The sequence below is a fragment of the Streptomyces sp. NPDC002669 genome, from assembly GCF_042889165.1.
In the GTDB taxonomy this organism is placed as follows: domain Bacteria; phylum Actinomycetota; class Actinomycetes; order Streptomycetales; family Streptomycetaceae; genus Streptomyces.
Window position 1 is genome coordinate 1 of the sequence record NZ_JBIAQQ010000021.1, and the last position, 57,671, is coordinate 57,671.

A 57,671-nucleotide genomic window follows, 5' to 3' on the forward strand; every position below is an offset into this window, starting at 1 on the left:
CCCCCCCCCCCCCCCCCCCCCCCCCCCCCCCCCCCCCCCCCCCCCCCCCCCCCCCCCCCCCCCCCCCCCCCCCCCCCCCCCCCCCCCCCCCCCACCGACGGGCCATCCGGCACGTCGACAGGGGAGGAAGCCCGGTGAGAATCCGGCGCGGTCCCGCCACTGTGAGTCCGGCCCACCGGCCGGACGAGTCAGGAACTCCCTTCCCCGAGCGCCCGGCCCGTGCCGAGCGCGGGGGAGACCCATTCCGACACCGCCCGGGGCGTGGACACCCCGAGGAAGGCCAGACGCCGCATGATCCTGCTCCTGTCGACGTCCGACACCGACCTGCTCAGCGCCCGCGCCTCGGACGGGCCGGTCGCCTATCGCTTCGCCAACCCCTCCCGGCTCCCGCTCCAGGACCTGCCGGAGCTCCTGGAGGGCGCCGAACTGGTCGTCGTCCGTCTCCTCGGCGGGGTACGCGCCTGGCAGGACGGCCTCGACCAAGTGCTCGCCACCGGACGCCCCGTGGTCGTCCTCACCGGCGAACAGGCCCCCGACGCCCAGCTGATGGCCGCCTCGACGGTGCCCATCGGCATCGCCGCCGAGGCCCACGCCTACCTGGCCCACGGCGGACCGGCCAACCTGGACCAGCTCGCCCGCTTCCTCTCCGACACCGTCCTGCTCACCGGCCACGGCTTCGCGCCGCCCGCCCCGGCCCCCTCCTGGGGACCGCTGGAGCGCACGCCCCGGCGCACGGACGGCCCCGCGGTCGCGGTCCTCTACTACCGAGCCCACCACATGAGCGGCAACACCGCGTTCGTCGACACCCTGTGCCGCGCCGTCGAGGACGCGGGCGGCCGGCCCCTGCCGCTGTACGTCGCCTCGCTGCGCACCCCCGAACCCGAACTCGTCGAGGCCCTGCGCGACGCCGACGCGATCGTGACCACCGTGCTCGCCGCGGGCGGCACCCGGCCCGCCGAGGCGTCGGCCGGCGGCGACGACGAGTCCTGGGACGCGGGCGCCCTCACCGGCCTCGACGTGCCCGTCCTCCAGGCGCTCTGCCTCACCGGCTCGCGCGCCGACTGGGAGGGCAACGACGAAGGGGTCTCCCCGCTGGACGCCGCGAGCCAGATCGCCGTCCCCGAGTTCGACGGCCGCCTGATCACGGTGCCGTTCTCGTTCAAGGAGATCGACGCGGACGGCCTGCCGGTGTACGTCGCCGACCCCGAGCGCGCCGCCCGCGTCGCCGGGATCGCCGTGCGGCACGCCCGGCTGCGCCACATCCCGGCCGCCGAGAAGCGGATCGCGCTCGTCCTGTCCGCGTACCCGACCAAGCACTCCCGGATCGGCAACGCCGTCGGCCTCGACACCCCCGCCAGCGCCGTCGCCCTGCTGCGCCGACTCCGTGACGAGGGCTACGACTTCGGTACGGAGGAGGTTCCCGGGCTCGCGTCGGGCGACGGCGACGAGCTGATCCGCGCGCTGATCGAGGCGGGCGGCCACGACCAGGAATGGCTCACCGAGGAGCAGCTGGCCCGCAACCCGGTCCGCATCCCGACCGCCGACTACCGGCGCTGGTACGCGACCCTGCCGGCCGAGCTCCGCGAGTCCGTCGAGGAGCACTGGGGGCCCGCCCCCGGCGAGATGTTCCTCGACCGGTCCCGCAATCCGGAGGGCGACATCGTCCTCGCCGCCCTGCGCCGCGGCAACCTGCTGATCCTCATCCAGCCGCCGCGCGGCTTCGGCGAGAACCCGATCGCGATCTACCACGACCCGGACCTGCCGCCCTCGCACCACTACCTGGCCGCCTACCGCTGGATCGCCGCCCCGGCCGACGACAACGGCTTCGGCGCCGACGCGATGATCCACCTCGGCAAGCACGGCAACCTGGAATGGCTGCCCGGCAAGAACGCCGGGCTGTCCGCCGCCTGCGGCCCCGACGCCGCGCTCGGCGACCTCCCGCTGATCTACCCGTTCCTGGTCAACGACCCGGGCGAGGGGACCCAGGCCAAGCGCCGCGTGCACGCCACCCTCGTCGACCACCTCGTACCGCCGATGGCGCGCGCCGACAGCTACGGGGACATCGCCCGCCTCGAACAACTCCTGGACGAACACGCCCAGATCGCCGCGATGGACCCGGCGAAGCTCCCGGCGATCAGGGCCCAGATCTGGACCCTGATCCAGGCCGCCAGGCTCGACCACGACCTGGGCATCGAGGACCGTCCCGAGGACGAGGGCTTCGACGACTTCATCATGCATCTCGACGGCTGGCTCTGCGAGATCAAGGACGTCCAGATCCGCGACGGCCTGCACGTCCTGGGCGGCGCCCCCGCCGGTGCCGACCGGGTCAACCTGGTCCTCGCGATCCTGCGGGCCCGTCAGATCTGGGGCGGCACCGCCGCGTTGCCGGGGCTGCGCGAGGCGCTCGGGCTCGACGAGTCCGCCGCGACCCGCATCACCGCCGACGAGGCCGAGGAACGGGCCCGCGCCCTGGTCCAGGCGATGGAGGACGCCGACTGGTCCCCGGACGCCGTCGCCGGGGTGGCGGCCGGGCACCCGGAGGCCGTCGCCGACATCCTCGCCTTCGCCGCCCGCGAGGTGGTGCCGAGGCTGGCCGCCACGACCGACGAACTCGACCACGCGCTCCACGCGCTGAACGGCGGATTCGTCCCCGCCGGACCCTCCGGCTCCCCGCTGCGCGGCCTGGTCAACGTGCTGCCGACCGGGCGCAACTTCTACTCCGTCGACCCCAAGGCGGTGCCCTCCCGGCTCGCCTGGGAGACCGGCCAGGCCCTCGCGGACTCGCTCCTGGAGCGCTACCGCGCCGACAACGGCGACTGGCCCACCTCGGTCGGCCTGTCGCTGTGGGGCACCAGCGCGATGCGCACCGCGGGCGACGACGTCGCCGAGGCCCTCGCGCTGCTCGGCGTCCGCCCGGTGTGGGACGACGCCTCGCGGCGCGTCACCGGCCTGGAGGCGATCCCGCCCGCCGAACTCGGCCGCCCGCGCATCGACGTCACCCTCCGCATCAGCGGTTTCTTCCGTGACGCCTTCCCGCACACCATCGGCCTGCTCGACGACGCGGTCCGCCTCGTCGCCGCCCTGGACGAGCCGGACGAGCAGAACCACGTACGCGCCCACACCCGGGCCGACCTGGCCGCCCACGGCGACGAACGCCGCGCCACCACCCGCATCTTCGGCTCCCGCCCCGGCACGTACGGCGCCGGACTGCTCCAGCTCATCGACTCCCGCGACTGGCGCACCGACGCGGACCTCGCCGAGGTCTACACGGTCTGGGGCGGCTACGCCTACGGGCGGGAACTGGACGGCCGCCCGGCCCGCGAGGAGATGGAGACGGCGTACAAGCGGATCGCGGTCGCGGCCAAGAACACCGACACCCGCGAACACGACATCGCCGACTCGGACGACTACTTCCAGTACCACGGCGGCATGGTCGCCACCGTCCGGGCGCTGCGCGGCACCGCCCCGGAGGCGTACATCGGCGACTCCACCCGTCCCGAGACGGTCCGCACCCGCACCCTGGTCGAGGAGACGTCCCGGGTCTTCCGCGCCCGGGTGGTGAACCCCAAGTGGATCGAGGCGATGCGGAGGCACGGCTACAAGGGCGCCTTCGAACTCGCCGCCACCGTCGACTACCTCTTCGGCTACGACGCGACGACGGGCGTGGTCGCCGACTGGATGTACGACAAGCTCACCGAGACGTACGTCCTGGACCCGACCAACCGCGAGTTCCTCCAGCAGGCCAACCCCTGGGCCCTGCACGGCATCGCGGAACGCCTCCTGGAAGCGGAGTCCCGCGGCATGTGGGCCGAGCCCGACCCGAAGATCCTCGCCGCCCTGCGCGAGGCGTACCTGGAGACGGAGGGCAACCTGGAGGGCGAGGACTGACCTCCCCCACGCGTACGCGCCCGGGGCCGCCCGTCCCACCGGACGGCCCCGGGCGCGGTCGCCGCGGTCAGCCGGTGTTCCGCACGCAGTCCACCACCGCCGCGATCAGCCGGTGGTTCTCGGAGGCGCCGCCGCCCCCGCCGAAGGCGAACCGCCGACGGGTGTAGCCGTAGGCGATCCCGCTGCCGGGATCGGCGAAGGACTGCGCCCCGACCGCGCCGCTGTGCCCGAACGCGCGGGCGCCCAGCACCGGGTAGCGCGCGCTCTGCGCCTCGAAGCCGAGCAGGAAGTGCCCGGTCTCCCCGGTGACCAGGTCCGTTCCCGGCGTGTGCGGGGTGGTGAACTCCGCGAGCGTGTCCGGGGCCAGCAGCGGGGGCCGGCCGTCCACCTCGGAGATCGTGGCGGCGTAGAGCTTGGCGAGGCCGCGGGCGCTGCCGACGCTCCCGGACGAGGCGGGGCCCTGCGCCCGGACGGCCCGGGTGTTGGCGAACTCCGTCAGATCGGTGGGGGGTTCGGCGTGCAGGTTGAACGCGATGCCGGTGAGGCTGCGCGGCGCCGGGGCCTGTCGCTCCGCCCGCGCCCGCAGGTCCGGCGGCAGCGGCTGGGCGGGCAGATAGCGCGGTTCCGCCGTCTCGGGGAGCCCGAGGTGGAAGTCCAGCCCGTACGGTTCCCGGACCCGTTCGCGGTACAGCCGCTGGATGCTCCGCCCCGTGGCCCGGCGGACGACCTCCCCGGTCAGCGCACCGATGGTGAAGGCGTGGTACCCGTACGCCTCCCCGGGCTCCCAGTAAGGACGGGCGCCGGCGAGCCGCTCGGCCAGCAACCGGTCGTCGGCGAGCGTCGCGGTGCTCAGGCCCTCGTCGACGCCGATCAGCCCGGCCCGGTGGGCGAGGAGATCGCGCAGGGTGAGCGCGCCCTTCCCCTCGGCCGCGAACTCGGGCCAGTGGTGCGCGACGGGCCGGTCCAGGTCCAGCACCCCGTCCTGCACCAGCAGCGCGGTCACCAGATGGGCGGCGCCCTTGCCCGAGGAGTACAGCGCGAACAGCGAGTCCCCGTCGACCCCGGCCCCGGTCCACAGGTCGACCACCTCCCGTCCGTGCAGCCGGACGGACAACTGCGCACTCAGCCCCGGTTCATCGGCCGCGACGGCGTCGAAGACCTCCCGCACCGCGGCGAACCCCTCGGCCACGGTGCCGGAACTCCCGGCTGTCAGAGGGTGATCGAGCTGTTTCATGACGATTCGCTCCAGGACGTCGAGGACGATCGGACGGCATGAACTGTACGGTGCAGTTCAAATGAACTCAACCGTACAGTTCAGTTCGCTGTTACGATGAGGCCGATGAACGAATCCAGCACCCGGAACCGGCCGTCGGGGGAGCGCGCCTCCCGCAAGCACACGGCGATCATCCGCGCGGCCCGCGAACAGTTCCTCCGGCACGGCTTCGACGTCGGCGTCGACCGGATCGCCGCCGAGGCGGGCGTCTCCAAGGTGACCGTGTACAACCACTTCGGCAGCAAGGAGGGCCTGTTCGCCGAGGTGATCGGCGACGCCCTGGAGCAGGCGCTGGGCGAGACCGCCCGGACGATGGGCCGCCGGCTCCGGGGGGACGACGGCATCCGCGAGATCCTGACCGCCACCGCCCGCGGCTGGGTGCAGGGCATCGCCCAGGAAGAGGTGCTGGCACTGCGCGCCCTGATCGCCGCCGAGGCCCGCCGCTTCCCCCAGCTGGGCCGCGCCTGGCGGGAACAGGGCCCCGAACGCTTCGCGGAACCCCTCGCCGCCGCCCTGCGTGCCTGCCCGGAGCTGGAGATCCCCGACATGGACGTGGCGATCATCCAGTTCTACGCCCTCGTGCTATACCCCCACGTCGTCCACAGCACCTACGGCGACCGCCTGCCGCCGGCGCTGGCGGAGCAGCTGATCGAGCGGGGCGTGGACATGTTCCTGGAGTACTACCGGAACGGATAGGAAGAGGAAGCGCCGCCCGCGCGAAGAGAAAGCGCCACCGACTCCGGCGGGCGGCCCCCTTGGACCTCTCTTGGACCCACAGGTCTCCGGAAACCACTCAGGGGCCCGACCCGCTCTCGCGGATCAGGCCCCTGACCTGGTCTTACTGGCTGTCGGGGTGGCGGGATTTGAACCCACGACCTCTTCGTCCCGAACGAAGCGCGCTGCCAAGCTGCGCTACACCCCGATCGCCGCCGGTGTCCTGGCGACATCGATTACTTTAGCCCACCCGCGCCCGCAGACGAAATCCGGTTTTCGTGCCGCCGCGGGCGGGGGAGGGGACGGGGGTCAGTCCCGGGCCGTCAGGGTCAGCAGGGTCGCCTCGGGCGGGCAGGCGAAGCGGACCGGGGTGTAGCGGTTGGTGCCGCAGCCCGCGGAGACGTGGAGGTAGGCGCGGTTGTCCTCGACGGAGTGAGTGGACAGGCCCTTGACCCGGTCCGTGTCCAGGTCGCAGTTGGTGACCAGGGCTCCGTAGAAGGGGATGCAGAGCTGGCCGCCGTGGGTGTGGCCGGCCAGGATCAGGGGGTAGCCGTCCCTGGTGAAGGCGTCCAGGGAGCGCAGGTAGGGGGCGTGGACCACACCGATGGAGAGGTCGGCGCCGGTCTCGGGGCCGCCCGCCACCTCCGCGTAGCGGTCGCGCTTGATGTGCGGGTCGTCCAGGCCGGTGAAGGCGAGCTCCAGGCCGTCGACCTCGAGGCGGCCCCGGGTGTTGGACAGGCCCAGCCAGCCCGCCTCGTCGAAGGCGTCGCGCATCGGCTCCCACGGGTTGTGGACGACGCCCACCGCGGGCGCGTTCCCGTTGAGGCCGTGCTTGCCCCGGGCCTTCTCCACCAGGTAGCGGGCGGGGTTGCGGAGCTTGGGGCCGTAGTAGTCGTTGGAGCCGAAGACGTACACGCCCGGGAACTCCATCAGCGGGCCGAGCGCGTCGAGCAGCTCGGGCACCGCCCCGGGGTCGGAGAGGTTGTCACCGGTGTTCACGACGAAGTCCGGACGCAGGCCGGCCAGCGACTGCAGCCAGGCACGCTTCTTGCGCTGCCCGCTCACCATGTGGATGTCGGAGACCTGGAGCACGCGCAACGGGCGTGCCCCCTGCGGGAGTACGGGAATGGCGACCCGTCGCAGCCGGAACGAGCGGGCCTCGAACCCGGCCGCGTAGGCGAGGCCGGCCGCGCCGATCGCCGCGCCGACTGCCGTGACTTTCAGGGGTACTCCGTAGCGTGCGCGCATGTGTCCATCGTCGCAGACACCGTGCGGCGAGCAGAAAACCGGCGGGCGCGGGCCGCCCCGTACCTGCCACAATCAGCACATGACCACGCTCAAGTCCAAGCTCAAGGAAGACCTCACCTCCGCCATGAAGGCGCGTGACGAGCTGACCTCGTCCACGCTCCGGCTGACCCTCACCGCCATCACGAAGGAGGAGGTCAGCGGCAAGTCGGCGCGTGAACTCTCCGACGACGAGGTGCAGAAGGTGATCGCCAGGGAGGCGAAGAAGCGCCGCGAGGCGGCCGAAGCCTTCGCCCAGGGAGGCCGGGCCGAGCAGGCCGAGCGTGAGAAGGCGGAGGGCGCGATCCTCGACGCGTACCTGCCCAAGCAGCTGAGCGACGACGAGCTGGGCGCGATCGTGTCCGCCGCCGTCGAGGAGGCCAGGGCCGCCGGGGCCGAGGGTCCGCGCGCGATGGGCGCCGTCATGAAGATCGTGAACCCGAAGGTCGCGGGGCGTGCCGACGGCGGCCGGGTGGCCGCCTCGGTGAAGAAGCTCCTCGCGGGCTGACCCGAGGCCCGGACGCGCGGCCGCCCCGGCGCACGGCGTCGGGCGTCCGGTTCCGCGTTCGCGCGGGGACGACATGAGGGTGGGGCCCGGATCGGTGTCGATCCGGGCCCCACCCTCGTTCGTGTCGCGTACGGCTCAGGGGCCCTGCGTGCCGCCGTTGGTCTGGCCGCGGTGGCCGCCGCCGTTGTTGCCGCCGATCAGGTCCGGCGGGATGGTGATGCCGGGGAACGGGGTCTTGCCACCGGGCTTCTTGCCGCCCGGGCCCGGCCGTCCCCGGTCGTCGCCGCGGTCCTCCCGGTCGTCCTCGTCCTCCTTGTCCTTCGCCGGGTCGGGGATGTGCACGGTGTTGAAGGGGGGAGCGGCCACGCCGGCGAGGGCGCCCGTCATCGCGTCGCGCCAGATGGGTCCGGGGACCTGTCCGCCGTACACCTTGTCCTGGTACACGCCGCCGATCGTGATGCGTTCCATCTCGACGCTCTGGGACGGGCTGCCGACCCAGACCGCGCCGGACATGTTCGGCGTGTACCCGACGAACCAGGCGTTCTTGCGGGCGTCGGTCGTACCGGTCTTGCCCGCGTTGTCGCGGCTCTGGAGACCCGCCTCCTGACCCGTACCGGAGTCGACCACTCCGCGCAGCAGGGTGTTGATCGTGTCGGCCGTGTTCTGCGACATGGCCTGGGAGCAGGAGGTACGAGGCACGGGGAGCGAGCTGCCGTCCGCCTTCCGGACCGACAGGACGGCGACCGGCGTGCAGTACGTGCCGCGGTTGGCGAAGGCGGCGTACGCGCTCGCCATCGTCAGCGGCGACAGACCGTTGGAGCCGAGGGTCAGCGTGGACGGGTTCTGCGGCAGCTTGGTGCCGTCGCCCTGCACTATCCCCAGCTTGTCGGTCATCTTCGAGACCGGGCACATGCCGATGTCCTGGAGCATCTGCACGAAGTAGGTGTTGACCGACATCTCCATGGCCTCGCGCAGCGGGTACGGGCCCTTCTCGGACTCGCTCTCGTTCTCCACGTGATACTTCGGCACGCCGTCGTTGACCCACGGCTTCCCGCAGGACTGCACGGTGTCCGGGTAGTCCATGTCGTACGGCGACGAGTAGACCTGGGTGGCCGGCTTGCCGCCCTCTATGGCGGCGGCGGCGAGGAACGGCTTGAACGTCGAACCGGTCGGGAAGCCGTAGTTCGAGCCGCCCATGCTCTTGTTGACCGAGTAGTTGTACTGCGTCTCGTCGGGCCCGAAGCCGTACGGCTTGGACTGGCCCATGCCCATGATCCGGCCGGTGCCCGGCTGGACCAGGGTGACGGCCGTCGCGACCTTGTCCTTCTTGTAGACGTGGTTCTTGATCGAGGCCTGCACCGACTGCTGGGACTGCGGGTCGAGCGTCGTCTTGATCGTCAGGCCGCCCTGGTTCCAGATCTTGGCCCGGTCCTCCTTGGTCTTGCCGAAGACCGGGTCGTTGAGGAAGACGTGGCGCACGTAGTCGCAGAAGAAGCCCGCGCCGTTGACGGCGGTGATGCAGCCGTTCTGCGGCTTCTTGACCTTCAGCTCGATCGGGCTCGCCTTCGCCTTGTCGGCCTCGGCCTGCGAGATGTTCCCGACGTCCGCCATGCGCTGGAGGACGGTGTTGCGGCGCTTGGTCGCCTCGGCCGCGTCGTTGACCGGGTCGTAGCGGCTCGGCGACTGCACCACGCCGGCCAGCAGCGCGGCCTCGCCCAGGGTCAGGTCCTTCGCCCGCTTGGAGAAGTAGCGCTGGGAGGCGGCCTCGATGCCGTACGCCTGCTGGCCGAAGAAGGTGATGTTGAGGTAGTTCTCCAGGATCTTCTTCTTGCCGAGCTCCTCCTCGACCTGGATCGCGTACTTCAACTCCTGGATCTTGCGGCCCATGGTCTGCTGGGTGGCCTGCGCGACCTTGTCCGGGTCGTCGCCCGCCTCCTCGACGAAGACGTTCTTCACGTACTGCTGGGTGAGGGTCGAGGCGCCCTGCGCGGTCCCGCCCGCCTGCACGTTGCGGTTCAGCGCGCGCAGGATGCCCTTGAGGTCGATCGCCCCGTGCTTGTAGAAGCGGGCGTCCTCGATCGCCACGATCGCCTGCTGCATGTACGGCGAGATGTCCTTCAGGGGGACCACCGTGCGGTCGCGCGAGTACACCGAGGCGATCGTGCCGCCCTTGCTGTCCAGGATCGTGGTGCGCTGGCTCAGCGGCGGGGTCTTGAGGTTGGCCGGGATCTCGTCGAATCCCTCGACCGTCCCCTTGGTGGCGAGCCCCAGTGCTCCGGCGGCCGGCAGCGCGATGCCCGCGAGCACGACTCCGGAGAGCGCGGCGACACCGAGGAACTTGGCGGCCTGCTGGGTCGTCGAGAGACCCCCGCCCGAGCGCTTCTTTGGCATGGGGGCAGCCTACGTTCTCATTCGCCGGACACACGTATATGCCTTGGCCTAAGCTGCTCCCAACTGTCACAGCAGTCCGGTCCCGCATCAACCCCCGTGCACGACCCGGCCACGAACCAAGGCGTTCCCGAATTCGCCTCGTGTGTCGTTGAACGTCCGTTGTGATCCAGGTGAACTGTCCCTATTTCGCCGGGATAGTCGCGCATGTCCTCACCTCACTCCCCTGGGTGATCTGCCGCATACGCATAGTCCGTTCGGGCCATCCAAGATTGGGCCCGAAGGGGGTGTTGTGCTGTCGCCACCTTCCGTAACGTCCTCAACTGGCAGCGGTGAATATGCCGCTGTCGCCGTGGGGGAGCCTCGATTCGGGAGAGGACGGCGCCGTGATGGGCTGGGTAACCGACTGGAGTGCGCAGGCAGCCTGCCGCACTACCGATCCGGATGAACTGTTCGTACAAGGAGCAGCGCAGAACAGAGCCAAGGCGGTGTGCACCGGATGCCCGGTGCGGACCGAGTGCCTGGCCGACGCGCTGGACAATCGCGTCGAGTTCGGCGTGTGGGGCGGAATGACCGAGCGGGAGCGCCGCGCACTGTTGCGCAGGCGGCCCACCGTCACGTCCTGGCGCCGGCTGCTGGAGACCGCGCGCAGCGAGTACGAGCAGTCCGCGGGCATCCTGCCCGTGGCGATCGGACTGGACGACGACGAACTGCACGAGAGGTACGCCGCGGTGGGATGACGCGAACGGACGACGGGGCAGCTCAGGCCGGGGCGGAACCGGTCGCGAGCCGGTGCCCGATGGCCCGAAGACCTTCGAGATCATGTACATCACCGGGCAGTGCGGCCACTTCGGTCACGGCGACCTCGGGGTGCAGCGCGGTGAAGCGGTCGCGTGTGCGCTGTTCGCGCGCGACCACCTGCATCCGTTCGGCATGCAGACGCAGCAGGCCGGCGGTCAGCTGATCGACGTGACTCGTGTGGTTCTCGTGGTCCGTGTGCTCGGCGGGATCGGGAGTGGTGTCGGGGGCGACGGCGGCTTCGGACGGGGCGTCCGACCGGTCTGCCGGCTCACGAAGTCCAGCCTTCCCGGTCGACTGATCCACAATGCCGACCCCGTCAAGATTTTCTGCGGCGGCCAGGGCGTGCTCGGCCGAGAGCCGGGCGGCTTCGCTGCCGTGGACGCGGTTGAGCACCAGACCGGCCAGCGGCATGTCCTCCGCGGCGAGCCGCTCCACGAAGTAGGCGGCCTCGCGCAACGCGTCCCGCTCGGGGGTCGCGACCACGAGGAACGCCGTGCCGGGCGCCTGGAGCAGGGTGTACGTGGCATCCGCCCGGGTCCGGAAGCCGCCGAACATGGTGTCCATCGCCGCGACGAAGGTCTGTACGTCGCGCAGGAGTTGACCACCGAGCAGCTTGCCGAGGGTGCCGGTCATCATCGACATGCCCACGTTCAGAAATTTCATGCCGGCCCGGCCGCCCATCTTCGCCGGGGCCATCAGCACCTTGATGAACTTCCCGTCCAGGAAGGAACCGAGCCGCTTCGGCGCGTCCAGGAAGTCCAGCGCGGAGCGCGACGGAGGGGTGTCGACGATGATCAGGTCCCACTCGTCGCGGGCGCGCAGCTGCCCGAGCTTCTCCATCGCCATGTACTCCTGCGTGCCCGCGAAACCGGCCGACAGGGACTGGTAGAAGGGGTTCTCCAGGATCGCGCGGGCCCGCTCGGCGTCCGTGTGCGCCTCGACGACCTCGTCGAAGGTCCGCTTCATGTCGAGCATCATGGCGTGCAGCTCCCCGCCGCCCCCGGCCTCGATGCCCGGGACCCGGCGCGGGACGTTGTCCAGCGAGTCGATGCCCATGGACTGGGCGAGCCTGCGGGCCGGGTCGATGGTGAGGACGACGACCTTGCGGCCGCGCTCGGCCGCCCGTACGCCCAGTGCCGCGGCGGTGGTGGTCTTGCCGACGCCGCCCGAGCCGCAGCACACGACGATCCGGATGGCGGGGTCGTCGAGCAGCGCGTCGGCGTCCAGCGCGGGCGCGGACATCGGGGACGGGGCGGCGGGGGCCTCCGTGGACGCGGTCGGCTTCCGGGCCGCGGGCCTAGCCGCGTCCGGTCCCGTGCGCTGTGTCATGTACCCACCCCTCGTTCCGCCCCTTGTGCGGTCCCCTCGCCCACGCCCTGCTTGCGGAGTTCGGTCGCCAGGTCGTAGAGACCGGCCGAGTCGATGCCCTCGCCGATCAACGGGAGTTCGTACCCCGGCAGTTCCAGGCCCGCGAGCACCGCGCGCTGCTCGCGCTCCAGCTCGACCCGCTGGGCGTGCTCGGCGGCCTGCTCGACCAGGGGGCGCACCAGCGCCGCGGAGCCGGTCACCCCGGCCCGGGTCAGGGCCTTGGCGATCTCCTTGCGGCGGCCGCCCGAGGCGGTGCGCAGGGCGTCCTCGTCCAGCAGGTGCGGCCGCACCATGTTCACGATGACCCGGCCCACCCCGAGCCCGGCGGCCCGCAGCTCCGCGATGCCGTCCGCGGTCTCCTGCACCGGCATCTCCTCCAGGAGCGTCACCAGATGGACCGCGGTCCCGGGCGACTTGAGCACCCGCATCACGGCCTGGGCCTGATTGTGTATCGGGCCGATCCGGGCCAGTCCGGCCACCTCGTCGTTCACGTTGAGGAAGCGGGTGATGCGTCCGGTGGGCGGGGCGTCCATGATCACGTGGTCGTAGACGTACCGGTTCTGCTTGTCCTTGCGGCGGACGGCCTCGCACGCCTTGCCGGTGAGCAGCACGTCCCGCACGCCGGGCGCGATCGTGGTGGCGAAGTCGATGGCGCCGAGCTTCTTGAGCGCCCGGCCCGCGCTGCCGAGCTTGTAGAACATCTGGAGGTAGTCGAGGAGGGCGCGCTCGGCGTCGATCGCGAGGGCGTACACCTCGCCGCCGCCCGGCGCGACGGCGATCTTGCGCTCCTCGTACGGGAGGGACTCCGTCTCGAAGAGCTGGGCGATGCCCTGCCTGCCCTCGACCTCCACGAGGAGGGTGCGCCTGCCCTCGGCCGCGAGGGCGAGCGCGAGGGCGGCGGCGACCGTGGTCTTACCGGTACCGCCCTTGCCGCTGACGACCTGGAACCTGCTCACGTATTCGAGCCTAACCAGTCGCACCGCGGGCTACGCACGAGGCTGCGCGTGCCGGGAATCACGCAGGCATTACAGTCGGGCCATGACCAAGTGGGAATACGCGACCGTGCCCCTTCTCGTGCACGCGACCAAGCAGATTCTGGACACCTGGGGCGAGGACGGCTGGGAGCTGGTCCAGGTCGTTCCCGGCCCGAACAACCCCGAGCAGCTCGTGGCCTACCTGAAGCGGGAGAAGGCGTAGTGGCGGGCGCAGTCGAGGCGAGGCTCGCCGAGCTCGGGCTGACGCTGCCGGCCGTCGTTCCGCCGCTGGCCTCGTACCAGCCGGCCGTGCAGTCGGGGGTGTACGTGTACACGTCCGGCCAGCTGCCGATGGTGGACGGCAAGCTCCCGGTCACCGGCAAGGTCGGGGCGGAGGTCACGCCCGAGGAGGCCAAGGAGCTGGCGCGGACCTGCGCCCTCAACGCGCTGGCCGCGGTGAAGTCCGTCGCGGGCGACCTGGACCGGATCGCCCGGGTCGTGAAGGTCGTGGGCTTCGTGGCGTCGGCGTCCGACTTCACCGGGCAGCCCGCCGTGATCAACGGCGCCAGCGAGCTGCTGGGCGAGGTGCTGGGCGACAAGGGCGTGCACGCGCGCAGCGCGGTGGGCGTCGCGGTGCTGCCGCTGGACGCGCCGGTGGAGGTCGAGGTCCAGGTCGAGCTGGTCGGGGCCTGAGCCGTACGCCCCGAACCGGGCCCCGGGCCGTACGCCCTGGTCGTACGCCGGTCGGTCACCCGCCTCCGGACCCGTTGATTCCGCTGATCCCGCTGATCCCGCCAGGTCATGACGACCGGGCGGGATCAGCTGTGTACGGGGGCGCCTCCGGGGAGTGGATCAGTGCACCTCTCGAACATCGGCGCGGTTCCGGATAGCCTCCGGCCATGTCCAATGGTCAGTGGTACCCACCGGAATGGCCCGACCGGATCAGGGCACTCGCCGCGGGCGAGCTGAGCGCCGCGACCCCGAAGCGGGCCGCCACCGTGATGCTGCTCCGGAACCCCGCCGCCGGTGCCGGGGGCGGCCCTGCCGTCCACATGCTGCGCCGCCGTGCCTCCATGGCTTTTGCCGGCGGGGCGTACGCCTATCCGGGGGGCGGGGTGGACCCGCGCGACGACGACCGGCTCGTCGCCTGGGCCGGACCCGCGCTGGACATCTGGGCCGACCGGCTCGGCGTCGGTACGCGGGCCGAGGCCCAGGCCATCGTCTGCGCGGCGGTGCGCGAGACGTACGAGGAGGCGGGAGTCCTGCTCGCGGGGCCGGGCGCGGACACGGTGGTCGGCGACATCACCGGCGCGGACTGGGAGGCCGACCGGCAGGCGCTGGTCGCCCGGGAGCTGTCCTTCGCCGAGTTCCTGGACCGGCGCGGCCTGGTGCTGCGTTCCGACCTGCTGGGCGCCTGGGCGCGTTGGATCACCCCCGAGTTCGAGCCCCGCCGCTACGACACCTGGTTCTTCGTCGCGGCGCTCCCCGAGGGCCAGCGCACCCGCAACGCCTCCACGGAGGCCGATCGCACGGTGTGGATCTCCCCCGGCGAGGCGGCCGACGGATACGACCGGGGCGAGCTGCTGATGATGCCGCCGACCGTGTCGACGCTGCGGGCGCTGAGGCCGTACGGGACGGTCGCGGAGGTCCTGAAGGCGGCGGACTCCCAGGACCTCACTCCCGTACTCGCACGGGCGAGGCTGGAGGGTGACGAGTTGGTGCTGAGCTGGCCGGGGCACGACGAGTTCACCAAGCACATCCCGGGCAGGGCGGACGGCGGCGAGGCCGGTTCGGGTTCCCGTCGCGGCCCGGGGGCCGGTTCCGGTTCGGTTTCCGGTGCGGACGCCGAGGCCGGTGCGGGGGGTGGGTCCATATGAGCGATGCGGCAGCGCTGCCCGGGCAGCCGCGCGGCGCGGTCCTGTCCGGCCCCGCCACCACCCGTGCCGTCAACGTCCTCGCCCCCAACGCCTCGCCGATGACACTGGACGGCACCAACACCTGGATCGTCGCCGAGCCCGGCTCCGATCTCGCGGTCGTCATCGACCCGGGCCCGCTGGACGACGCGCACCTGCGGGCCGTCATGGAGACCGCCGAGCGGGCGGGCCGCCGGATCGCGCTCACCCTCCTCACCCACGGGCACCCCGACCACGCGGAGGGCGCGGCGCGCTTCGCCGAACTGACCCGGACGAAGGTGCGCGCCCTGGACCCGGCGCTGCGCCTCGGCGACGAGGGGCTGACCGCGGGCGACGTGATCACCACCGGAGGGCTGGAGCTACGGGTCGTGCCCACCCCGGGGCACACCGCGGACTCGCTCTCCTTCCACCTGCCGGCCGACCGGGCCGTGCTGACGGGCGACACGATCCTCGGCCGGGGCACCACGCTCGTCGCGCATCCGGACGGGCGGCTCGGCGACTACCTCGACTCGCTGCGGCGGCTGCGCTCGCTGACCGTCGACGACGGCGTGCACACGGTGCTGCCGGGGCACGGGCCGGTGCTGGACGACGCGCAGGGCGTGGTCGAGTTCTACCTCGCGCACCGGGCGCACCGGCTGGCCCAGGTGGAGACGGCGGTCGAGGCCGGACACCGTACGGCGTCGCAGGTGGTGGCGCACGTGTACGCGGACGTGGACCGGTCCCTGTGGCCCGCCGCGGAGCTCTCCGTGCGGGCCCAGCTGGAGTACCTGGGCGAGCACGGTCTGATCGAGACGACGTGAGGCCCCGCCGGGCGGCGGGGCCTCACGTACGGAGTTGACGCGACCGGCGTTGCCGGGACGGTCCGGGGCGGTCCGTTCCGTGCCGGTCGGAAGGGTCCGTCAGCGGGACCGCTTCGCCAGGCGCTCCACGTCCAGCAGGATCACGGCGCGCGCCTCCAGGCGCAGCCAGCCGCGTCCGGCGAAGTCGGCGAGGGCCTTGTTGACCGTCTCGCGGGAGGCGCCGACCAGCTGGGCCAGCTCTTCCTGGGTCAGGTCGTGGACGACGTGGATGCCTTCCTCCGACTGGACGCCGAAGCGGCGCGACAGGTCGAGGAGGGCGCGGGCGACACGGCCCGGGACGTCCGAGAAGACCAGGTCGGACATCTGGTCGTTGGTCTTGCGCAGGCGGCGGGCGATGGCGCGCAGCAGGGCCGCGGCCACCTCGGGGCGGGCGTTCAGCCAGGGCTGGAGGTCGCCGTGCCCGAGGCCGAGGAGCTTGACCTCGGTCAGCGCGGTCGCGGTGGCGGTGCGGGGGCCCGGGTCGAAGAGGGACAGCTCACCGATCAGCTCGCCGGGGCCGAGGACCGCCAGCATGTTCTCGCGCCCGTCGGGCGAGGTGCGGTGGAGCTTCACCTTGCCCTCGGTGACCACGTAGAGGCGGTCGCCCGGGTCGCCCTCGTGGAAGAGCGCGTCGCCGCGTGCGAGGGTCACCTCACTCATCGAGGCGCGGAGCTCCGCGGCCTGCTCATCATCGAGCGCCGCGAAAAGCGGGGCGCGCCGCAGAACGTCGTCCACGAGTTCTCTCCTTGTCGGCCTGTTCCGGGAACCGTGGTCCCCATCATGCCGGACGGTAAAACAGTGCGATCAATCACAAACCAGTTTGACGCACGGACGTGCTCAATCGTGCGGCAGGGGGCCGATCGGGGGCGGATGTGCGGTGACCGGGGCGGATGCCGGTGCGTGGCTCTAGGCTGGTCGGGTGTCCAAATCGCCGGTGAGAGCGCAGGCCAAGGGGGCTGATGGGGTGTCGGAAGGCCGTGATTCCGCTGTGGGCGAACAGGGTGTGAATCGTCCGGAACGGGGCGTGATCCGCCCGGGAAAAGCGACAAAAGGCCCAGGGGAGGAGTCGGCGGGCCCTGCGGGGGAGTCGGCGCCGAAGCCCGCCGCCAAGCGGGCCGGCCGGAAGCCGGAATCGCACCTGGCGATGGTCCGCCGGGCCCGCAGGATCAACCGTGAGCTCGCCGAGCTCTACCCCTACGCCCATCCCGAGCTGGACTTCAGGAACCCCTTCGAGCTGCTCGTCGCCACGGTGCTGTCCGCCCAGACCACCGATCTGAGGGTCAACCAGACCACTCCCGCGCTCTTCGCCGCCTACCCCACCCCCGAGGACATGGCCGCGGCCGTCCCGGAGGAGCTGGAGGAGATCATCCGGCCGACCGGTTTCTTCCGGGCCAAGGCCAAGTCGCTGATAGGACTCTCCGCGGTGCTCCGGGACGAATTCGGCGGCGAGGTGCCGGGCAGGCTCGCCGACCTCGTCACGCTTCCGGGTGTCGGCCGCAAGACCGCCAACGTTGTTCTGGGCAATGCTTTTGGTGTTCCGGGAATCACTGTGGACACCCATTTCGGGCGTCTCGTACGCCGTTGGAAGTGGACGGAGCAGGAGGACCCGGAGAAGGTCGAGGCGGAGATCTGCGCGATCTTCCCCAGGAGCGAGTGGACGATGCTCTCGCACCGTGTCATCTTCCACGGCCGCCGCATCTGCCACGCCCGCAAGCCCGCCTGCGGTGCCTGTCCGATCGCCCCGCTCTGTCCCGCGTACGGGGAGGGCGAGACCGACCCGGAGAAGGCCAGGAAGCTGCTGAAGTACGAGATGGGCGGTCGGCCGGGCCAGCGGCTGAGCCCACCGGCGGACTACCCGGGCAGGCCCGCGCAGGCTCCGGGGGCCGGCTGATACGCGGCGCCCGTCACGGCGCCGCTGCGGAACGAAACGAGTGACCACAGGCGTTGTGAGACGAGGGGTGCCCATGAGGACGCACGAACAGAGCAAGGAAACGACGACCGGACCAGCCGTATCCGCCGTACCCGCCGCGGGAAACCGTTCCCCGAACGGTCCCGCGGCCGCCACGACGACCGGTCCCGCCCACACCGCGCCCGGTGCCGGCCGCGACACCGGGCGCGGTGCCGGCCGCGACACCGGGGTCACCGTCACGGCCGATGGTCTGCCCGCCTGGCTCGACCCGGTGGCCGACGCCGCGCGGACCGTCGAGCCCGACCAGCTCAGCCGCTTCCTGCCGCCCGAGAGCGGGGCCGGCCGGCAGTCCGCCGTGCTCGTGCTCTTCGGCGAGGGCGGGCGCGGCCCCGAACTGCTCCTCATGGAGCGGTCCGGAAGCCTGCGCTCCCACGCGGGACAGCCGTCCTTCCCGGGCGGCTCCCTGGACCCGGAGGACGGCGATCCGGCGACGACGGGGCCGCTCAGAGCCGCGCTGCGGGAGGCCCAGGAGGAGACCGGCCTCGATCCGCGCGGGGTCCAGCTCTTCGGCGTGCTGCCCCGGCTCTACATCCCGGTGAGCGGCTTCGTCGTGACGCCGGTCCTCGGCTGGTGGCACTCGCCGAGCCCGGTCGGCGTCGTCGATCCGGGGGAGACGGCCCGCGTCTTCACCGTTCCCGTGGCGGATCTCACGGATCCGGCGAACCGCGCGACCGCGGTCCATCCGAGCGGTCACCGGGGCCCGGCATTTCTGGTCGAATCCGCCTTGGTCTGGGGTTTCACCGCCGGGGTGATCGACCGGATCCTGCACTTCGCGGGCTGGGAGCGTCCCTGGGACACCGCCAGGCAGGTGCCGCTCGACTGGCGCGCATGACAGGCTGACTCCCGTGCTGACCCGTCCGGCCCCGTCCGGACCCAGCCGAAGGAACGGGCCCGGTGACGAATCTGCGAGGCTATAGACGGTGAACGTGCTGGACATCCTGCTGCTGGCCGCCGCCGTGTGGTTCGCGGTCATCGGCTACAGACAGGGGTTCGTCGTCGGCATCCTGTCGGTGATCGGGTTCCTGGGCGGCGGCCTCGTCGCCGTCTACCTGCTGCCGGTCCTGTGGGACCAGCTGACGGACGGCTCCGAGGTCTCGTCCTCGGCGGCCGTCGTGGCCGTCGTCATCGTGATCGTCTGTGCCTCGGTGGGGCAGGCGTTCACCACCCACCTCGGCAACAAACTCCGCCGGTACATCACGTGGTCGCCGGCGCGCGCCCTCGACGCGACCGGCGGCGCCCTGGTCAACGTCGTCGCGATGCTGCTGGTCGCCTGGCTGATCGGCTCCGCGCTGGCCGGCACCTCGCTGCCGACGCTGGGCAAGGAGGTCCGCAGCTCCTCGGTCCTGCTCGGGGTCTCCCGGGTGATGCCCGCGCAGGCGTCCACCTGGTTCACGGACTTCTCCTCCGTCCTGGCGCAGAACGGCTTCCCGCAGGTCTTCAGCCCGTTCGCCAACGAGCCGATCACCGAGGTCCGGCCCCCGGACCCGGCACTGATGGACAGCCCCGTCGCGGCCCGCGCCAAGAAGTCCATCGTCAAGGTCGTCGGCACGGCCCCGAGCTGCGGCAAGGTCCTCGAAGGCACCGGCTTCGTCTTCTCCGACCGCCGGGTGATGACCAACGCCCACGTCGTCGGCGGCGTCGACGAGCCGACCGTCCAGATCGGCGGCCAGGGCCGGCTGTACGACGCCAAGGTCGTCCTGTACGACTGGCGGCGGGACATCGCCGTGCTCGACGTGCCGGACCTCGACGCGAAGCCGCTGAAGTTCACCGGCGACGACGGCGACGCCCGCACGGGGAACGACGCCATCGTCGCGGGCTTCCCGGAGAACGGCTCGTACGACGTCCGGGCCGCGCGCGTCCGGGGCCGCATAGACGCCGACGGCCCGGACATCTACCGCCGGGGCACCGTCCGCCGCGACGTGTACTCGCTCTACGCGACCGTCCGTCAGGGCAACTCCGGCGGTCCCCTGCTGACGCCCGACGGCAGGGTGTACGGAGTCGTCTTCGCGAAGTCGCTCGACGACCCCGACACCGGTTACGCGCTGACGGCCGACGAGATCCGCCAGGACATCGAGCGCGGCCGCTCCGCCAACCAGCAGGTCGACAGCCAGGGGTGCGCCCTGTAGCCGCCCGCCACGGCGAGGCCCGCGTCGGCGACGCCGCGGAAGCAGCGCCGCAGGAGCCACCTCGCAGGAGCCACGTCGCGGTGAAGCGGCCAGGCGGCGAGGTGCTCAGGCGGGTGAAGAGCCCAGGCGGTGAAGTTTCGCGGAGACGCCCCGTCCAGCCTGTCCGGTGACCGTTCACTCGGACAGACGAGACGGGGCGCGGATCATCCGCGTGGATGGCGCAACCGCGCCGAGACCCAACGGGCCCTGCGGCGCAGAATGCGCGGGATTCCGAGCCGGGGATCATGCAGAACATGCATATCGTGCACCCGGCCCCGGGGGCCGTCCCCCTCATGAGTGCTCGGACCAGCCGTGGCGGTCGAGCGGCGGTTGCGTGCTGCGTCACCGAAGTCGTGCGTCCAGCCCATACCCGGACGTCTGCCCGTGCCTCATGGTCGGTAACCGCCCATCCGTCAGCCAATTGGCCTATGCGCCGGGCAATTGGCTGTCCATCGGACAACTGTGCGCACAACGTTACCGATCGGGCTCGGAATCCTTGAGCCAGTTGATGAGTTCGGCCGAGAACCCGACCGGGTCCTCCTCGTGCGGGAAGTGCCCCAGACCGTCGAAAAGTCGCCAACGGTACGGCGCTTCGACGTACTCGCCGGATCCCGCCGCGCTGCGCGTCCGGATCGCCGGATCGAGTGAACCGTGCAGGTGCAACGTGGGCACCCGTACCGGTCGCTTCATCCGGCGGTTGAACTGGATCCCGTCCGGACGGGCCAGGGAGCGCACCATCCAGCGGTAGGGCTCTATCGAGCAGTGCGCCGTCGACGGGATGCACATCGCGTGCCGGTAGACGTCCACCGTCGCGTCGTCGGGGAACTCCGGGGTGCGGGGGCCCGCCCAGTCGTGGATCAGCCGGCCGACCAACGCCGCGTCGTCCGCGACGAGCTGACGCTCCGGCACCCAGGGGCGCTGGAAGCCCCAGATGTGCGAACCCGCCCTGGTCTGGGCGAAGTCGGAGAGCATCGAGGAGCGCCAGCGGCGCGGGTGCGGCATCGATGAGACCACGAGGCGGCGCACCAGCTTCGGCCGCATCACCGCGGCCGTCCAGGCGAGGTAGCCGCCCATGTCGTGGCCGACCAGCGCCGCGTCCGGTTCGCCGAGCGAGCGGATCACGCCGGTGACGTCGAGCGCCAGGTTGGCGGGGTCGTACCCCCGCGGCGTGCGGTCGCTGCCGCCGACGCCGCGCAGGTCCATCGCGACGGCACGGAAACCGGCGTCGGCGAGTGCGGTGAGCTGGTGGCGCCAGGTCCACCAGAACTGCGGGAAGCCGTGCAGCAGCAGTACCAGCGGCCCCTCGCCGAGCTCGGCGATGTGGAAGCGGGCGCCGTTGGCCGCCACGTCCCGGTGGGTCCACGGGCCGTCGATCCGCACGGGGCCACCGGGCAGGACCGGCCCGGGAGCGGTGGGTGGGGCGTCCGCGCCGGACGAGGAGAGGGAGACCGGCCGCCGGGTCGATCCGGACGAACCCGGCCCGCCCGCGGGCGTCGGACCGCTGTCCACGGGCCTCGTGACGCCCTCCGGGCCGGGCTCCGAGGCCGAAGAGCTGCCCGGACCCGGCTCCGAACCCGGGCTCAGGTCCGGGCCCGAGTCCGAGGAGCCGTCCGGGCTGAAGGAACCGTGCGGGCCGGGACGGCCGACCGGACTCGCCGGGCCGGCTGAATCTTCCGGACCTACTGGGCCCACGGGGCTCAGTGGGCCGAATGCGCTGGAATCGGGGACCGTCATGTGGACGAGCGTGCCACAGAGGACGCCTTGTCCTGGACCGGCGCCTTCTCCATGGCCCGGTCGGCCAGCGTGCTGCCGACGGCGGCCGGGCGGCTCGTTCCCGTCGCGACCTCCGGACGCGGATGCGGCTTGACGCCCTGCAGCACGGCCGCCGTCTGCTTCGCCGAGGCGATGGACTTCTGCGGCGGCTTCACCTTCTTGAACTTGGCGACGGCGAACAGCGCGAGCAGCAGGCCCAGGATCACGAAGGCGCTGCCCACGATCAGGAACGACCAGGCCAGCCCGAGCCCCAGGTTGTGGATGCCGTACGCCGCCGCGAAACTCAGCACCGGGATCGCGAACAGCACCAGCACGCCCGCGATGATGAACGCCACACTGCCGATGACGCCGCGCTTGACGTCCTGTCGTACCTCCGCCTTGGCCAGGGCGATCTCGTCGTGCACCAGTGCGGACATCTCGGCCGTCGCCGCGGCGACCAGTTGTCCGAGACTGCGGTCGGCACCGCCCGCGTTGTTGCCGGGGTCGCTCATCCCTGACTCCCTCTCCAGTCCTGCTGCTCAACACATCTGGTGTCAGATCATGCCGGACTGTCCGGCTCGTTGCGCGCTGCCCCCGCCAGTTCGGCAAGGCGGCGGTGTTCGGCCGCCTTCCTCTCGTGTATCGCGGCCATCCGCAGGTGATACTCCGGGTCGCCCTGTTCGTAGATGTCGGGCACCCCGTCCTCGTCCTCGTCGAGCTCCTCCGCCTCGTGCAGTGCCCGGTACCTGCGGACCCGGAGCTTGAGCAGTACGGCGGAGAACACCGCGGCCATCAGCGAACCGATCAGCACCGCGGCCTTGATCTCGTTGATCGTTTCCTTGTCACCGGCGAAGGCCAGCTCGCCGATGAGCAGCGAGACGGTGAAGCCGATCCCGGCGAGCGACGCGACCGCGAAGACGTCCGCCCAGGCCAGCTCCTTGTTCAGCTCCGCCTTGGTGAACCGGGTGGCCAGCCACGTACCGCCGAAGATGCCCAGCGTCTTGCCGACGACGAGCCCCAGGACGACGCCGAGCGTCTCGGGCCGGCCGAAGACGTTCGCCGGCGCGCTGCCGGAGAGGGAGACACCGGCCGAGAAGAGCGCGAACATCGGAACGGCGAAACCGGCCGACAGCGGGCGGACGAGGTGCTCGATGTGCTCGCCGGGGGACTCGCTCTCGCCCTCCCGCCGGGCACAGCGGAGCATCAGGCCCATGGCGACACCGGCGATCGTGGCGTGGATGCCGCTGTTGTACATCAGGCCCCAGATGACCAGGGCGAGCGGTACGTAGACGTACCAGCCGCGCACGTTCTTGCGCAGCAGCAGGTAGAAGACCGCGAGACCGACGAAGGCACCGCCGAGGGCCAGGAAGTTGATCTGCTCGGTGAAGAAGACCGCGATGATCAGGATCGCGAAGAGGTCGTCGACCACGGCGAGGGTCAGCAGGAAGGCGCGCAGCGCGTTCGGCAGCGAGGTGCCGATGACCGCGAGCACGGCGAGCGCGAAGGCGATGTCGGTGGCGGTGGGTACGGCCCAGCCGTCCGTCGAGCCCCCGCCGATCACGTTCACCAGCGTGTAGACGAGGGCCGGAACCGCCATTCCGCACAGCGCGGCGACGACCGGGAGAGCGGCCGCCTTCGGGTCGCGCAGTTCGCCTGCGACCAGTTCCCGCTTGAGCTCGACACCCGCGACGAAGAAGAAGATCGCGAGCAGTCCGTCCGCAGCCCAGTGCTCCACGGAGAGGTTGAGGCCCAGCGACGCCGGTCCGAAGTGGAGGTCGCTGACGGCCTCATAGCTGGAACCGAAGGCGTTCGCCCACAACAGGGCGGCTATCGCGGCGACGAGCAGGATGACGCCGCCGACGGTCTCGGTGCGCAGGGCGTCCGTGAGGTAGTTCCGCTCGGGCAGGGACAGGCGGCCGAACAGGGTGCGGCGGGGCGAGGGGGGTGCGGGGGCGGGCGCGGCCACGAGTGAGGACCTCCGGGTCGGTACGGCAGCGATGGCATGGCTGATTCACTTGCCGACCAGACTTCCCGGCACACCCTGGGGTTTCTCTATGCGTTTTGTTTCTGTTTTTCCTGCTCGCTCTGCTCTGTTTACGCAGTAACCACTTTACCCGGGGTGCGCGCGGCACCCTATGCGGTGATCTTCGCCCCGGACGGCGGTGATCTTCACCGCAAGCGCCCGAGGGGCGTCCAGCGCGTTGCCGGACGCCCCTCGGGGACGTACAAAACCGCAGGTGAAGGCGGGTACGGACGCCTGTCGCCGGTGGTCCTTCGCCGCTGTCAGTCCTCGGAGGAGGTGGACGGCAGCTGGTTCTGGATGAGGTCCATCACCGAGGAGTCGGTGAGCGTCGTGACGTCACCCAGCTCGCGGTTCTCGGCGACGTCGCGCAGCAGGCGGCGCATGATCTTGCCGGAGCGGGTCTTCGGCAGCTCGGCGACGGGCAGGATCCGCTTCGGCTTGGCGATCGGGCCGAGCGTGGCCCCGACGTGGTTGCGCAGCTCGGCGACGAGCTCGTCGGAGGCCTCGGCCGTGCCGCGCAGTATCACGAAGGCGACGATGGCCTGGCCGGTCGTCTCGTCGGCGGCACCGACCACGGCGGCCTCGGCGACCGACGGGTGCGACACGAGCGCCGACTCGACCTCGGTGGTCGAGATGTTGTGCCCGGACACGAGCATCACGTCGTCGACCCGGCCGAGCAGCCAGATGTCGCCGTCCTCGTCCTTCTTGGCCCCGTCGCCCGCGAAGTACTTGCCCTCGAAACGCGACCAGTAGGTGTCGATGAAGCGCTGGTCGTCGCCCCAGATGGTGCGGAGCATCGACGGCCACGGCTCGGTGAGGACGAGGTAGCCGCCCCCGCCGTTCGGAACCTCGTTGGCCTCGTCGTCGACGACGGTGGCCGAGATCCCGGGCAGGGCGCGCTGGGCGCTGCCCGGCTTGGTGGCCGTCACGCCCGGCAGCGGGGCGATCATCATGGCGCCGGTCTCGGTCTGCCACCACGTGTCCACGATCGGGCACTTGTCGGCGCCGATGTGCTTGCGGTACCACATCCACGCCTCGGGGTTGATCGGCTCACCGACCGAACCGAGGACCCGGAGGCTGCTCAGGTCGAACTTGGCGGGGATGTCGTCACCCCACTTCATGAACGTCCGGATCGCGGTCGGCGCGGTGTAGAGGATCGTGACGCCGTACTTCTGGACGATCTCCCAGAACCGCCCCTGGTGCGGGGTGTCGGGCGTGCCCTCGTACATGACCTGGGTCGCGCCGTTGGCCAGCGGGCCGTAGACGATGTACGAGTGGCCGGTCACCCAGCCGATGTCGGCGGTGCACCAGAAGACGTCGGACTCCGGCTTGAGGTCGAAGACCGCGCTGTGGGTGTAGGCCGCCTGCGTGAGGTAGCCGCCGGAGGTGTGCAGGATGCCCTTCGGCTTACCCGTGGTGCCGGAGGTGTAGAGGATGAAGAGCGGCTGCTCCGCCTCGAATGCCTCGGGGGTGTGCTCGGCGGACTGCCGGGCGGTGATCTCGTGCCACCAGACGTCGCGGCCCTCGGTCCACGCGGTGTCCTGGCCGGTGCGCCGCACCACGAGGACGTGCTCGACACCGTCGATGCGGGAGACCGCGTCGTCCACGGCGGGCTTGAGCGCGGACGGCTTGCCACGGCGGTAGCCGCCGTCGGCGGTGATGACGACCTTGGCGTCCGCGTCCTGGATGCGGGCGGCGATGGCGTCGGCGGAGAAGCCGCCGAAGACCACCGAGTGGGCGGCGCCGATGCGGGCGCAGGCCAGCATCGCGATGGCCGCCTCGGGGATCATCGGCAGGTAGACCGCGACCCGGTCGCCCTTGCCGACGCCGAGTTCGGTGAGCGCGTTGGCCGCGCGGGAGACCTCGTCCTTGAGCTGGGCGTAGGTGATGGTGCGGCCGTCGCCGGGCTCGCCCTCGAAGTGGATGGCGATACGGTCGCCGTTGCCGGCCTCGACGTGACGGTCCACGCAGTTGTACGCGACGTTGAGCTTGCCGTCCGCGAACCACTTCGCGAAGGGCGGGTTGCTCCAGTCGAGTGTCTCGGTCGGCTCCGTGGCCCAGGTCAGGCGGCGGGCCTGCTCGGCCCAGAAGCCCAGCCGGTCCGCTTCGGCCTGCTCGTACGCCTCCGCTTTGACGTTGGCATTGGCGGCCAGATCGGCAGGCGGTGCGAACCGCCGCTCCTCCTTGAGCAGGTTGGCCAGGCTTTCGTTGCTCACGACATCTCCCATTCCCAGGGTGTCCGTTGTGTCCCGGGCATAGCTCATCAGGCCGGGGGCCGGGTGACAAGTGCCTGCCGGGAATTGGTTTAGACCTGTGTCTCGTGTATGGAGACCGTCCCGCCTCCGCGTGCGGTGCGAGCAATGCGGCGCATGATCGTGCAATGCGGAGCGGAGCCGGGCATTGCGGGGTCATGCGGTGCAGAACGACGCGGAGCTGCGCGGAGGCGGGACCACAAGGTCTCACGGACCGAGGGCGAATCCGGTTCAGGCGCCGGTGTGTTCCAGCGCGCCCGGACCGGCACCGGAAGGACCGCCCGGGACGGCGGGTGACGCGGCGGCGGACGAGGCGGCGACCGGTGGGACGGCGAGGGGCGGGATGGTGATCGGCGCGGCGGAGCACACGGGTCTGCGGGAGTCGGTGGCCTCGGGGCCCACGGGGTCGAAGACCTCGTCCAGGGCCAGCCCGCTGCTTGCCTCCTCGGTCAGCAGATACGCCTGCGCCTCGCCCACGTGGAAGTACATCCCGTGCAACTGGAGTGTTCCGTCGGTGAGCCGCCGGGCCACCGCTTCGTGGGACCGCAAATGGTCCAACTGCTGGACCACATTGGTGAGGCACAACTGTTCGAGCGCATCGGTCGGAAGCCGCCCGGAGATCCGGGCCCAGGCGTGATCCCGGGACGCCATCCTGCGGAGGCTCGGCAGGCCGTGTCTCAGCCACCGCCACAGCGCCGTGGGCGGGGTGTCCCGGTCGGGTTCGCCGCCGAGTAGGGCCTGCATCGCACCGCAGCCGGAGTGCCCGCAGACGGTGATGGACTCGACCTTCAGCACGTCCACCGCGTACTCGATCGCGGCGCCCACCGAATCGTCCCCCGACTCGGTGCCCGGCAGGGGCACCAGGTTGCCGATGTTCCGCACGGTGAACAGGTCTCCCGGGCCGCTCGCCGTGATCATGCTGGTGACCAGCCGGGAATCGGCGCAGGTGATGAAGAGCTGGGACGGGCGCTGTCCCTCAAGGGCCAGCCGGGCCAGCTCCCCGCGCACCAACGGGGCGGTATTGCGCTGGAACGAACTCAGACCGCTGACCAGCCGGTCGCCCCCCGTTCTGCGCGATGTGCCACCGACCGGAGTGCCGTCGGCTGAGGCACCGTCGTCCTGGCCCTCGCCGGTCGGGGCACCGTCGGACGGGGTGCCGTCGGCCCGCACGTCATCGGTCGAGACGTCACGGGGCGAGGCGCCGTCGATCGGGGCCCTGCCGGTCGGAGCGCCGTCGGGCGGGGTGCTGGGTGCGGTGGTGTGTGGGGTGCCCGGGGCGAACGCCGGGGCGGCGGACGGAACGGTGGGTGAGCCAGTGGACGCGTCGAGAGAAAAGCCGGCTGTTCGGCTGCGGAGGCCGTACGGGGCGTCGGCTGTGACGTGGCCAGCGGGTTCGACGGGGACCGGGGCGCTGTCGAGCGCATTGCCGGGGGAGGTGTCCCAGCCCGTGCCGACATCGTGCACAGGGGCCGTACCGAGGGTGGGGCCGGGGCCCGAGCCGGAGAGTGCCCCGGCGAAAGGAACACCGGCGAAGGGGGTCTCGGTGAAGGGCCCGCCGGTGTCATGGTGGAGTGCGGGCACGCGGTCGGGCTCGTCGTGGCAGTGATGGTTGCGCCACGGTGTCCATGGGCGGCAACAGGAGTGCGCCGCCGAGGCCGGCTCGGCGATCCGGCCCCCGGACCTCCCGGTGAACACGACCCTGCCGCCGTGGGCGGTCTGGGCATTGCTCCAGTCCTGGATCGTCTCGTACGCCGCATGGTCCATGAAGAAGCCGTCCAGCTCGACGACGGCGTCGCCGCCCTGGGGCAGCTGACCGAGCGTCCGACTGAGCCGGGGCACCGCGAGGAACGTCAACTGCCCTCGTACGACGACCAGATGCTGTCCGCCCTGGTCGGTCACTGTGATCCGGGTCCGGCCCAACCGGTGCAGCGCCACGGCCACGGCCACGGCGATGCCGATCGCCACTCCCTTGAGCACCCCGAAAAGCAGGACACCGGTGATCGTCGCCCCGTACACCAGGAACTCGCGGTGCTTATGGACATTGCGGATGTGGGCGATGTTCACCATCTGGATGCCGACCATCATCACCAGCGCGGCAAGCGCCGCCAGCGGAATCCACTCCAGCACGGTGACGAGCAGCACGGTGGCGAGCAGCATCCAGACCCCGTGCAGCACGGTGGAGGCGCGCCCCGTGGCCCCGGCGCGCACATTCGCCGAACTGCGCACCGCGCCGCCGGACACCGCCAGCCCGCCCACCAGCCCGGACAGCATGTTGGCGATGCCCTGGGCCCGTAGTTCGCGGTCGAGGTCGGAACGTTTGAGGGGCGGCACGGGAAGGCCGGTCGAGTCGGGCGACGCACCCCGGTCCGATGCCGGAGCCACAGCTTCCGCGGGTGTGGGCGCCGTCGGTGAGCCGGCGCCGGGCCGGGAGGCCGTTCGTCCGGCGGCGCGGCCGGCCGACAGCTTGTCCACGGCGACCGCGGCGAGCAACGACTCCAGGCTGGCCACCAGCATCACCGTGAACACCGCGGTGGCCAGGGCCATTACGGGCCCGTGCGGCATCTCCGGGAAGACGTGCGAGCGCCAGGAGGGCAGGTCGACCCGGGCGATCCCGGGTGCGGCGACCGCGGCCACCGCCGTGGCGGTCACCACGGCGGCGAGAGCGGCCGGGATTCTCCGTACCGCTCGGCCGCTCCGTCCCGGAAGTCTCGGCCACAGGACCAGGACGGCGATGGTCAGCGCGCCGATCAACGGAGCGGCGGGGGCGACGCGGCTCAACTGGTCCGGCAGGGAAAGCACATTGGCCACTGCCGAGCTCTGCGGCGAGCCGCCGAGCACGATGTGCAACTGGGCGAGCGCGATGGCCACGCCGATTCCGGCGAGGGTGCCGTGGACGATGGCGGGGCTGACGGCGAGGGCGCTGCGTGCCGCCCGGATCGAACCCAGCAGGATCTGCAGCAGTCCGGCGCCGATGGTGATCGCGCAGGTGGTGCGCCAGCCGTAGAGGTGGATCAACTCGGCTGTCACCACGGTCAGTCCGGCGGACGGGCCGCTGACTTGGAGGGGGGTGCCGCCGAGCAGTCCGGCGACGATGCCGCCGATGGCGGCGGAGATGAGCCCGGCCTGGAGCGGGGCGTCCATGGCGACGGCAAGGCCGAGCGACATGGGGACGGCGAGCAGGAAGACAGTGATCGAGGCGGACAGATCGGCGCCCGCGATGTGGAATCGCCTTTTGGCAGGCGGTTGCGGCGGGCTGTGTGGTCGCTTGACTCCCGAGGCGCGCGGTGGGCGCGAACTGCGGGACGTGCGGTTATGACGAGTGGGGACGCAAGCAGACATGTTCCCGTCTCCTCCGGGGCAGCGCGGTCGCGGAATGTGGGACGCGGCCGTGGGTCACGGCGTGCAGCGGCGGGATTTCTCAACTCTCGGTAAACGGATCGTAATGGAGAGTAAAGATTCGTGTCCATGGTTGGGATCAAATAGACGATTTACGCACCCGTTCGGGTGAATAAGTAGCTTTTCATATGGCCTGTCGTGCTGATTTTTATGGGGCCACATGCGACCTTGGCCGCGCCGCGTCGGCACTTTCAGTGCAAAAACTTGCAAGGAAGAGGGTGGGCGGATGATGGCCGCCACGAAGAAGGTCGCCACGAGGAGAGCCGTCACGAAGAAGGCCGCCACGGGGAGGGCCGCCCGGCGGGTCGCTCTGGGCGTCACGGTCGTTGCGCTGACCGCGGGAGCGGCCGGCTGTTCCTCCGGCCCGGACGTCGGCGCCGCCGGGCCGGGAGCCGCGAAGCGCGCCCCGGGAGCGGAGAAGGCCGCCGGGGTGAAGAAGAAGGCCCCCAAGACCCCGCCCAAGAGCATGTTCCGGCTCATCGGCGACGGGTCCACCGCTTTCACCGGCAGCCAGCCGAAGCAGCCCGTGCCCGAACGCCTGGCACCCGGTCAGAAGCCCCCGCAGTTCGTTGTGTTCTCCTGGGACGGCGCGGGCGAGGACAGTCAGAAGCTGTTCTCGCACTTCCGTGAGGTGGGCAAGAAGTACCACGCGAACATGACGTACTTCCTCAGCGGCGTGTACCTGCTGCCGGAGGACAAGCGGGAGCTCTACGACCCGCCGAAGCACAACGCCGGCAGCTCCGACATCGGCTTCAACGACCCCGAGGGAATCCGGAACACCATCACTCAGGTGCGCGGTGCCTGGGAGGACGGGGACGAGATCGGCACCCACTTCAACGGTCACTTCTGCGGCCCGGAAGGCGGTGTCGGCACCTGGTCCGTCGAGCAGTGGAAGAGCGAGATCAGCCAGGCCAAGTCCTTCGTGAAGAGCTGGAAGAGCAACGTGCCCGGCCTCAAGGAGGAGAAGCCGCTCCCCTTCGACTACGACAAGGAACTCGTCGGCGGCCGCACCCCTTGCCTGGAAGGGCAGAAGAACATGGTGGCGGCAGCGCGGACGATGGGCTTCCGCTACGACTCCAGTGGGGTCAACAACCAGGTCTGGCCGAAGAAGAAGGACGGCATCTGGGACCTGTCGATGCAACTCGTCCCCGTGCCGGGCCGCGAGTTCGAGACCCTCTCGATGGACTACAACTTCATGTTCAACCAGTCCGGTACGACACAGGGGGATCCGGACCAGCACGAGTACTGGGGCAACCAGATGCGTGACGGTCTGCTCCAGGCGTTCGACCGCTCCTACAACGGCAGCCGCGCCCCGCTGATCATCGGCAACCACTTCGAGTCGTGGAACGGCGGCACCTACATGCGTGCCGTCGAGGAGACCATCGCGGCCGTCTGCACCAAGGAAGAGGTGCGCTGCGTTTCCTTCCGGCAACTGGCCGACTGGCTGGACGCGCAGGACCCGGCCACGCTGGAGAAGCTCGGCACGCTCGGTGTCGGTCAGGCGCCCGAGCACGGCTGGGCCGCTTTCCTCGGCGGAACGTCGGCCTCCAAGGCCGACGGCGCGGCCGGTGCGGCCGGTGCGGCCCGTACGGAAGCCCGCCCGGACGAGAGCTGAGCGAACCCGCCGACGGGCCGACCGGACCGCGCGGACTTCAACGGCCCCGGCGCCCCGTACGCCGGGTGTATCCGGGGCCGTGCGTGGGGCGCCGGATGGGACGGAACACCGATCCCGGCCGGCGCCCGAGCGGGCACCCGGAGGCGCCACGGCTCACGACAAGACCTCGGGGGAGAGCCGACGGGGGAGCCGACAGGGGCCGGCCGGGAGTCGGCCGGCCCGTCGGTCCGGGGAGCGGCGGCCCGGGGAACCGGTGGTTCAGGCGGGCTGGGCGGCACCGTCCTGTGCGTACCGCTCGTCGAGAACGAAGGCGGGGTCGACCTGGGCGGCCAGATCGGCCCCCGTCTTCTCGTTGCCCCAGCTCTCCGCGTTCTTCAGGTGGAAGTGCACCATCTGCCGCGTGTAACGCTCCCAGTCCCGCTGCCCGTACGAGTCGTCCGCCGCGTTCTGCAGGGCCTGCAACGCCATCCGGTTGTCGGCCTCCAGCAGTTCGAAGCGGGAGGGGCGCCCCTTCTCCATGGCCCGTACCCAGTCGGAGTGCCCGACGCTGACCAGCAGGTCGTCGCCCACCTCGGCGCGCAGGAAGTCCAGGTCGTCCTCGCCCTGCACCTTGTTGCCGATCACCTTCAGCGCAACCCCGAAGTCCCGCGCGTACTCCTTGTACTGGCGGTAGACGGAGACACCCTTGCGGGTCGGTTCGGCGACCAGGAACGTCATGTCGAAGCGGGTGAACATCCCCGAGGCGAAGGAGTCCGACCCCGCCGTCATGTCGACGACGACGTACTCGTCGGGACCGTCGACGAGATGGTTGAGGCAGAGCTCGACCGCGCCGACCTTGGAGTGGTAGCAGGCGACCCCCAGATCCGACTCGGTGAACGGCCCGGTGGCCATCAACCGGATCTCCCCGTCGTCGAGCCGCACCGTGCGGGCGCACGCGTCGTAGATCGGGTTGTCCTCGCGGATCCGCAACAGCCGCGACCCCTCACCGGGCGGAGTCGTCTTGATCATCGTTTCGGCGGAGGCGATGCGGGGATTGCTGCCGCGCAGGTACTCCTTGATCAGGGGCAGGTGGGCGCCCATGGCGGGCAGCGCCGCGGCCTCCTGGTCGTCCAGGCCGAGCGCGGCCCCGAGGTGCTGGTTGATATCGGCGTCCACCGCGACGACGTGGGCTTCATTGGCGGCGAGGTGGCGGATGAAGAGCGAGGACAACGTGGTCTTGCCGCTGCCGCCCTTCCCTACGAAAGCGATCTTCATGTTCACCTAGGGTAGCGGTGCAATTGCTTTCCGCTGTCACACTTCGTGAAGAAGGCCACTCCCGGGCGGTATCGACGCAGGGGGCGCGTAGCCTCGCTACTTATGAGTACGACTGCCTCTGATCCGCTTGCCGCCCTGGGCTCCTTGCCGGGGGTCGCCGACGCGGTGGACTCCGTACGCAAGGCCGTCGACCGGGTCTACGGTCACCGCATCATGCGGCGCCGCAGCAACGAGGTCACCGCCGAAGCGGCCCTGCGCGGCGCTCGCGGCTCGGCGGCGCTGTCGGGCGCCGACTGGAACCTGGAAGAAGTGCGCCGACGCACCGACTTCAGCGGTGACGGCGAGGCGCGGGTGATCGGCGCGGCCCTGAGGCTGACCGCCGAAGCGGGTCAACTCCTTTCCATCTGGCGGCAGTCGCCGCTTCGGGTGCTGGCCCGATTGCACCTGGTCGCCGCCGGCGGGGTGGAGCCCGAGGACTCGATCGGCCGACCGAGGCTGGCGGGCGAGCCCGTGGACGAGCCGCTGGTCGAAGCGCCGCTTCCGGGCGCCGACGAGGTGGCCGGACGGCTGGAGGGGCTCTCCGGACTGATTCTCTCCGGCACTTCGGCGCCCGCCCTGGTGACGGCGGCGGTCGTGCACGGTGAACTGCTGGCCCTGCGGCCCTTCGGCTCGCACAACGGTCTCGTCGCGCGGACCGCCGAACGGATCGTGCTGATCGGGAGCGGGCTCGACCCCAAGTCGATCTGCCCGGCCGAGGTGGGCCACGCCGAACAGGGGCGGGCGGCGTACCTCGCGGCATTCGAGGGCTATCTGTCGGGTACGCCGGACGGGATGGCGGCCTGGATCACCCACTGCGGGCGCTCCGTGGAGCTGGGCGTTCGGGAGTCGACGGCGGTGTGCGAGGCGTTGCAGCGGGGCGCGGCGTAGAACGGGGCGCCGGAGTGGAGGGGCGCCGTGAGCCCGCAGGGCCCGGCTCCGTGGGCCTCGAACCGGTGGGCTCGTGAGGCCGTGGGCTCACGGCTTCATGGGTTCATGAGGGTTGCGGGTTCGAGGGGCGGGGTGCCACGGAATGGATAACCCCATCGGGGTGGTTCCGGGGCGGTCACTTCGCCGAGCCGGGTTCGATGCCATGACTCCGCCGGGGCAAAAGCGTCGAAGCGACTTCACGACGGTAACTTCCGGGACCGGCTTCGTCGCGCCGACTTCACCGTCCCGGAAAAGGGTTGCGGCGGTACCGTCCTCGGTACCGCCGCTGGCATGTCTACCCAGTTACCATGCGTCCTCGATATGTGCCCATCAGGTCGGGTTCTTTGCCCGGTCCCTGGTGCGGCTGGCCCGTAATCGACGGGTCGACGTCGCGTGGGTGCTCGGCTTTCATGCTTCGGTCCGTGGGGCCTTCTCTGCGTTACTGGTAATCCTCTCGGATGTCCTTGGTCTCGCGGGCCGTTGAGTCCTTTGTACTCCAGAGGTGGTGCGAACGGTAGTGCTGGCCACACTTCTTTACTTTTAGGTTCAATTACGGGCGAGTCGGGTAATTCGCGCCGGGTGGCCCGGAATGCGGATCACCCGGCGCGTCCGGTCGGTGTGCCGGCTCCTGTGGCCGGCCTGCGGGGTGCCCGGCCGCAGAGCTCGATGGCGGGAGTCGGTGGTAGTGGTATGCGTGCCGGGCCCGTCCCGTCGGGGGTGTCAGGCCGGGGCCGTGGCGCCCCGGCGGCGGGAGGTGTACCAGACCAGCCCCGCCGTGACGGCGGCCGCGCCAACCGCCGCGGCGACCAGTGCCGGACGCGGCGGCATCGAGAACGCGGGCAGGCGCTGCTTGAGGCGGACCGGCCGGTTGAAGACGAGAATCGGCCACTCGCGAAGGGTTGCTTCGCGCCGTAGCGCGCGGTCCGGGTTGACCGCGTGCGGATGGCCGACCGACTCCAGCATCGGCACGTCGGTGGCGGAGTCGCTGTAGGCGTAGCAGCGTGAGAGGTCGTACCCCTCCGACACCGCGAGGTTCCTGATCGCCTCGGCCTTGGTCGGGCCGTACGCGTAGTACTCCACCTCACCGGTGAAGCAGCCGTCGTCGCCGACCACCATTCGGGTAGCGACGACCCGGTCGGCGCCGAGCATCTCGCCGATGGGCTCGACGACCTCGGCGCCCGAGGTCGAGACGATCACCACGTCGCGCCCGGCGGTGTGATGCTCCTCGATGAGCGTCGCCGCTTCGTCGTAGATGATGGGGTCGATCAGATCGTGCAGGGTCTCGGCGACGATTTCTCTCACCTGCTGGACGTTCCAGCCCTTGCAGAGTGCGGAGAGATATTCCCGCATCCGTTCCATCTGATCGTGATCTGCGCCCCCGGCAAGGAACACGAACTGTGCGTACGCAGTGCGCAGTACGGCACGGCGGTTGATCAGTCCGCCTTGGTAGAAGGACTTGCTGAAGGCTAGTGTCGAAGACTTCGCAATGACCGTCTTGTCCAGGTCAAAGAAGGCTGCTGTGCGCGGCAAGAAGCGGTTTTCCACAAGGCAGAGCATAGGGGCCGACCATTCGGCGTAAACTCCGGCGCGTGGGTTTGCCTGAGAGGGCTCTCGGGTACACCATGGAAGTCACGGATCGTTCGCGACCGTGCTAACCCGGTCCGGCTCCTCCCCCCCCCGAGTCGGCCGTGGGGACGACCCCCGCTCTCCCCCCCGGCGGGGGTCGTCGCATGTCCGGGCGCGTTTTTTCCATTCGGAATCAAGCATTCTGCCTCCGTTTCGGCCATGGCGGCCACCTCTCGCGCTGCCTCCCATCACTTTGACCCGTCACGGTGTGTAGCGGAAGGGGTGCGCTGCGAAAGTCGCCGGTATGGATGACGAAGTTATTCACAAGGGTGGAGTTGTCCCCAGCTTTTGAGCAAGATCCACATCTTTTCCCGAAGCGCTGCACGGTGATTCCCGCCGCGAAGTCCGCGGATTGCGGAATCGCCGGCCCCGGAACGATCCGGGATCACCGCGAACCGCGATGAGAGTGCAGTGGGAAGGAAGTGGAGATCTTGGCCGGGTCCATCGCGTGGGATCATCCGCCGGCCGCCGGAGCGCGGCGGGGCGGGCCGCTGATCGTGACCGAGGATGTGGAACTGCTCGATGATCTGCTGCGGCTGTGCGCGGCAGCCGGAGCGGAACCGGAAGTCCATCACTCGCTGCCCGAGAACAGGGGCAGTTGGGAACAGTCCCCGATGGTTCTCGTGGGCGATGACGCTGCCCGGCGGTGCCGCGGGGCGGCGCGCAGGCAAGGCGTGATGCTTGTCGGCCGGGAGCAGGACGACCCGGACGTCTGGCGCCGCGCGGTGGAGATCGGTGCCGAATACGTACTGAGGCTGCCCGATTCGGAGGGGTGGCTGGTCGATCAGATCGCCAATGCGGTGGAAGGCGTGGGCCGGTCGGCGCTCACCGTGGGGGTGATCGGCGGGCGGGGCGGATCCGGCGCGTCCACACTGGCCTGCGCCCTTGCGGTGACCGCCGCCAGGGCGGGCCGACGGACGATGCTGATCGACGGCGACCCGCTCGGCGGAGGCATCGACGTGCTGCTCGGGGGCGAACGGGCCGAAGGGATGCGATGGCCGGATTTCGCCCATTCGAAGGGGCGGGTCGGCGGAGGCGCGCTGGAGGAGTCGCTGCCCGCGTTGCACGGGCTGAGGGTGCTCAGCTGGGGCCGTGACGACTGGGTGGCCGTCCCGCCCCGGGCCATGCAGGCCGTGCTGGCCGCCGCCCGCAGGCTCGGCGGAGTGGTCGTCGTCGATCTGCCCCGCCGGGTCGACGAGTCGGTGGCCGAGGCACTCGCCCAGCTGGACCTGGGGCTGCTGGTGGTACCGGGGGAGCTCCGCGCGGTCGCGGCGGCGAAGCGGGTGGCGTCGATGGCCGGGATGGTCCTGGACGACCTGCGGGTCGTGGCCCGCGGCCCGTACGCGGCAGGTCTCGACGAGCGGTGGGTGGCGCAGGCGCTGGGGCTGCCGCTCGTCGGTGAACTACCGCTCGATACCGGGCTGTTGGCTGATCAGGACAGTGGCTCCCCGCCGGGCGGAAGTGCTCGCGGCCCACTGGCCAGGTTCTGCGCGGCGTTCTGGGAGCGGGCGCTCGCCGCGGAGGGCGCGGGGGGACGAGCAGGCGGAGGCACGTCATGACGGAGACGCTGCTCGACGCCGTACGGCAGCGGCTGGCGCAGAGCGGCGCGGCACCGACCCCGGCCGGGGTGGCGGCCGCGTTACGGGCCCAGGGGCGGCTGCTCGGGGATGCCGAAGTGCTCGGCTCGGCCGAGGAGTTGCGCGGCGAACTGGTCGGGACCGGGGTGCTGGAACCGCTGCTCGCCGATCCGATGGTGACGGACGTGCTGGTCTCCACTCCGGACCGGGTGTGGGTGGACCGGGGCGGTGGGCTCGAACTGACCGGGGTGACCTTCGCGGACGCCGCCGCGGTGCGCAGGCTGGCGCAGCGGCTGGCAGCCGTGGCGGGGCGGCGGCTGGACGACGCCCGCCCCTGGGTGGACGCCCGGCTGCCGGACGGCACCCGCATGCATGCCGTGCTGCCACCGGTGTCGGTCGGCTCGACGTGCCTGTCGCTGCGGGTGGTGCGGCCCAGGGCCTTCTCACTGACGGAACTGGTCGCGGCGGGGACCGTGCCGCAGGGCGGTGACCGGGTGCTGCGGGCCCTGGTGGAGGCCCGCGTCTCCTACCTGATCAGCGGAGGGACGGGGGCGGGGAAGACGACCCTTCTGTCGAGCCTGCTGGGCGCGGTCGGGGAACACGAGCGGATCGTGCTCGCCGAGGACTCGGCGGAGCTGCGGCCGGACCATCCGCATGTGGTGCGTCTGGAGTCGCGCCCCGCCAACCAGGAAGGAGCGGGGCGGGTGACGCTCCGGGACCTGGTACGGCAGGCGCTGCGCATGCGGCCCGACCGACTGGTGGTCGGAGAGGTCCGGGGCGCCGAGGTCACGGAGCTCCTGGCCGCCCTCAACACGGGGCATGAAGGTGGTTGCGGAACGGTCCATGCCAATGCGGCCGAGCACGTGCCGGCCCGTCTCGAAGCGCTGGGGACGGCGGCGGGACTGGAACGGGTGGCGCTCCACAGCCAGCTGGCGGCAGCCCTGTCGGTGGTGGTCCACCTCGTGCGCGACCGGGCCGGGCAGCGGCGGATCGCCGAGGTGCACGTTCTGGAGCGGGACACGGCGGGGCTGGTGGTGACCGTGCCCGCCCTGCGCTGGGGCACCGACGGTTTCGTACGGGAACGGGGCTGGGAACGGCTGCGCTCGCTGATCGGAGGCGCGCCGTGAGCGGTGGCGGTGCACCGGCGGGGGCGGCGGCGAGCGTGGCCTGCGCGGCCGCTCTGTGCGCCGGAGCGGCGGCCTGGCTGGTGGTGGCGCGGGACCACGGGCGGCAGAGGGCACGGGTGCTGTTCGTCGACGGACCGGTCCGCTCGCCGCTGCGCGTGTGGTGGGAACGGGCCGGGACCCGGCTGCTGGGGCGTTTGCGGGAGCGGAGGGAATGGCTCTGCCTTCCGGTGGCGCTGCTCGTCGCCGTGCTGGGGGAGTCCGTGCTGCCGCTGTTCGCCGGGGCGGCGGCGGTGCCGCTGGTGAGTCGGCGGTTGCGCGGGCGGACCCGGAGACAGGAGCGCGAGCGCCGCGAGGCGGCGGTGGTGGCGCTGTGCGGCGCGGTCGTGGGCGAGCTGCGGGCCGGGCGCGAGCCGGGGCAGGCGCTGCTGGCCGCGGTCCGGGAAACGGGGGCGCTGGGGGCGGCGGAGGCCGGTGTGTCGGCGGCGGCCCGGTTCGGTGGTGATGTGCCGGCGGCACTCGGGCAGGCGGCGCGGGAACCCGGTCTGGACGGGCTCGCCGGGGTGGCGGCCTGCTGGCGGGTGGCGGTGGACGGCGGGGCCGGGCTCGCGGCGGGCCTGGACCGGCTGGAAGGCGCGTTGCGGGCCGAACGGCGCAGACGGGAGGAGTTACGGGCCCAGCTGGCGGGCGCCTGGTCGACGGTCGCCGTACTGGCCCTGCTGCCGGTGCTGGGGCTGGGCCTGGGAGCGGCGCTCGGGGCCGACCCGCTGCGGGTGCTGCTCCACACCCCGGTCGGGCTGGCCTGTGTGGTGGTGGGCGCGTTGCTGGAGGCCGCGGGGCTCTGGTGGGCCGGTCGGATCGTACGGGCGGGGGAGGCGGCATGAGCGGCATCACCGGTGGGCCCGGGTTGGCGGCGGTGTGCGCGGTTCTCGGCGCGGCGGCCCTGGCCCTGGCAGGAACGCGGCGGAGGCGGGCAGGGCGCCGTCGGGGCGCGGTGCTGCTGGCGGTTCCTCCGGAGAGACGCCGACGCGGGCGCACGGTGTCCGGCGACCGGGCGAAGGAATGGATCGCGCCGCTGGCGGCCGTGGTGGCGGGCTGGGCGCTGATCGGTGGCCCGCTGGGGTGCGCGGCAGGACTGGCGGGAGGTTACGGCGCCCGGCGATGGCAGCGGGCCCGCAAGGGACACGAGCAGGGGGACGGGAAGGAGGAGCAGGCGTGGGCCGCGCGCCAACTCCCGCTGGCGGCCGACCTGCTGGCGGCCTGCGTCTCTGCCGGTGCCGGGCCGGGGGAGGCGGCCGAAGCGGTGGGGGAGTCCCTCGGCGGGCCGGTCGGTACGAGCCTGGCGCAGGCGGCCGCGGAGATCCGCCTCGGAGGCGAACCAGCGGCGGCCTGGGGGAGGTTCGGCGAGATCCCGGGTGCGGACACGCTGGCCCGCTGCCTGTACCGGGCGGGTTCGACCGGGGCGCCGGCGGCCGAACCGGTGGCGAGGCTGGCCGAGGCGATGCGGGCGGAACGGGCGAGCGCCGCCGTGGCCCGCGCACAACGTGCGGGCGTACTGATCACCGGCCCGGTCGGACTCTGCTTTCTGCCCGCCTTCCTGACGGTGGGCGTGGCCCCGGTGGTGATGGGGCTGGCGACCGGACTGCTTCACGCCGGGTGACCCAAAAGTTCGGGCACCTGAATTTTTCCTACGAGGACGAGCAATCAGCGGGGGTTGAAATGGCACGGCGAATCAGGGACTGGGTACGTGGCGTGGCACGCCGGGCCCGGGCGGACAACGGCATGACGACATCCGAATACGCGGTGGGAACGATCGCGGCCTGCGCGTTCGCGGCGGTGCTCTACAAGGTGGTCACCAGCCAGCCGGTCATGTCCGCACTGCAGTCACTGCTGAAGGAAGCGCTCGATGCGAAGTTCTGAGCGCGGCCGCGGGCGACGGCCTGCCGGGTGCCGTTTTCGGAGCGCGGACGGAAGAGCCGGGGAGGGACGGGACCGGGGCGCGGTGACAGCCGAAGCGGCCATGGCGGTTCCGGTGCTGGTGGTGTTCGCCCTGACGCTGGTCTGGGCGCTGATGGCGGCCTCCGCCCAGATCCGGTGCGTGGACGCGGCGAGAGCCGGGGCAAGGGCCGCGGCCCGTTCCGAACCGGAGGCACAGGCGCTGGACGTCGCCCGGTCGGCGGCCCCCGAGGGGGCCGAAGTCGCGATGGAGCGAACCGGGGAGCTGTGGCGGGTGCGGGTCGAGGCTTCGGCCCCGGGCCCCGGCCCGCTGGCTCTGACGCTCCACGCGGAAGCGGCGGCACTGGCCGAGGACACGGTGGGGGTGGAGCAGTGACCGGTGTACGGGAACGGGCGGGGGGCGGCGCCAGGAGCAGTGGGGGCGGAGGAGGGGCGGCGGACGGGGACAGGGGGCTGGCGACGGTGTGGGTGGCGATGACCACGGCCACGTTGTGCGCGGTGTTCGCGGTGGTGCTGGCGATCGGGCAGGTGGTGGTCGTCCGGCACCGGGCCGGCGGTGCGGCGGACCTGGCGGCCCTGGCAGCGGCGGACCGGGCCCTGCAGGGCTCCGGGACGGCCTGCGGAACCGCCGGGAAGGTGGCCGAGGCGCAGGGGGCGGTGCTGGTGCGGTGCGTGGTGGACGGGGAGATCGCCGATGTGACGGCCCGGGTGGGGTTCGGGCCGTACGAGTCGGAGATCAGGTCCCGGGCCGGTCCTCCGACCGCCGCCGCCCCGACCCCGAAGGCCCCGGCCCTGGGTCTGGACTCGGTTGCGGCCCCGGACTCGGCTCCGGGTCTGGATCCTGCCCCGGGTCTGGTTTCGAAGAGCCCGGATTTGAAGAGTCCGGATTCGAAGGGGCCGCCTCCGGGGGGCCCGGTTCCTCGGGGGGGTGCAGGGCGGAGCGGAGGAGTTCCGTGAGGAGACGCACGGCGCCACGCTTGTGCAGCGGTTCGTTGCCGTTGCCGCACTTGGGGGACTGGATGCAGGAGGGGCAGCCCGCCTCGCACTCGCAGGACGCGATGGCCCGGCGGGTCGCGGTCAGCCAGGCCCGGGCGGTGTGGAAGGCCCGTTCGGCGAATCCGGCGCCGCCCGGGTGGCCGTCGTACACGAAGACCGTGGGCAGCAGGGTGTCCGGATGCAGCGGTACGGAGACCCCACCGATGTCCCACCGGTCACAGGTGGCGAAGAGCGGAAGCATCCCGATCGACGCGTGCTCCGCGGCGTGCAGGGCTCCGCCCAGGATCTCCGGATTGATCCGGGCGGCGTCGAGCTGGTCCTCGGTGACCGTCCACCACACGGCCCGGGTGCGCAGGGTGCGGGGCGGCAGGTCCAGTTTGGTCTCGCCGAGGACCTCGCCGGTGATCAGTTTGCGACGCAGGAAGGAGACGACCTGGTTGGTCACCTCGACGGAGCCGTAACAGAGCCGTCCGTCACCCCAGGGGATCTCGGTGTCGGTCTCCAGGACGGCGATGGAGGTGGTGTCGCGCGCGGTGGTCGAGTACGGCGGGACGGCCTCCTCGACGAGGGCCACGGAGTCCTCCAGGTCCAGCTTCCGGACCAGGTAGGTGCGCCCCTGGTGGAGGTGGACGGCGCCTTCGTGGACCGCGGTGTGCGCGGCCGATTCGTCGACGGTGCCCAGGAGCCGGCCGGTGCCCTCCTCGACGATCTGGACGGGGCGCCCGCCCTCGCCGCGGATGTCGGTGAGATCGACGGCGCGCTCGCGGCGGGTCCAGTGCCAGCCCGTCGCCCGTCTGCGCAGCAGCTTCGCCGCTTCCAGCTGCGGCAGCAGTTCGGCCACGGCGGGGCCGAAGAGGTCCAGGTCGGTACGGGTGAGGGGGAGCTCGGCCGCGGCGGCGCACAGATGGGGGGCGAGGACGTACGGGTTGTCCGGGTCGAGGACGGTGGACTCCACCGGCTGCTGGAACAGCGCCTCGGGGTGGTGGACGAGGAAGGTGTCCAGCGGGTCGTCGCGGGCCACCAGGACGGCCAGGGCGCCCTGGCCGGCGCGCCCGGCCCGGCCGGCCTGCTGCCACAGCGACGCCCTGGTGCCGGGGTAGCCGGCGATGAGGACGGCGTCCAGCCCGGAGACGTCCACGCCGAGTTCCAGGGCGGTGGTGGCGGCCAGGCCGAGCAGCTGCCCGGAGTGCAGGGCGCGTTCCAGGGCGCGGCGCTCTTCGGGGAGGTAGCCCCCGCGGTAGGCGGCGACCCGGTCCGGCAGGGAGCGGTCCACCTCGGCGAGGCGCTCCTTGGCGATGACGGAGATCAGTTCGGCGCCGCGCCGGGAGCGTACGAAGGCGACCGAGCGGACGCCCTGGACGGTCAGATCGGTGAGGAGGTCGGCGGTCTCGGCGGTGGCGGTGCGGCGTACGGGCGCGCCCTTCTCGCCGTGCAGCTCGGTCAGGGGCGGCTCCCACAGGGCGAAGACGAGTTCGCCGCGGGGCGAGGCGTCGTCGGCGATCTCCGTGACCCGGAGGCCGGTGAGGCGGCCCGCGGCGACGGAGGGTTCCGCCGCCGTGGCGGAGGCGAGGAGGAAGACCGGGTCCGCGCCGTAGCGGGCGCACAGACGGCGGAGGCGGCGCACCACCTGGGCGACGTGGGAGCCGAAGACGCCGCGGTAGGTGTGGCACTCGTCGATGACGACGAAGCGCAGGGCACGGAGGAAGGAGGACCAACGGGGGTGGGAGGGGAGTATGCCGCGGTGCAGCATGTCGGGGTTGGTCAGGACGTAGTTGGCGTACTGGCGCACCCATTCGCGTTCTTCGACCGGGGTGTCGCCGTCGTAGACCGCGGGTCTGACGGCGTTGCCGAGCGGCGCCGCGAGTTCCTTCACCGCCCGCCTCTGGTCGGCGGCCAGGGCCTTGGTGGGGGCCAGGTACAGGGCGGTGGAGCCGCGGCCGTTCGGGGCCTCGGAACCGTCGAGCAGGGTGCTGAGGACCGGGGCGAGGTAGGCGAGCGACTTGCCGGACGCGGTGCCGGTGGCGATGACCACGGATTCGCCGTCCAGGGCGTGCTTGGCGGCCGCCGCCTGGTGCGCCCACGGATGGTCGATTCCGGCCTTCCGGATCGCGACGACTACTTCCGGCCGGATGCGATCGGGCCAGATGGCATGGGTTCCCGTGCGCGGGGGCAAGTGCTCCGTATGAGTGATGCGCGCGGACCGGCCCGCCACTGCGGCGAGTCGGTCGAGGACCATGTCGGGAGAGGGGCTGGAGTCCTTGTTCCCGGGTGGTCGGCTGGGGCGGTGATTCTTGGCCATCGGCACCGAGTGTGTCACTGGCGTGACGGACAATGGCCCCAAGGCGTCGTGCATGCCTGCTGGTAAGTGATTGAATGCCATCGCGGCTGGCGATCCGTTCCCCGGCTCCGCCGGGGAGACCGAGGGGCGACCGCTCGATAGCAAGGTGCTGGAGGATCCGTGGACCTGTCCTTGTCGACTCGCAATGTGTCCGGCCCTGGTGGCGACCGTACGGTCGTCGAGGTCGGTGGCGAGATTGATGTGTATACCGCGCCCAAGCTGCGCGAGCAGTTGGTCGAGTTGGTGAATGACGGCAGCTACCACCTGGTTGTCGACATGGAAGGCGTCGACTTCCTCGACTCCACCGGTCTCGGCGTGCTGGTGGGCGGCCTGAAGCGTGTCCGGGCCCATGAGGGCTCGCTGCGCCTGGTCTGCAACCAGGAGCGCATTCTCAAGATCTTCCGGATCACTGGTCTGACCAAGGTGTTCCCGATCCACACCACGGTCGACGAGGCCGTCGCGGCCACCGACTGACGTCCGGTTCCACCGTTCGGGCCGGCCGAGGGGCCGGTCCGGCACCGGATCGGCGCACGGTCGGGGTGCCGGTTTCCGGCGGGCGGACCGGGCGACGCGGACGGGCTTCGCCGTCGGGCGGCCGGTTGCCGTGTACGGGCCACCGGGCGATCGTGCGGCTTCCCTGCCGGGCGGTCGGAGTGCGGCTCATCCGGCCGGGTGCGGGCGAGTGGTGGCCGGGAAACCGGCGCCGGGAGCCCTGAACGGCCGAAGGAGCCGGATGATCCGGTGCCTCGGTACGGACCGGGTGTCCGGGCGACGGCCGAGGCATTCCGGACCGGCTTTCGGCGCCCGGGCGGTCGGCCAGGTCGTCCGGAGCTGCCGGGGCGGCCGTTGGCCGGGGTTCGTCGAACGGCCCGGCTGTCCGTCGGGCGGCCGGGGTGTCTTTCGGTCGGACGGGTGATCGTGTCGCCGATGGTCGGTGCGGCTGTCCGCCGGTCGGGTCATCGCCCGGCCGGGGTACAGGCCGACTCCCGGCCGACCGGTGGTCGGGCGGATGTCGGGCAGTCGGCGGTTTGCCGTTCGGCAGGTGGTGGCCGGTCTTCCGCCCCGGGGTTTGTGGGTCGGCGCGGACCGGTGTGTGATGGTCGGTGGCGGCCTGTCGGCCGGGCTGCACGTTCGGTGCCCGGTCGGCCCGGAAGCGGGTCGGTCACCGGGCGGGCGTCCGTGGGCGTCTGTCGTCGGTGGATGTCTGTCGTCGGCCGGTGGCCGTACGTCGGCGGTCCGGTTCGCCCGGAGGCCGACGGACAGGTCGGTCGTCGATCGCTGCAGGTTCCGGAAAGAAGTCCGTTCCTGCAGGTTCCGGAAGAAGAGCAGGGGCGCCGGGCAGCGGGCCCGGGACCCTGGGATGCATGCCCGTACGTCTGAGGGGGATCGCATGGCCACCGTTGAACTCCGCTTCAGCGCCCAGCCCGAACACGTCAGGACGGCCCGCCTCGTGGCCGCCGCCGTGGCACGCCGGGCGGGCATCGACGAAGCCGTGCTCGACGAGGTCAGACTCGCCGTCGGTGAGGCGTGCAGCCGCGCCGTCGGGCTGCACCGCAGCCATGGCATCACCGCTCCCGTCACCGTCGCCCTGATCGAGGAGGAGAAGTCCTTCGCCGTGGAAGTCGGCGACGAGGTGCCGGGGCCGGGTGCCGAGCCCACCCTCGGCGGGCGGGCCGGAGCGTCCGAGGGCCGCGGCGCCACGCCCGGCGCGGGGCTCGACGAGCCGGACCACGAGAGCGACGCGGACGGCGAGGACCAGATGGGTCTCGCGGTCATCAGCGGCCTCGTCGACGACGTGGAGGTCCGGTCGGGGATCAACGGCGGAGTGATCCGCATGACCTGGCCGAAGGCCCCCGTGGACGCCCTTCCTTGAAGCCACGGGAGTCACGGGAGCCAGGGAAGCCGCGGGGGATGCGGAGGGTGCGGAAGACACAGAGGGCGCGGGGGACGCGGAAGGTGCGAGAGGCACCCCGCTGAGGTTCCCGGGGGCCCGCTCCGGGGTACCACCGTCTCCGCCGGGGGCGGCCCCGCCCGCCAGGACGTGGCTCCACCCCTCTTCCGGCCCATTTCTCGTTTCTCGATCCGCCATTTGAGGCCCTGCTGAGCAGGGCCTTTATTCATTTCCATGTGATCGGCAATCCCGGGAAATGAGTCTGCCCCATTACTGCATTCAGGTCGATCTCGTGTCCCGGTCATTTAACGACCGGCCGGTTGCGGGTAATCAGATTTACCGCGCACTGTTTTGATCGGCTCCCGCTCCTTACAATTCGTCCACGACTTGAGCGCTGAGCATCAAGGAGGACGTATGGCGGAGATCTTCAACACCCCACTGGCAGGACTGGCGCAGGATTCCGCATTCTCCGGCCCCTCTGGCCGACCCGATTCCCTGGCCGCCGCGGTGCTCACCGACAGCAATCGGGTGATCGTGGTCGTCGTCGCGGTCGTGGCCGTCGCCGCCCTGGTGGTGGCCCGGTTGCTGGTGCGCCAGGTGCTGGCGGCGGGCGAGGGAACCGAGCGCATGAAAGAGATCGCGGCCGCCGTCCAGGAAGGTGCGAACGCCTATCTGGCCCGGCAGCTGCGTACCGTGGGCATCTTTGCCGTCGTGGTCTTCTTCCTTCTGTTGCTGCTGCCGGCCGACAACTGGTCGCAGCGTGCGGGACGCTCGTTGTTCTTCCTCATCGGTGCGCTTTTCTCGGCGGCCACCGGATACATCGGTATGCGGCTCGCCGTGCGCAGTAATGTCCGTGTGGCTGCTGCTGCGCGTGAGGCGACGCCTGCGGAGGGAGAACCGGAAAAAGATCTCACCGCCGTTTCGCACAAGGCGATGAAGATCGCTTTTCGTACCGGTGGTGTGGTCGGCATGATCACCGTGGGGCTCGGTCTGCTCGGCGCCTCCTGCGTCGTGCTCGTCTATGCCGCCGACGCCCCGAAGGTGCTGGAGGGCTTCGGCCTCGGGGCCGCGCTGATCGCCATGTTCATGAGGGTCGGGGGCGGGATCTTCACCAAGGCGGCGGACGTCGGCGCCGACCTCGTGGGCAAGGTCGAGCAGGGCATCCCGGAGGACGACCCGCGCAACGCGGCCACCATCGCCGACAACGTGGGCGACAACGTCGGTGACTGCGCGGGCATGGCGGCCGACCTCTTCGAGTCGTACGCCGTGACGCTCGTCGCCGCGCTGATCCTGGGCAAGGCCGCCTTCGGCGACTCGGGGCTGGCCTTCCCGCTGATCGTCCCGGCGATCGGGGTGATCACCGCGATGATCGGGATCTTCGCGGTCGCCCCGCGCCGCGCCGACCGCAGCGGAATGACCGCCATCAACCGCGGCTTCTTCGTCTCCGCAGTGATCTCACTGGTGCTGGTGGCCGTGGCCGTCTTCGTCTACCTGCCCTCCTCGTACGCGGAGCTGGACGGCGTCGGCGACAGCGCGATCACCTCGCACGGCGGTGACCCGAGGCTCCTCGCCCTGGTCGCCGTCGCCATCGGCATCGTGCTGGCGGCCCTGATCCAGCAGCTGACCGGTTACTTCACCGAGACCGGCCGGCGCCCCGTCCAGGACATCGGCAAGTCCTCGCTGACCGGACCGGCCACCGTCGTGCTCGCCGGCATCTCCATCGGGCTGGAGTCCGCCGTCTACACGGCGCTGCTGATCGGACTCGGCGTCTACGGGGCGTTCCTGCTCGGCGGTACGTCGATCATGCTGGCGCTCTTCGCGGTGGCCCTGGCCGGGACCGGGTTGCTCACCACCGTCGGCGTCATCGTCGCCATGGACACCTTCGGGCCGGTCTCGGACAACGCGCAGGGCATCGCCGAGATGTCGGGCGACGTCACGGGGGCCGGTGCGCAGGTCCTCACCGACCTCGACGCCGTCGGCAACACCACGAAGGCCATCACGAAGGGCATCGCCATCGCCACCGCGGTCCTGGCGGCGTCGGCGCTCTTCGGCTCGTACCGCGACGCGATCGCCACGGCGGTCGACGACGTGGGGGCCGGGGCGGGTGAGATGACGCTCAGCCTGGACATCTCGCAGCCGAACAACCTGGTGGGCCTGATCCTCGGCGCCGCGGTCGTCTTCCTCTTCTCCGGGCTCGCGATCAACGCGGTGGCGCGGTCCGCCGGAGCGGTGGTCTACGAGGTGCGGCGGCAGTTCCGCGAGCACCCGGGGATCATGGACCGCGGTGAGCGGCCCGAGTACGGGCGCGTCGTCGACATCTGCACCAAGGACGCCCTGCGCGAACTCGCCACGCCCGGCCTGCTCGCCGTCCTGGCGCCGATCGCCGTCGGGTTCACGCTCGGCGTCGGGGCGCTCGGCTCGTACCTCGCGGGCGCCATCGGGACGGGCACCCTGATGGCGGTCTTCCTCGCCAACTCCGGCGGGGCGTGGGACAACGCCAAGAAACTCGTCGAGGACGGTCATCACGGCGGCAAGGGCAGCGAGGCCCATGCCGCGACCGTCATCGGCGACACGGTCGGCGACCCGTTCAAGGACACGGCGGGCCCGGCGATCAACCCCCTGCTCAAGGTGATGAACCTGGTCGCGCTGCTCATCGCCCCGGCGGTGGTGCAGTTCAGCTACGGGCCGGACGCGAGCGCCGGTGTGCGGGCCCTGGTGGCGGCGATCGCCGTCGCGGTCGTCGTCGGGGCGGTCTACGTCTCCAAGCGGCGCGGGATCGCCGTGGGGGACGGTGAGGGCCCCGGCAGCGGGGACCGGTCCTCGGGGCCGCAGGGGCAGGCGGTCGTCCCGTAGGGCGGCTGCGAAGGTGAGAAGGGGGCTGTGAAGGAGGAGGGCGGGCCGGAGGCGTCCGCCGGGGCCCGGACCAATGGGCGGGCGGGGGGTGCGTCCTGATGTGCCGTCCGCTCCTCCGCCCACCTCCTCCTCCGCTTTTCCGCCCGCCCTTCCGTCCGTTCCTCCGCCTCTGCCTCTGCCCGATGGTTCGCCCGGACGCATCGTGGCGGGGGTGTCGCAGGCCGGTTCGGGCCGTCGAATCCATACCCCGTTCGAGTGGCTGCTCGTTCAGGCGTTCCTGAGTTCCGGGGGCTGTGTGGGTGAGTTGTATCTCCCTCATTTCCCTTGGTGCAAATGGCTGCAAAAGGCCATCCACCGGACGTCCGGCTCGCGGGAGGAGGGCGCCCGCCGTGTAAGTTCCGGGGCCGAGAGCCTTGGAAGGGACCAATCCGGTGAACAAGAAGCTAGCGGCCGCACTGTCCGGCGGTGCGGTACTGGTGATTGCGCTGTCGGGCTGCAGCAGCGACGACGACAAGAGCGAGAAGGTGAACGCCTGGGCCAAGCAGGTCTGCGACCAGGTCCACCCCCAGCTCCAGAAGATCGCGAACGCGAACGCCGCCATCCAGCAGCAGACCGCCGACAACAGCAAGCCCGCCGACGTGCAGCGCACCGACTCGGCTGCCTTCCAGCAGATCTCGCAGGCGTACAAGGCGCTGGGCGCGGCCGTCGAGTCGGCCGGTCCGCCGCCGGTCGACGGCGGCGAGACCACGCAGAAGGAGGCCGTGAAGGAACTCAACGCCTCCTCCGCGGCGTACGCGAACCTGCAGAAGAAGGTCGACGCCCTGGAGACGAAGGACCAGGCGAAGTTCGCCGACGGGCTCAAGGGCATCGCGGACGAACTGAACAAGATCAGCACCAGTGGTGACGAGTCGTTGAAGAAGCTCCAGTCCGGCGAGGTCGGCACCGCGATGGCCAAGCAGAAGGGCTGCCAGAAGCCGACGGCCTCGACACCGAAGGCCACCACCGAGCCGTCCACCCCCACGTCCCCGTCCGGATCGCCCAGCAAGAAGGCGTGACCCGGCGCCGGACGGGAGGCGCGGGACGCGGAACCGGCTGTGCGGACGGCCCGGCGGCCCCGATGGGCGCCGGGCCGCTGCCGTTGTCGGCGGTAGCGGCCACAATGGGTGGGTGAGTACGACCAGCCTCCCCGCGCCCGACCGTTCGCCCCTGCTCCGCGAAGCCCTGCTCGCCGCCGACTTCACCGCCGACGGGCTCCTCGACCTGCTCGGCGCGCCCGCCTACGCCGCGCTCGCCCGCAGCGAGACGGTCCCGGCGCTGCGGGCCACCCGGGGCGGCTCCCCGCTCGACACGCTGGTCCGGCTCTTCCTGCTCCAGCACCCGGTGCCGTACGAGCGGGCCCGTGCGGCGCTGCCGTTGGCCGAGTGCGTCGAGGACGGCTGGGTGACCCGTGCCGGCGACGAGGTGCGGGCCGCGGTCGACGTGCGGCCGTACGGCGGCCCCGAGGGGCAGGACTGGTACATCGTCTCGGACCTGGGCTGCGCGGTCGGCGGCGCGGGCGGCATCGGCTCGCGCGAGGAGGGGGTGGTCCTCGGCGTCGGCGGGGCGTCCACCACGCTCGCCGGAATCACCGTCCGTACGCCTGTCGCCTCCGCGCTCGACGTCGGCACGGGCTCGGGCATCCAGGCGCTGCACGCCTCGCAGCACGCCACCCGGGTCACGGCCACCGACGTCAACCCCCGGGCACTGGAGTTCACCCGGCTGACGCTCGCGCTGTCCGGCGCCGCCCCGGCCGAGCTGCGCGAGGGCTCCCTCTACGAACCGGTGGGCACGGAGACGTACGACCTGATCGTCTCCAACCCGCCGTTCGTCATCTCGCCCGGTGCCCGGCTCACCTACCGCGACGGCGGGATGGGCGGCGACGACCTGTGCCGGACCCTGGTGCGGCAGACCGGCGACCGGCTGAACGAGGGCGGGTACGCCCACTTCCTGGCCAACTGGCAGCACGTCGAGGGCGAGGAGTGGCAGAGCCGGGTGAGCTCCTGGGTCCCGCACGGCTGCGACGCCTGGATCGTGCAGCGCGAGGTCCAGGACGTCACGCAGTACGCGGAGCTGTGGCTGCGCGACGGCGGCGACCACCGTACGGACCCCGCCGAGTACGCCGCGCGGTACGACGCCTGGCTGGACGAGTTCGAGGCCCGCAAGACCAAGGGCGTCGGCTTCGGCTGGATCACCCTGCGCCGGTCCGCCGCGGCCGCCGCCGGGAATCCGTCCATCGTGATCGAGGAGTGGCCGCACGCGGTGGAGCAGCCGCTCGGACCGGCCGTCGAGGCCCACTTCGCCCGCCAGGACTACCTCCGCGAGCAGGACGACGCCGCGCTCCTGGCCGGGCACTTCACCCTGGCCGCCGAGGTGGTGCAGGAACAGGTGGGGCTGCCGGGCGCGGAGGACCCCGAGCACGTGGTGCTCCGTCAGAACCGGGGCATGCGGCGCGCGACGAAGGTCGACGCCGTCGGTGCGGGCTTCGCGGGCGTGTGCGACGGGACGCTGCCGGCGGGCCGGATCCTGGACGCGATCGCCCAGTTGATGAACGAGGATCCGGTGCTGCTGCGCGACCGGACCCCGCAGGCGATCCGGCTGCTGGTGGAGGAGGGCTTCCTGGAGCCGGTGCCGCCGTCGGCGGTATGAGCGCGTGACTCCGGTTCCGGTTTCCGGTCGTCGGGGCCGGGGCGCCGGACCGGGGGACCGCCGGACGGCCGGGCCGTCGCGGTCGGCGGACCGGCGGGCTCCGTTCCCGCTCGGGCCCATGTGGCCGTATGCGCGGCTCCGTGTCCTCGTGGACGACCGGCCGCCCCGCGGTGGCGGGCCCGCGCCCGTCGCTGACGGGGCAGATCGCTGGGGGTGCGGATTCCGGTTGATCCCGCGACGGTGCGCGGCGCGGCGGTGCGGACGGGGCGACCCGGCGTCGCGTACGGGGGCGGCCCGGACGCGCGTACCAGGGTGGCCCGGGTGGTCCGGTGGTGTGGGCCGGAGCGGCGAATCCCGTCATTCACCCGGGGTTCGCGTCGGCGACGCCCAGGAGTGGCAGCCTCCCCCTGGCCGGACGGCACACCCTCCGACCGGACAGCGGGACCCGGATGCGGGGCCCGGCCACGGGACAGGGAGGCGGACGGACATGGAGAGCGGACCCGCGATCTTCGCCGGAACGGCGTTCGCCCTGTTCGGAGCCGCACTGCTGCTGTGGACGGGGGCGCGCGTGCTGCATCGTGCGCCGGTCGCGCACGGCGTGAGCCCCGTGGCTTCCGCCGCTCTCGCCACCGTGTTCGGCGTACTCTTTCTCGTTCTCGGTGTGTGGTGCTTCACTCGCGTCTGATCCACCGGCCACTGATCCACTCCTGCTTTCCACCGAGCCGCTCCCGTTCCACGGATCACTCCCGATCCACTCCCGTCCGGCGCCGGACGGAAAGCGCGGGGCACGGGGGCGGGGCGCGACGGACCGTGGCGGGGAACACGCCCGGGTCGTCCGCATCTCGCCCCCGGTGCCCGTAACGCCGTCACCGCGCTCCGAAACCCGCAGGCAGTGACCGTGCGCACGGGAGACGGGGCGGTCCGGGCGGCAGGAATGGCGGAAGTCGGGTTACCGTTCGAGTGGCCGTTGCGGGCTTTTGCCGTTTGACACGGGGGCGGGTTGTACCGTCACACTCCGCAGCGACAGCACCGTAGGCAGCGTCATCGCGCTGTCCGGATGCCCACCGAGCGTCGACCGGAGAGAAGAGCGAAGTTGTCCCCGACCAGCGAGACCGCACAGGGCGGCCGCCGACTCGTCATCGTCGAGTCGCCTGCCAAGGCGAAGACGATCAAGGGCTACCTCGGCCCCGGATACGTGGTCGAGGCGAGCGTCGGGCACATCCGCGACCTGCCGAACGGCGCCGCAGAGGTCCCGGACGAGTACACCGGTGAGGTCCGCCGGCTCGGCGTCGACGTCGAGCACGACTTCCAGCCCGTCTACGTCGTCAACGCGGACAAGAAGGCCCAGGTCAGGAAGCTGAAGCAGCTCCTTGCCGAGTCCGACGAACTCTTCCTCGCCACCGATGAGGACCGCGAGGGCGAAGCCATCGCGTGGCACCTGCAGGAAGTCCTGAAGCCCAAGGTCCCGGTCCACCGGATGGTCTTCCACGAGATCACCAAGGACGCGATCCGGGCCGCCGTCGCCAACCCGCGCGAGCTCAACCAGCGCATGGTCGACGCCCAGGAGACCCGCCGCATCCTCGACCGGCTCTACGGCTACGAGGTCTCGCCGGTCCTGTGGAAGAAGGTCATGCCGCGCCTGTCGGCAGGCCGCGTCCAGTCCGTGGCGACCCGGCTCGTCGTCGAGCGGGAGCGCGAGCGCATCGCCTTCCGCTCCGCCGAGTACTGGGACCTCACCGGAACCTTCGCCACCGGCCGCGCCGGTGACGCCTCCGACCCGTCGACCCTCACCGCCCGCCTCAGCGCGGTGGACGGCCGCCGCATCGCCCAGGGCCGTGACTTCGGCCCGGACGGGCAGCTGAAGCCCGGCTCCGGCCAGGTGCTGCACCTGGACGAGGCGAACGCCCGGGCCCTGGCCGCCGCGCTCGCCGACACCGCGTTCACCGTGCGGTCCGTCGAGTCGAAGCCGTACCGCCGTTCCCCGTACGCCCCGTTCCGGACGACGACCCTCCAGCAGGAGGCGAGCCGGAAGCTGGGCTTCGGCGCCAAGGCCACCATGCAGGTCGCGCAGAAGCTGTACGAGAACGGCTTCATCACCTATATGCGTACCGACTCCACGACCCTCTCGGACACCGCGGTCACCGCCGCCCGGGCGCAGGTCACGCAGCTGTACGGCGCCGGCTACCTCCCGGACAAGCCGCGCACGTACGCCGGGAAGGTCAAGAACGCGCAGGAGGCGCACGAGGCGATCCGCCCCTCCGGCGACCGCTTCCGCACCCCCGCGGAGACCGGCCTCACCGGCGACCAGTTCCGGCTGTACGAGCTGATCTGGAAGCGGACCGTCGCCTCCCAGATGAAGGACGCGGTCGGCAATTCCGTCACCGTCAAGATCGGCGGCCGGGCGGGCGACGGCCGGGACGCCGAGTTCTCCGCGTCCGGCAAGACGATCACCTTCCACGGCTTCATGAAGGCGTACGTCGAGGGCGCCGACGACCCGAACGCCGAGCTCGACGACCGCGAGCGGCGCCTGCCGCAGGTCGCCGAGGGCGACGCGCTGTCCGCCGAGGAGATCTCGGCCGACGGCCACGCCACCAAGCCGCCGGCCCGCTACACCGAGGCCTCGCTGGTCAAGGAGCTTGAGGAGCGCGAGATCGGCCGCCCGTCGACGTACGCGTCGATCATCGGCACGATCCTGGACCGCGGCTACGTCTTCAAGAAGGGCACGGCGCTCGTCCCGTCGTTCCTCTCCTTCGCCGTCGTCAACCTGCTGGAGAAGCACTTCGGCCGGCTCGTCGACTACGACTTCACCGCGAAGATGGAGGACGACCTCGACCGCATCGCGCGGGGCGAGGCCCAGGCCGTCCCGTGGCTGAAGCGTTTCTACTTCGGCGCCGGTGACGACACGGCCGGCGCGGGCGCGGCCTCCGACGCGGGCAACGGCGACGGAGACCACCTCGGCGGTCTGAAGGAGCTCGTCACCGACCTCGGCGCGATCGACGCGCGCGAGATCTCCTCCTTCCCCGTCGGCAACGACATCAAGCTGCGGGTCGGCCGCTACGGGCCGTACATCGAGCGCGGCGAGAAGGACGCCGAGGGCCACCAGCGCGCGGACGTGCCGGAGGACCTGGCGCCCGACGAGCTGTCCGTGGAGTACGCGGAGGAGCTGCTGGCCAAGCCCAGCGGCGACTTCGAGCTCGGCACGGACCCGGTCACCGGGCACCAGATCATCGCGAAGGACGGCCGTTACGGCCCGTACGTCACCGAGGTGCTGCCCGAGGGCACCCCGAAGACCGGCAAGAACGCGGTGAAGCCGCGGACCGCCTCGCTCTTCAAGTCCATGTCCCTGGACACGGTGACGCTGGCCGACGCGCTCCGGCTGATGTCGCTGCCGCGCGTCGTCGGCGAGGACGCCGAGGGCGTCGAGATCACCGCGCAGAACGGTCGCTACGGCCCGTACCTGAAGAAGGGCACGGACTCGCGGTCGCTCACCAGCGAGGACCAGCTCTTCGACATCACGCTCGAAGAGGCCCTCGCGATCTACGCGCAGCCCAAGCAGCGCGGCCGGGCCGCCGCCAAGCCGCCGCTGAAGGAACTGGGCACGGACCCGGTGAGCGGGGCCCCGGTCGTGGTCAAGGACGGCCGCTTCGGCGCGTACGTCACCGACGGCGAGACGAACGCGACGCTGCGGACCGCCGACAGCGTCGAGGACATCACGCCGGAGCGCGGCTACGAGCTGCTCGCCGAGAAGCGCGCCAAGGGGCCCGCCAAGAAGAAGACGGCGAAGAAGGCCCCGGCCAAGAAGGCGACGGCCGCGAAGAAGACGACCGCCAAGAAGACCACGGCGGCCGCCAAGAAGACGGCGGCGAAGAAGACCACCGCCGCGAAGAAGACCACGACGGCCAAGAAGGCGACGGCCGCCAAGAAGGCGACGGCCGCCAAGAAGGCGACGACGGCCGCGGCGTCCGTGGAGGACTGAGCCCGAGGCCCAGGGCTTCGGGGTCCGGCCGTACGCGTCGGACACCGCGGACCCGGCGGCCGGTTCCGCGGAGCGGGTACGTCAATGGGGGGCCGGGGAGACCCGGCCCCCTTCGGCGTCCGCACCGGCACTCGCGCACATCGGTCCGGGCGGCCGGAAAGCAACGGAAAGCACAGGCCGGGGGCGGGGTGCGCCGGGTGAACCGCGGGCGCCGGAACTGCTCGGGCGCCCATATGTTCGGACGGGGCCTCCGGGGACCCCACGGCTCCGGATAGGCTGGGCGGATGACGCGAGCCGAGCAGCCAACGGTCGTGAGCCCCACCTCCGACACACTTGCCGCAGACTCACGCGAGCGCGCCGTACGAGCCCTGTTGCGTGTTCCCCCGCTGAAGCGGTTGTGGAGCGCCCAGCTCGTCGGTGGTATCGGCGATGCACTCGCCCTTCTCGTGCTGGTGCTGATGTCGCTGCAAGCGGCGGTCCTGGAGGGCTCATTCGGGGCCGGGTACCGGGGGGCGGCCTTCGCCGTCGCCGCGGTGTTCGGGGCCCGGATCCTTGCCACCCTCCTTTTCGGAGCCGTACTCCTGGGGCCGTTGACGACGCTCACCGCGCCCGGCGGACCGCTGGACCGGCGGTGGCTGATGATCGGCACGGACGGGCTGCGGCTCGCGCTGCTGGTCGTCGCACCCCTGTGGATCGACTGGATGCCCGACCGGGCGCTCATGATGATCCTCATCACCGTCTTCCTGACCGGCGCGGCCGAACGCCTGTGGACGGTCGCCAAGGACGGCGCGGCCCCCGCGCTGCTGCCCGCCCCGCCCATCGAGGGCGCCGCCGTGCGCCCGCTGCCCGACCACCTCGACGCACTGCGCCGGCTCTCCATCCGCACCGACTTCGCCGCGATCCCCGTGGCCGCGGCCGCCCTGCTGGTCGCCACGCTCATCGGCAACCTGCTGGGCTCGGGCCTGGAGTGGTTCTCGATCCACCAGGCGGCCCTCGGTTCGTACATCGCCGCCGGGCTCTTCTCCGCCTCGATCTCCGTCCTGTACTTCCTGGAGCTGCCCGGCACGCAGACGCCCCGCCCGCGCTCGCCGCTGGAGGGCCTGCGCCGCCCGTCGACCGGCAACGGACCCGACAAGGGCCGTACCGGGGCCGTCCCGCTGGTCGTCGCCGCCTCGGCCACGGTCGCCGGGGCCATCGCCGCCGCTGCCGCCGTCGCCGTGCTGCACGCCGCCGACCTGGGCGGCGGACCCGCCACCTTCGCCCTGCTGATCCTCGGCCTGACCGGGGCCACCGGCGCCGGCATCCGCACCGCGGGGAAGGTCCTGCCGACCCTGTCGCGGCGCCGGCTGCTCGCACTGGCCACCGCCACCACCGGCATCGCGCTCCTCGCGATGGGCCTCGTGCCGGACACGGCGACCGTGCTGATGATCGCGGTGCTCGCCGGGTACGCGGCCGGGGTCGCCGCCCACACCGGTCACGTCCTGGTCGACCAGGAGACCGAGGAGACCCGCCGGGCCAGGACCACCGAACACCTCCAGGCCGTCGCACGGGTCCTCATCGCGCTCGGCGCGCTCGGCGGTCCGCTGCTGGCCGCCGCGATCGGCACCCACCGGCTGACCGCCGGGGACTTCGTCTTCGCCCACGGCGGTGCGGCCTTCACCCTGATGCTGATCGGCGCGCTGCTGCTGCCCGTCGCCGCGATCGTGCTCGCGAAGACGGACGACCGCTCCGGCGTGCCGCTGCGCCGCGACCTGCGCGAGGCGCTGCGCGGCGGCGACCCGGCCGTCGCCCCCGCCGCGAACGGCTTCTTCATCGCCCTGGAGGGCGGCGACGGCGCCGGCAAGTCCACCCAGGTCGAGGCGCTCGCCGAGTGGATCCGGGCCAAGGGCCACGAGGTCGTCGTCACCCGGGAGCCGGGGGCGACCCCGGTCGGCAAGCGGCTGCGCTCGATCCTGCTCGACGTGTCGTCGGCCGGGCTCTCCAACCGGGCCGAGGCACTGCTGTACGCCGCCGACCGGGCCGAGCACATCGACTCGCTCGTCCGCCCGGCGCTGGAGCGCGGCGCGATCGTCATCTCCGACCGCTACATCGACTCGTCCGTCGCCTACCAGGGCGCCGGCCGCGACCTGTCCCCGACCGAGATCGCCCGGATCTCGCGCTGGGCGACGGGCGGACTCGTACCGCACCTGACGGTGCTGCTGGACGTGGACCCGGAGACGGCGCGGGAACGGTTCACCGAGGCGCCCGACCGGCTGGAGTCCGAGCCGCCGGAGTTCCACGCCCGGGTGCGGTCCGGTTTCCTGACGCTGGCCGCGGCCGACCCGACCCGCTACCTGGTGGTGGACGCGGGCCAGGACCCGGAGGACGTCACCACGGTCGTACGCCACCGGCTCGACCAGCTCCTCCCGCTCTCCGAGGCCGAGATCAAGGCCCAGGAGGAGGCGCGCCGGGCGGCCGAGGAGGAGGCCAGGCGCAAGGCCGAGGAAGAGGCGGCGCGCAAGGCCGAGGAGGAGCGGCTGGAGCGCGAGCGGCAGGCGCAGCTGGCCAAGCTCCGTGCCGAGGAGGAGGAGCGCAAGGCCCGCGAGCTGGAGGAGGCGCGCCGCCGCGAGGCCGAACGTCAGGCGGAGGAGGCCCGGCAGCGGGCCGAGGAAGCCCGTCGCGTGGCCGAGGAGGAGCGGGTCCGCCGCGAGGCCGAGGAGGCGGCCCGGGAGGCCGAACAGGCCCGGCTGCGCCGCCAGGCCGAGGAGGAGGCGCGGCAGCGCAAGGAGGCCGAGGCGCTGCGGCTGGAGAAGCAGCGCAAGGCCGAGGAGGCGCTGCTGAGGGCCGAGGAGGCGCGCAGGCAGGCCGAGGCCGAGGCCGCCGAGGCGGCGGAACGGGCCAGGGCGGAGGCCGCCGCGGCCGCCTCCGTGCCGGAGAACGAGATCACGGTCCCGACGCCGATCGTCAACCCGAACGACGTGACGCAGCAGGTGCCCTCGCCGGCCACTCCGTCCACGCGTTCCGACGAGGCCGAGACGGCGATGCTCCCGAAGATCGAGGACCGGCCCGGTGCACCGGGCGCCGCGGACGAGACGGCGGTCCTTCCGCCGGTCCGGGACGCCGCGCAGGCGCGCGAGACGCGGTCGGCACGGCCGGAGGACCGGGTGCCGCGGGGCATCTTCCGCGACGAGCGCCCGGCGGGCTCCGCCCCGGAGGGTGAGAACGAGCGCACCCGCGAGCTCCCGCAGATCGGCGACCCGCAGTCGGCGCAGGGCCGGTGGGAGGACGGGGAACGCAGCCGGCGCCCCCGCCCCGACTGGGCCGAGGA

At 71.7% G+C, this 57,671-nt stretch carries 42 protein-coding genes, 1 tRNA gene, 1 pseudogene and 1 riboswitch (1 of these 45 running past the window's edge); of the genes and pseudogenes, 28 read left to right on the forward strand and 16 right to left on the reverse strand.

Going from position 1 to position 57,671, the window contains the following annotated elements:
* Positions 1–123 precede the first annotated feature (123 nt).
* A riboswitch (cobalamin riboswitch) is annotated at positions 124–198 on the forward strand.
* Between the two features lie 93 nt (positions 199–291).
* Entirely contained in the window at positions 292–3,888 is a 3,597-nt protein-coding gene (gene cobN, locus ACFYW1_RS27020; protein WP_388998410.1) for a cobaltochelatase subunit CobN, read from the forward strand.
* 67 nt (positions 3,889–3,955) lie between these two features.
* Here cobN and ACFYW1_RS27025 read toward each other — a convergent pair whose 3' ends face one another.
* A complete protein-coding gene (locus ACFYW1_RS27025) occupies positions 3,956–5,122 on the reverse strand; it encodes a serine hydrolase domain-containing protein (RefSeq protein WP_388998413.1) in 1,167 nt (388 codons plus the stop codon).
* Between the two features lie 105 nt (positions 5,123–5,227).
* On the opposite strand from ACFYW1_RS27025, the gene ACFYW1_RS27030 reads away from it, so the two are divergent.
* Positions 5,228–5,857, forward strand: a complete 630-nt coding sequence (locus tag ACFYW1_RS27030; RefSeq protein WP_388998416.1) for a TetR/AcrR family transcriptional regulator — start codon at positions 5,228–5,230, stop codon at positions 5,855–5,857.
* Between the two features lie 152 nt (positions 5,858–6,009).
* Here ACFYW1_RS27030 and ACFYW1_RS27035 read toward each other — a convergent pair.
* Positions 6,010–6,083, reverse strand: a tRNA-Pro gene (locus tag ACFYW1_RS27035).
* 101 nt (positions 6,084–6,184) lie between these two features.
* A complete protein-coding gene (locus ACFYW1_RS27040) occupies positions 6,185–7,123 on the reverse strand; it encodes a metallophosphoesterase (protein WP_388998419.1) in 939 nt (312 codons plus the stop codon).
* Between the two features lie 79 nt (positions 7,124–7,202).
* Between ACFYW1_RS27040 and ACFYW1_RS27045 the strand changes: the two genes are divergently transcribed.
* The gene (locus ACFYW1_RS27045) at positions 7,203–7,667 is read left to right on the forward strand and encodes a GatB/YqeY domain-containing protein (protein ID WP_148836850.1); all 465 of its coding nucleotides are present in this window, start codon (positions 7,203–7,205) and stop codon (positions 7,665–7,667) included.
* Positions 7,668–7,802: 135 nt separating this feature from the next.
* Here ACFYW1_RS27045 and ACFYW1_RS27050 read toward each other — a convergent pair whose 3' ends face one another.
* Positions 7,803–10,058, reverse strand: coding sequence for a transglycosylase domain-containing protein (locus tag ACFYW1_RS27050; protein ID WP_388998423.1), 2,256 nt, complete (start codon positions 10,056–10,058; stop codon positions 7,803–7,805).
* Between the two features lie 386 nt (positions 10,059–10,444).
* On the opposite strand from ACFYW1_RS27050, the gene ACFYW1_RS27055 reads away from it, so the two are divergent.
* The gene (locus ACFYW1_RS27055; protein WP_187438703.1) at positions 10,445–10,795 is read left to right on the forward strand and encodes a WhiB family transcriptional regulator; all 351 of its coding nucleotides are present in this window, start codon (positions 10,445–10,447) and stop codon (positions 10,793–10,795) included.
* Positions 10,796–10,817: 22 nt separating this feature from the next.
* On the opposite strand, the gene ACFYW1_RS27060 is transcribed toward ACFYW1_RS27055, so the two are convergent.
* Positions 10,818–12,098 carry an ArsA family ATPase gene (locus ACFYW1_RS27060; protein WP_388998426.1) on the reverse strand — a complete coding sequence of 427 codons (1,281 nt, stop codon included), beginning with the start codon at positions 12,096–12,098 and terminating at the stop codon, positions 10,818–10,820.
* An 83-nt stretch (positions 12,099–12,181) separates the two neighbouring features.
* Positions 12,182–13,180, reverse strand: a complete 999-nt coding sequence (locus tag ACFYW1_RS27065) for an ArsA family ATPase (protein WP_388998429.1) — start codon at positions 13,178–13,180, stop codon at positions 12,182–12,184.
* Positions 13,181–13,262: 82 nt separating this feature from the next.
* On the opposite strand from ACFYW1_RS27065, the gene ACFYW1_RS27070 reads away from it, so the two are divergent.
* The 4 genes from ACFYW1_RS27070 (at position 13,263) to ACFYW1_RS27085 (ending at position 15,911) form a co-directional block, all read left to right on the forward strand.
* Complete coding sequence (locus ACFYW1_RS27070; protein WP_003967454.1) at positions 13,263–13,421, forward strand: DUF4177 domain-containing protein; 159 nt, start codon at positions 13,263–13,265, stop codon at positions 13,419–13,421.
* Positions 13,421–13,891: a RidA family protein gene (locus ACFYW1_RS27075; protein WP_384223095.1), complete on the forward strand. Its 471-nt coding sequence runs from the start codon at positions 13,421–13,423 to the stop codon at positions 13,889–13,891. Before ACFYW1_RS27070 ends, ACFYW1_RS27075 begins: the two co-directional genes overlap by 1 nt.
* Before the next feature lie 206 nt (positions 13,892–14,097).
* A complete protein-coding gene (locus ACFYW1_RS27080; RefSeq protein WP_388998434.1) occupies positions 14,098–15,075 on the forward strand; it encodes an NUDIX hydrolase in 978 nt (325 codons plus the stop codon).
* Positions 15,072–15,911 (forward strand): MBL fold metallo-hydrolase, encoded by an 840-nt coding sequence (locus tag ACFYW1_RS27085; protein WP_388998437.1) that lies wholly within the window; start codon positions 15,072–15,074, stop codon positions 15,909–15,911. Before ACFYW1_RS27080 ends, ACFYW1_RS27085 begins: the two co-directional genes overlap by 4 nt.
* A gap of 99 nt (positions 15,912–16,010) precedes the next feature.
* Here the strand turns inward: ACFYW1_RS27085 and ACFYW1_RS27090 are convergent, their stop codons facing one another.
* Complete coding sequence (locus ACFYW1_RS27090; protein WP_148840632.1) at positions 16,011–16,685, reverse strand: Crp/Fnr family transcriptional regulator; 675 nt, start codon at positions 16,683–16,685, stop codon at positions 16,011–16,013.
* Between the two features lie 253 nt (positions 16,686–16,938).
* On the opposite strand from ACFYW1_RS27090, the gene nth reads away from it, so the two are divergent.
* The 3 genes from nth to ACFYW1_RS27105 all read left to right on the forward strand — a co-directional run bounded on the left by nth (position 16,939) and on the right by ACFYW1_RS27105 (position 20,045).
* Positions 16,939–17,841: an endonuclease III gene (gene nth / locus ACFYW1_RS27095; protein WP_388998441.1), complete on the forward strand. Its 903-nt coding sequence runs from the start codon at positions 16,939–16,941 to the stop codon at positions 17,839–17,841.
* A gap of 73 nt (positions 17,842–17,914) precedes the next feature.
* Positions 17,915–18,751, forward strand: a complete 837-nt coding sequence (locus tag ACFYW1_RS27100; RefSeq protein ID WP_388998444.1) for an NUDIX hydrolase — start codon at positions 17,915–17,917, stop codon at positions 18,749–18,751.
* A gap of 88 nt (positions 18,752–18,839) precedes the next feature.
* A complete protein-coding gene (locus ACFYW1_RS27105; RefSeq protein ID WP_388998447.1) occupies positions 18,840–20,045 on the forward strand; it encodes a MarP family serine protease in 1,206 nt (401 codons plus the stop codon).
* A gap of 203 nt (positions 20,046–20,248) precedes the next feature.
* Here the strand turns inward: ACFYW1_RS27105 and ACFYW1_RS27110 are convergent, their stop codons facing one another.
* From ACFYW1_RS27110 to ACFYW1_RS27135, 6 genes are all read right to left on the reverse strand, one after another.
* Positions 20,249–20,452 (reverse strand): hypothetical protein, encoded by a 204-nt coding sequence (locus ACFYW1_RS27110; RefSeq protein ID WP_148840635.1) that lies wholly within the window; start codon positions 20,450–20,452, stop codon positions 20,249–20,251.
* 106 nt (positions 20,453–20,558) lie between these two features.
* A complete protein-coding gene (locus ACFYW1_RS27115) occupies positions 20,559–21,479 on the reverse strand; it encodes an alpha/beta fold hydrolase (protein WP_148840843.1) in 921 nt (306 codons plus the stop codon).
* Positions 21,480–21,814: 335 nt separating this feature from the next.
* Entirely contained in the window at positions 21,815–22,348 is a 534-nt protein-coding gene (locus tag ACFYW1_RS27120) for a phage holin family protein (protein ID WP_388998451.1), read from the reverse strand.
* 47 nt (positions 22,349–22,395) lie between these two features.
* Positions 22,396–23,802 carry a Na+/H+ antiporter NhaA gene (gene nhaA, locus ACFYW1_RS27125; RefSeq protein ID WP_388998454.1) on the reverse strand — a complete coding sequence of 469 codons (1,407 nt, stop codon included), beginning with the start codon at positions 23,800–23,802 and terminating at the stop codon, positions 22,396–22,398.
* Between the two features lie 317 nt (positions 23,803–24,119).
* A complete protein-coding gene (gene acs / locus ACFYW1_RS27130) occupies positions 24,120–26,087 on the reverse strand; it encodes an acetate--CoA ligase (protein ID WP_388998456.1) in 1,968 nt (655 codons plus the stop codon).
* A gap of 255 nt (positions 26,088–26,342) precedes the next feature.
* Positions 26,343–29,450, reverse strand: a complete 3,108-nt coding sequence (locus tag ACFYW1_RS27135) for a SulP family inorganic anion transporter (protein ID WP_388998458.1) — start codon at positions 29,448–29,450, stop codon at positions 26,343–26,345.
* A gap of 283 nt (positions 29,451–29,733) precedes the next feature.
* Between ACFYW1_RS27135 and ACFYW1_RS27140 the strand changes: the two genes are divergently transcribed.
* Positions 29,734–31,122: a hypothetical protein gene (locus ACFYW1_RS27140; protein ID WP_388998461.1), complete on the forward strand. Its 1,389-nt coding sequence runs from the start codon at positions 29,734–29,736 to the stop codon at positions 31,120–31,122.
* 258 nt (positions 31,123–31,380) lie between these two features.
* On the opposite strand, the gene ACFYW1_RS27145 is transcribed toward ACFYW1_RS27140, so the two are convergent.
* Positions 31,381–32,376, reverse strand: a complete 996-nt coding sequence (locus ACFYW1_RS27145; protein WP_388998464.1) for an ATP-binding protein — start codon at positions 32,374–32,376, stop codon at positions 31,381–31,383.
* 102 nt (positions 32,377–32,478) lie between these two features.
* Here ACFYW1_RS27145 and ACFYW1_RS27150 point away from each other — a divergent pair, with 102 nt between their 5' ends.
* Positions 32,479–33,303, forward strand: a complete 825-nt coding sequence (locus tag ACFYW1_RS27150) for an oxidoreductase (RefSeq protein WP_388998467.1) — start codon at positions 32,479–32,481, stop codon at positions 33,301–33,303.
* Positions 33,304–34,062: 759 nt separating this feature from the next.
* Here the strand turns inward: ACFYW1_RS27150 and ACFYW1_RS27155 are convergent.
* A complete protein-coding gene (locus ACFYW1_RS27155; protein WP_388998470.1) occupies positions 34,063–34,899 on the reverse strand; it encodes an HAD family hydrolase in 837 nt (278 codons plus the stop codon).
* A 566-nt stretch (positions 34,900–35,465) separates the two neighbouring features.
* On the opposite strand from ACFYW1_RS27155, the gene ssd reads away from it, so the two are divergent.
* The 7 genes and pseudogenes from ssd to ACFYW1_RS27190 all read left to right on the forward strand — a co-directional run.
* Complete coding sequence (gene ssd / locus ACFYW1_RS27160) at positions 35,466–36,527, forward strand: septum site-determining protein Ssd (protein WP_388998472.1); 1,062 nt, start codon at positions 35,466–35,468, stop codon at positions 36,525–36,527.
* The gene (locus tag ACFYW1_RS27165; RefSeq protein ID WP_388998475.1) at positions 36,524–37,672 is read left to right on the forward strand and encodes a TadA family conjugal transfer-associated ATPase; all 1,149 of its coding nucleotides are present in this window, start codon (positions 36,524–36,526) and stop codon (positions 37,670–37,672) included. The genes ssd and ACFYW1_RS27165 overlap by 4 nt, the downstream gene beginning before the upstream one ends.
* Positions 37,669–38,553: a type II secretion system F family protein gene (locus tag ACFYW1_RS27170; protein ID WP_388998478.1), complete on the forward strand. Its 885-nt coding sequence runs from the start codon at positions 37,669–37,671 to the stop codon at positions 38,551–38,553. Before ACFYW1_RS27165 ends, ACFYW1_RS27170 begins: the two co-directional genes overlap by 4 nt.
* On the forward strand, positions 38,550–39,329 hold the full coding sequence (locus ACFYW1_RS27175; protein ID WP_388998481.1) for a type II secretion system F family protein: 780 nt from the start codon (positions 38,550–38,552) through the stop codon (positions 39,327–39,329). Before ACFYW1_RS27170 ends, ACFYW1_RS27175 begins: the two co-directional genes overlap by 4 nt.
* A 59-nt stretch (positions 39,330–39,388) precedes the next feature.
* Complete coding sequence (locus tag ACFYW1_RS27180; protein ID WP_388998763.1) at positions 39,389–39,589, forward strand: DUF4244 domain-containing protein; 201 nt, start codon at positions 39,389–39,391, stop codon at positions 39,587–39,589.
* On the forward strand, positions 39,576–40,001 hold the full coding sequence (locus ACFYW1_RS27185; protein WP_388998484.1) for a TadE family type IV pilus minor pilin: 426 nt from the start codon (positions 39,576–39,578) through the stop codon (positions 39,999–40,001). The genes ACFYW1_RS27180 and ACFYW1_RS27185 overlap by 14 nt, the downstream gene beginning before the upstream one ends.
* Positions 40,002–40,099: 98 nt before the next feature.
* A pseudogene (locus ACFYW1_RS27190) lies at positions 40,100–40,321 on the forward strand (Rv3654c family TadE-like protein); the annotation flags it as partial.
* Positions 40,322–40,361: 40 nt separating this feature from the next.
* On the opposite strand, the gene ACFYW1_RS27195 reads toward ACFYW1_RS27190, so the two are convergent.
* Complete coding sequence (locus tag ACFYW1_RS27195; RefSeq protein ID WP_388998487.1) at positions 40,362–43,001, reverse strand: DEAD/DEAH box helicase; 2,640 nt, start codon at positions 42,999–43,001, stop codon at positions 40,362–40,364.
* A 78-nt stretch (positions 43,002–43,079) separates the two neighbouring features.
* On the opposite strand from ACFYW1_RS27195, the gene ACFYW1_RS27200 reads away from it, so the two are divergent.
* The 8 genes from ACFYW1_RS27200 to tmk all read left to right on the forward strand — a co-directional run.
* Positions 43,080–43,433, forward strand: coding sequence for an STAS domain-containing protein (locus tag ACFYW1_RS27200; RefSeq protein ID WP_003967428.1), 354 nt, complete (start codon positions 43,080–43,082; stop codon positions 43,431–43,433).
* Between the two features lie 916 nt (positions 43,434–44,349).
* On the forward strand, positions 44,350–44,832 hold the full coding sequence (locus ACFYW1_RS27205; RefSeq protein ID WP_388998491.1) for an ATP-binding protein: 483 nt from the start codon (positions 44,350–44,352) through the stop codon (positions 44,830–44,832).
* Between the two features lie 432 nt (positions 44,833–45,264).
* Positions 45,265–47,703, forward strand: a complete 2,439-nt coding sequence (locus ACFYW1_RS27210) for a sodium-translocating pyrophosphatase (protein ID WP_388998495.1) — start codon at positions 45,265–45,267, stop codon at positions 47,701–47,703.
* Positions 47,704–48,134: 431 nt separating this feature from the next.
* Entirely contained in the window at positions 48,135–48,758 is a 624-nt protein-coding gene (locus ACFYW1_RS27215; protein WP_388998498.1) for a small secreted protein, read from the forward strand.
* Positions 48,759–48,870: 112 nt separating this feature from the next.
* The gene (locus ACFYW1_RS27220) at positions 48,871–50,388 is read left to right on the forward strand and encodes a methyltransferase (RefSeq protein WP_388998501.1); all 1,518 of its coding nucleotides are present in this window, start codon (positions 48,871–48,873) and stop codon (positions 50,386–50,388) included.
* Between the two features lie 487 nt (positions 50,389–50,875).
* Positions 50,876–51,073, forward strand: a complete 198-nt coding sequence (locus ACFYW1_RS27225) for a hypothetical protein (RefSeq protein ID WP_388998504.1) — start codon at positions 50,876–50,878, stop codon at positions 51,071–51,073.
* A 408-nt stretch (positions 51,074–51,481) separates the two neighbouring features.
* Positions 51,482–54,364 (forward strand): type I DNA topoisomerase, encoded by a 2,883-nt coding sequence (topA, locus tag ACFYW1_RS27230; protein ID WP_388998507.1) that lies wholly within the window; start codon positions 51,482–51,484, stop codon positions 54,362–54,364.
* Positions 54,365–54,648: 284 nt separating this feature from the next.
* Positions 54,649–57,671: the 5' portion of a dTMP kinase gene (gene tmk / locus ACFYW1_RS27235; protein WP_388998510.1), read on the forward strand. 112 nt of this gene lie beyond the right edge of the window; only the first 3,023 of its 3,135 coding nucleotides appear in the window; its start codon is at positions 54,649–54,651; the stop codon falls past the right edge of the window.

Coding starts and splice junctions, on each gene's coding strand:
- ACFYW1_RS27025 (WP_388998413.1), bottom strand. CDS start 5,122: ATGAAACAGCTCGATCACCCTCTGACAGCCGGGAGTTCCGGCACCGTG.
- ACFYW1_RS27030 (WP_388998416.1), top strand. CDS start 5,228: ATGAACGAATCCAGCACCCGGAACCGGCCGTCGGGGGAGCGCGCCTCC.
- ACFYW1_RS27040 (WP_388998419.1), bottom strand. CDS start 7,123: ATGCGCGCACGCTACGGAGTACCCCTGAAAGTCACGGCAGTCGGCGCG.
- ACFYW1_RS27210 (WP_388998495.1), top strand. CDS start 45,265: ATGGCGGAGATCTTCAACACCCCACTGGCAGGACTGGCGCAGGATTCC.
- ACFYW1_RS27140 (WP_388998461.1), top strand. CDS start 29,734: ATGATGGCCGCCACGAAGAAGGTCGCCACGAGGAGAGCCGTCACGAAG.
- acs (WP_388998456.1), bottom strand. CDS start 26,087: ATGGGAGATGTCGTGAGCAACGAAAGCCTGGCCAACCTGCTCAAGGAG.
- ACFYW1_RS27080 (WP_388998434.1), top strand. CDS start 14,098: ATGTCCAATGGTCAGTGGTACCCACCGGAATGGCCCGACCGGATCAGG.
- ACFYW1_RS27180 (WP_388998763.1), top strand. CDS start 39,389: ATGGCACGGCGAATCAGGGACTGGGTACGTGGCGTGGCACGCCGGGCC.
- ACFYW1_RS27155 (WP_388998470.1), bottom strand. CDS start 34,899: ATGCTCTGCCTTGTGGAAAACCGCTTCTTGCCGCGCACAGCAGCCTTC.
- ACFYW1_RS27055 (WP_187438703.1), top strand. CDS start 10,445: ATGGGCTGGGTAACCGACTGGAGTGCGCAGGCAGCCTGCCGCACTACC.
- ACFYW1_RS27165 (WP_388998475.1), top strand. CDS start 36,524: ATGACGGAGACGCTGCTCGACGCCGTACGGCAGCGGCTGGCGCAGAGC.
- ACFYW1_RS27150 (WP_388998467.1), top strand. CDS start 32,479: ATGAGTACGACTGCCTCTGATCCGCTTGCCGCCCTGGGCTCCTTGCCG.
- ACFYW1_RS27225 (WP_388998504.1), top strand. CDS start 50,876: ATGGAGAGCGGACCCGCGATCTTCGCCGGAACGGCGTTCGCCCTGTTC.
- ACFYW1_RS27195 (WP_388998487.1), bottom strand. CDS start 43,001: ATGGCATTCAATCACTTACCAGCAGGCATGCACGACGCCTTGGGGCCA.
- ACFYW1_RS27175 (WP_388998481.1), top strand. CDS start 38,550: ATGAGCGGCATCACCGGTGGGCCCGGGTTGGCGGCGGTGTGCGCGGTT.
- ACFYW1_RS27070 (WP_003967454.1), top strand. CDS start 13,263: ATGACCAAGTGGGAATACGCGACCGTGCCCCTTCTCGTGCACGCGACC.
- ACFYW1_RS27060 (WP_388998426.1), bottom strand. CDS start 12,098: ATGTCCGCGCCCGCGCTGGACGCCGACGCGCTGCTCGACGACCCCGCC.
- ACFYW1_RS27110 (WP_148840635.1), bottom strand. CDS start 20,452: ATGGGCTGGACGCACGACTTCGGTGACGCAGCACGCAACCGCCGCTCG.
- ACFYW1_RS27145 (WP_388998464.1), bottom strand. CDS start 32,376: ATGAAGATCGCTTTCGTAGGGAAGGGCGGCAGCGGCAAGACCACGTTG.
- cobN (WP_388998410.1), top strand. CDS start 292: ATGATCCTGCTCCTGTCGACGTCCGACACCGACCTGCTCAGCGCCCGC.
- ACFYW1_RS27205 (WP_388998491.1), top strand. CDS start 44,350: ATGGCCACCGTTGAACTCCGCTTCAGCGCCCAGCCCGAACACGTCAGG.
- ACFYW1_RS27135 (WP_388998458.1), bottom strand. CDS start 29,450: ATGTCTGCTTGCGTCCCCACTCGTCATAACCGCACGTCCCGCAGTTCG.
- ACFYW1_RS27085 (WP_388998437.1), top strand. CDS start 15,072: ATGAGCGATGCGGCAGCGCTGCCCGGGCAGCCGCGCGGCGCGGTCCTG.
- ACFYW1_RS27050 (WP_388998423.1), bottom strand. CDS start 10,058: ATGCCAAAGAAGCGCTCGGGCGGGGGTCTCTCGACGACCCAGCAGGCC.
- ACFYW1_RS27120 (WP_388998451.1), bottom strand. CDS start 22,348: ATGAGCGACCCCGGCAACAACGCGGGCGGTGCCGACCGCAGTCTCGGA.
- ACFYW1_RS27100 (WP_388998444.1), top strand. CDS start 17,915: ATGAGGACGCACGAACAGAGCAAGGAAACGACGACCGGACCAGCCGTA.
- ACFYW1_RS27185 (WP_388998484.1), top strand. CDS start 39,576: ATGCGAAGTTCTGAGCGCGGCCGCGGGCGACGGCCTGCCGGGTGCCGT.
- ACFYW1_RS27045 (WP_148836850.1), top strand. CDS start 7,203: ATGACCACGCTCAAGTCCAAGCTCAAGGAAGACCTCACCTCCGCCATG.